61 protein-coding genes (2 of these 61 only partly in view) are annotated in these 56929 nt (G+C 45.7%); 31 read left to right on the top strand and 30 right to left on the bottom strand.

Translation table 11 applies throughout. The features are described from left to right. The 4 genes in view from lptC to A3773_RS02335 are tightly spaced (at most 19 nt apart) and all read right to left on the bottom strand, a layout consistent with a single transcriptional unit that may run on beyond the window. Positions 1 to 172 carry the beginning of an LPS export ABC transporter periplasmic protein LptC gene (lptC, locus tag A3773_RS02350; protein WP_067982519.1) on the bottom strand. Its footprint begins 401 nt before the window's first position, so the window shows 172 of its 573 coding nt (coding positions 1-172); the start codon lies at positions 170 to 172; its stop codon lies off the left edge, out of view. Next, positions 173 to 697 (bottom strand): KdsC family phosphatase, encoded by a 525-nt coding sequence (locus tag A3773_RS02345; protein WP_067982516.1) that lies wholly within the window; start codon positions 695 to 697, stop codon positions 173 to 175. Continuing rightward, positions 697 to 1668, bottom strand: a complete 972-nt coding sequence (locus tag A3773_RS02340) for a KpsF/GutQ family sugar-phosphate isomerase (RefSeq protein ID WP_067982513.1) — start codon at positions 1666 to 1668, stop codon at positions 697 to 699. Before A3773_RS02340 ends, A3773_RS02345 begins: the two co-directional genes overlap by 1 nt. Before the next feature lie 19 nt (positions 1669 to 1687). Then, on the bottom strand, positions 1688 to 2644 hold the full coding sequence (locus A3773_RS02335) for a calcium/sodium antiporter (RefSeq protein ID WP_067982510.1): 957 nt from the start codon (positions 2642 to 2644) through the stop codon (positions 1688 to 1690). A 218-nt stretch (positions 2645 to 2862) separates the two neighbouring features. On the opposite strand from A3773_RS02335, the gene A3773_RS02330 reads away from it, so the two are divergent. From A3773_RS02330 to hisD, 9 genes are all read left to right on the top strand, one after another. Further along, positions 2863 to 3675: an ATP-binding cassette domain-containing protein gene (locus A3773_RS02330; RefSeq protein WP_067982507.1), complete on the top strand. Its 813-nt coding sequence runs from the start codon at positions 2863 to 2865 to the stop codon at positions 3673 to 3675. Continuing rightward, positions 3675 to 4454 (top strand): lipid asymmetry maintenance ABC transporter permease subunit MlaE, encoded by a 780-nt coding sequence (gene mlaE / locus A3773_RS02325; RefSeq protein ID WP_197462705.1) that lies wholly within the window; start codon positions 3675 to 3677, stop codon positions 4452 to 4454. Before A3773_RS02330 ends, mlaE begins: the two co-directional genes overlap by 1 nt. 1 nt (position 4455) lies before the next feature. After that, positions 4456 to 4914, top strand: coding sequence for an outer membrane lipid asymmetry maintenance protein MlaD (gene mlaD, locus A3773_RS02320; RefSeq protein ID WP_067982502.1), 459 nt, complete (start codon positions 4456 to 4458; stop codon positions 4912 to 4914). A 4-nt stretch (positions 4915 to 4918) separates the two neighbouring features. After that, positions 4919 to 5572 (top strand): MlaC/ttg2D family ABC transporter substrate-binding protein, encoded by a 654-nt coding sequence (locus A3773_RS02315; protein ID WP_067982499.1) that lies wholly within the window; start codon positions 4919 to 4921, stop codon positions 5570 to 5572. After that, a complete protein-coding gene (locus A3773_RS02310; protein ID WP_067982496.1) occupies positions 5572 to 5862 on the top strand; it encodes an STAS domain-containing protein in 291 nt (96 codons plus the stop codon). The genes A3773_RS02315 and A3773_RS02310 overlap by 1 nt, the downstream gene beginning before the upstream one ends. Positions 5863 to 5975: 113 nt before the next feature. Further along, positions 5976 to 6218 (top strand): BolA family protein, encoded by a 243-nt coding sequence (locus tag A3773_RS02305; RefSeq protein ID WP_067982492.1) that lies wholly within the window; start codon positions 5976 to 5978, stop codon positions 6216 to 6218. A gap of 21 nt (positions 6219 to 6239) precedes the next feature. Further along, complete coding sequence (murA, locus tag A3773_RS02300) at positions 6240 to 7502, top strand: UDP-N-acetylglucosamine 1-carboxyvinyltransferase (protein ID WP_067982489.1); 1263 nt, start codon at positions 6240 to 6242, stop codon at positions 7500 to 7502. A 20-nt stretch (positions 7503 to 7522) separates the two neighbouring features. Further along, positions 7523 to 8176 carry an ATP phosphoribosyltransferase gene (gene hisG / locus A3773_RS02295; protein WP_067982486.1) on the top strand — a complete coding sequence of 218 codons (654 nt, stop codon included), beginning with the start codon at positions 7523 to 7525 and terminating at the stop codon, positions 8174 to 8176. Then, positions 8173 to 9480 carry a histidinol dehydrogenase gene (gene hisD / locus A3773_RS02290; protein WP_067982483.1) on the top strand — a complete coding sequence of 436 codons (1308 nt, stop codon included), beginning with the start codon at positions 8173 to 8175 and terminating at the stop codon, positions 9478 to 9480. Before hisG ends, hisD begins: the two co-directional genes overlap by 4 nt. Positions 9481 to 9545: 65 nt before the next feature. Here the strand turns inward: hisD and A3773_RS02285 are convergent, their stop codons facing one another. Continuing rightward, positions 9546 to 10688: a Do family serine endopeptidase gene (locus A3773_RS02285; protein WP_067982481.1), complete on the bottom strand. Its 1143-nt coding sequence runs from the start codon at positions 10686 to 10688 to the stop codon at positions 9546 to 9548. A gap of 77 nt (positions 10689 to 10765) precedes the next feature. Between A3773_RS02285 and A3773_RS02280 the strand changes: the two genes are divergently transcribed. Then, the gene (locus tag A3773_RS02280) at positions 10766 to 11527 is read left to right on the top strand and encodes a Nif3-like dinuclear metal center hexameric protein (RefSeq protein ID WP_067982734.1); all 762 of its coding nucleotides are present in this window, start codon (positions 10766 to 10768) and stop codon (positions 11525 to 11527) included. 2 nt (positions 11528 to 11529) lie between these two features. Here A3773_RS02280 and A3773_RS02275 read toward each other — a convergent pair whose 3' ends face one another. Together A3773_RS02275 and A3773_RS02270 are read right to left on the bottom strand one after the other, a co-directional pair. Beyond that, on the bottom strand, positions 11530 to 12048 hold the full coding sequence (locus A3773_RS02275) for a Z-ring associated ZapG family protein (protein WP_231902125.1): 519 nt from the start codon (positions 12046 to 12048) through the stop codon (positions 11530 to 11532). Between the two features lie 270 nt (positions 12049 to 12318). Continuing rightward, positions 12319 to 13050 carry a FadR/GntR family transcriptional regulator gene (locus tag A3773_RS02270; RefSeq protein WP_067982476.1) on the bottom strand — a complete coding sequence of 244 codons (732 nt, stop codon included), beginning with the start codon at positions 13048 to 13050 and terminating at the stop codon, positions 12319 to 12321. Between the two features lie 137 nt (positions 13051 to 13187). On the opposite strand from A3773_RS02270, the gene acuI reads away from it, so the two are divergent. After that, the gene (gene acuI, locus A3773_RS02265) at positions 13188 to 14171 is read left to right on the top strand and encodes an acrylyl-CoA reductase (NADPH) (RefSeq protein WP_067982473.1); all 984 of its coding nucleotides are present in this window, start codon (positions 13188 to 13190) and stop codon (positions 14169 to 14171) included. Between the two features lie 41 nt (positions 14172 to 14212). Here acuI and A3773_RS02260 read toward each other — a convergent pair whose 3' ends face one another. Further along, entirely contained in the window at positions 14213 to 15391 is a 1179-nt protein-coding gene (locus A3773_RS02260) for an NnrS family protein (RefSeq protein WP_067982471.1), read from the bottom strand. 144 nt (positions 15392 to 15535) lie between these two features. Here A3773_RS02260 and cobU point away from each other — a divergent pair, with 144 nt between their 5' ends. From cobU to A3773_RS02240, 4 genes are all read left to right on the top strand, one after another. Next, a complete protein-coding gene (cobU, locus tag A3773_RS02255) occupies positions 15536 to 16057 on the top strand; it encodes a bifunctional adenosylcobinamide kinase/adenosylcobinamide-phosphate guanylyltransferase (protein ID WP_067982731.1) in 522 nt (173 codons plus the stop codon). A 3-nt stretch (positions 16058 to 16060) separates the two neighbouring features. Continuing rightward, on the top strand, positions 16061 to 17107 hold the full coding sequence (gene cobT / locus A3773_RS02250) for a nicotinate-nucleotide--dimethylbenzimidazole phosphoribosyltransferase (RefSeq protein WP_067982468.1): 1047 nt from the start codon (positions 16061 to 16063) through the stop codon (positions 17105 to 17107). A gap of 22 nt (positions 17108 to 17129) precedes the next feature. Further along, a complete protein-coding gene (locus A3773_RS02245) occupies positions 17130 to 17738 on the top strand; it encodes a histidine phosphatase family protein (protein ID WP_067982464.1) in 609 nt (202 codons plus the stop codon). Positions 17739 to 17808: 70 nt separating this feature from the next. Continuing rightward, complete coding sequence (locus A3773_RS02240; protein WP_067982460.1) at positions 17809 to 19353, top strand: HDOD domain-containing protein; 1545 nt, start codon at positions 17809 to 17811, stop codon at positions 19351 to 19353. Positions 19354 to 19383: 30 nt separating this feature from the next. Here A3773_RS02240 and A3773_RS02235 read toward each other — a convergent pair whose 3' ends face one another. From A3773_RS02235 to A3773_RS02225, 3 genes are all read right to left on the bottom strand, one after another. Next, on the bottom strand, positions 19384 to 19674 hold the full coding sequence (locus tag A3773_RS02235) for a hypothetical protein (protein ID WP_067982457.1): 291 nt from the start codon (positions 19672 to 19674) through the stop codon (positions 19384 to 19386). 29 nt (positions 19675 to 19703) lie between these two features. Continuing rightward, positions 19704 to 20270: a cob(I)yrinic acid a,c-diamide adenosyltransferase gene (locus A3773_RS02230; protein ID WP_067982454.1), complete on the bottom strand. Its 567-nt coding sequence runs from the start codon at positions 20268 to 20270 to the stop codon at positions 19704 to 19706. Between the two features lie 157 nt (positions 20271 to 20427). Continuing rightward, on the bottom strand, positions 20428 to 21321 hold the full coding sequence (locus tag A3773_RS02225; RefSeq protein ID WP_067982452.1) for a 2-dehydropantoate 2-reductase: 894 nt from the start codon (positions 21319 to 21321) through the stop codon (positions 20428 to 20430). A 150-nt stretch (positions 21322 to 21471) separates the two neighbouring features. On the opposite strand from A3773_RS02225, the gene A3773_RS02220 reads away from it, so the two are divergent. After that, a complete protein-coding gene (locus A3773_RS02220; protein ID WP_067982449.1) occupies positions 21472 to 21954 on the top strand; it encodes a YajQ family cyclic di-GMP-binding protein in 483 nt (160 codons plus the stop codon). 29 nt (positions 21955 to 21983) lie between these two features. Here the strand turns inward: A3773_RS02220 and A3773_RS02215 are convergent, their stop codons facing one another. The 5 genes from A3773_RS02215 to A3773_RS02195 all read right to left on the bottom strand — a co-directional run bounded on the left by A3773_RS02215 (position 21984) and on the right by A3773_RS02195 (position 27950). Beyond that, entirely contained in the window at positions 21984 to 22205 is a 222-nt protein-coding gene (locus A3773_RS02215) for a PA4570 family protein (protein ID WP_067982446.1), read from the bottom strand. 70 nt (positions 22206 to 22275) lie between these two features. Next, positions 22276 to 23670, bottom strand: coding sequence for an AmpG family muropeptide MFS transporter (locus tag A3773_RS02210; protein WP_067982444.1), 1395 nt, complete (start codon positions 23668 to 23670; stop codon positions 22276 to 22278). 204 nt (positions 23671 to 23874) lie between these two features. Further along, entirely contained in the window at positions 23875 to 24804 is a 930-nt protein-coding gene (locus tag A3773_RS02205; protein ID WP_269454469.1) for a porin, read from the bottom strand. A gap of 79 nt (positions 24805 to 24883) precedes the next feature. Next, positions 24884 to 25546, bottom strand: a complete 663-nt coding sequence (locus A3773_RS02200) for a YccT family protein (protein ID WP_067982438.1) — start codon at positions 25544 to 25546, stop codon at positions 24884 to 24886. A 232-nt stretch (positions 25547 to 25778) separates the two neighbouring features. Next, positions 25779 to 27950: an esterase-like activity of phytase family protein gene (locus tag A3773_RS02195; RefSeq protein WP_067982435.1), complete on the bottom strand. Its 2172-nt coding sequence runs from the start codon at positions 27948 to 27950 to the stop codon at positions 25779 to 25781. Positions 27951 to 28306: 356 nt separating this feature from the next. Between A3773_RS02195 and A3773_RS02190 the strand changes: the two genes are divergently transcribed. Next, entirely contained in the window at positions 28307 to 30229 is a 1923-nt protein-coding gene (locus A3773_RS02190; RefSeq protein WP_067982434.1) for a PhoX family protein, read from the top strand. A gap of 132 nt (positions 30230 to 30361) precedes the next feature. On the opposite strand, the gene A3773_RS02185 is transcribed toward A3773_RS02190, so the two are convergent. Next, the gene (locus A3773_RS02185; RefSeq protein ID WP_067982429.1) at positions 30362 to 31129 is read right to left on the bottom strand and encodes an SDR family oxidoreductase; all 768 of its coding nucleotides are present in this window, start codon (positions 31127 to 31129) and stop codon (positions 30362 to 30364) included. A gap of 405 nt (positions 31130 to 31534) precedes the next feature. On the opposite strand from A3773_RS02185, the gene A3773_RS02180 reads away from it, so the two are divergent. From A3773_RS02180 to A3773_RS02140, 9 genes are all read left to right on the top strand, one after another. Further along, complete coding sequence (locus A3773_RS02180; protein WP_067982425.1) at positions 31535 to 32041, top strand: FxsA family protein; 507 nt, start codon at positions 31535 to 31537, stop codon at positions 32039 to 32041. Positions 32042 to 32196: 155 nt separating this feature from the next. Next, complete coding sequence (locus tag A3773_RS02175) at positions 32197 to 32484, top strand: co-chaperone GroES (protein ID WP_067868688.1); 288 nt, start codon at positions 32197 to 32199, stop codon at positions 32482 to 32484. Positions 32485 to 32565: 81 nt separating this feature from the next. Continuing rightward, positions 32566 to 34212 (top strand): chaperonin GroEL, encoded by a 1647-nt coding sequence (gene groL, locus A3773_RS02170; protein WP_067982423.1) that lies wholly within the window; start codon positions 32566 to 32568, stop codon positions 34210 to 34212. Positions 34213 to 34358: 146 nt separating this feature from the next. Continuing rightward, entirely contained in the window at positions 34359 to 35231 is an 873-nt protein-coding gene (locus A3773_RS02165) for a coiled-coil domain-containing protein (RefSeq protein ID WP_067982420.1), read from the top strand. A 108-nt stretch (positions 35232 to 35339) separates the two neighbouring features. After that, positions 35340 to 35900 carry an RNA 2',3'-cyclic phosphodiesterase gene (gene thpR / locus A3773_RS02160; protein WP_067982417.1) on the top strand — a complete coding sequence of 187 codons (561 nt, stop codon included), beginning with the start codon at positions 35340 to 35342 and terminating at the stop codon, positions 35898 to 35900. A gap of 52 nt (positions 35901 to 35952) precedes the next feature. Continuing rightward, positions 35953 to 37329, top strand: a complete 1377-nt coding sequence (trhP, locus tag A3773_RS02155; RefSeq protein ID WP_067982414.1) for a prephenate-dependent tRNA uridine(34) hydroxylase TrhP — start codon at positions 35953 to 35955, stop codon at positions 37327 to 37329. A gap of 25 nt (positions 37330 to 37354) precedes the next feature. Next, complete coding sequence (locus A3773_RS02150) at positions 37355 to 38203, top strand: prenyltransferase (RefSeq protein ID WP_075109455.1); 849 nt, start codon at positions 37355 to 37357, stop codon at positions 38201 to 38203. Positions 38204 to 38481: 278 nt separating this feature from the next. Beyond that, positions 38482 to 39987 carry a fumarate hydratase gene (locus A3773_RS02145; protein WP_067982408.1) on the top strand — a complete coding sequence of 502 codons (1506 nt, stop codon included), beginning with the start codon at positions 38482 to 38484 and terminating at the stop codon, positions 39985 to 39987. Positions 39988 to 40211: 224 nt separating this feature from the next. Next, positions 40212 to 40592 (top strand): c-type cytochrome, encoded by a 381-nt coding sequence (locus A3773_RS02140; RefSeq protein WP_067982406.1) that lies wholly within the window; start codon positions 40212 to 40214, stop codon positions 40590 to 40592. 78 nt (positions 40593 to 40670) lie between these two features. Here A3773_RS02140 and A3773_RS02135 read toward each other — a convergent pair whose 3' ends face one another. From A3773_RS02135 to A3773_RS02110, 6 genes are all read right to left on the bottom strand, one after another. Then, positions 40671 to 40991 carry a hypothetical protein gene (locus A3773_RS02135; protein ID WP_067982402.1) on the bottom strand — a complete coding sequence of 107 codons (321 nt, stop codon included), beginning with the start codon at positions 40989 to 40991 and terminating at the stop codon, positions 40671 to 40673. Positions 40992 to 41215: 224 nt separating this feature from the next. Then, positions 41216 to 42550 (bottom strand): putative bifunctional diguanylate cyclase/phosphodiesterase, encoded by a 1335-nt coding sequence (locus A3773_RS02130; protein ID WP_269454468.1) that lies wholly within the window; start codon positions 42548 to 42550, stop codon positions 41216 to 41218. Between the two features lie 165 nt (positions 42551 to 42715). After that, positions 42716 to 43864 carry a GAF and PAS domain-containing protein gene (locus tag A3773_RS02125; protein WP_067982397.1) on the bottom strand — a complete coding sequence of 383 codons (1149 nt, stop codon included), beginning with the start codon at positions 43862 to 43864 and terminating at the stop codon, positions 42716 to 42718. Positions 43865 to 43956: 92 nt separating this feature from the next. Then, entirely contained in the window at positions 43957 to 44583 is a 627-nt protein-coding gene (locus tag A3773_RS02120) for an alpha-ketoglutarate-dependent dioxygenase AlkB family protein (protein ID WP_231902113.1), read from the bottom strand. After that, on the bottom strand, positions 44570 to 45448 hold the full coding sequence (locus A3773_RS02115; protein ID WP_067982394.1) for a ribose-phosphate pyrophosphokinase: 879 nt from the start codon (positions 45446 to 45448) through the stop codon (positions 44570 to 44572). Before A3773_RS02115 ends, A3773_RS02120 begins: the two co-directional genes overlap by 14 nt. Next, positions 45445 to 46977, bottom strand: a complete 1533-nt coding sequence (locus A3773_RS02110; RefSeq protein ID WP_067982391.1) for a thymidine phosphorylase family protein — start codon at positions 46975 to 46977, stop codon at positions 45445 to 45447. The genes A3773_RS02115 and A3773_RS02110 overlap by 4 nt, the downstream gene beginning before the upstream one ends. A 167-nt stretch (positions 46978 to 47144) precedes the next feature. Between A3773_RS02110 and purU the strand changes: the two genes are divergently transcribed. From purU to A3773_RS02090, 4 genes are all read left to right on the top strand, one after another. Then, positions 47145 to 47999 (top strand): formyltetrahydrofolate deformylase, encoded by an 855-nt coding sequence (gene purU, locus A3773_RS02105; RefSeq protein ID WP_067982386.1) that lies wholly within the window; start codon positions 47145 to 47147, stop codon positions 47997 to 47999. A 149-nt stretch (positions 48000 to 48148) separates the two neighbouring features. Beyond that, positions 48149 to 48556 carry a CBS domain-containing protein gene (locus tag A3773_RS02100; protein WP_067982385.1) on the top strand — a complete coding sequence of 136 codons (408 nt, stop codon included), beginning with the start codon at positions 48149 to 48151 and terminating at the stop codon, positions 48554 to 48556. Between the two features lie 70 nt (positions 48557 to 48626). Beyond that, a complete protein-coding gene (locus A3773_RS02095) occupies positions 48627 to 49550 on the top strand; it encodes a DnaT-like ssDNA-binding domain-containing protein (protein WP_067982382.1) in 924 nt (307 codons plus the stop codon). Beyond that, positions 49468 to 50253, top strand: coding sequence for a replication protein P (locus tag A3773_RS02090; protein WP_082800516.1), 786 nt, complete (start codon positions 49468 to 49470; stop codon positions 50251 to 50253). The genes A3773_RS02095 and A3773_RS02090 overlap by 83 nt, the downstream gene beginning before the upstream one ends. Before the next feature lie 22 nt (positions 50254 to 50275). Here A3773_RS02090 and A3773_RS02085 read toward each other — a convergent pair whose 3' ends face one another. The 7 genes from A3773_RS02085 to A3773_RS02055 all read right to left on the bottom strand — a co-directional run bounded on the left by A3773_RS02085 (position 50276) and on the right by A3773_RS02055 (position 56402). Then, on the bottom strand, positions 50276 to 51601 hold the full coding sequence (locus A3773_RS02085) for a sigma 54-interacting transcriptional regulator (RefSeq protein WP_067982376.1): 1326 nt from the start codon (positions 51599 to 51601) through the stop codon (positions 50276 to 50278). Continuing rightward, positions 51598 to 52092 (bottom strand): hypothetical protein, encoded by a 495-nt coding sequence (locus A3773_RS02080; RefSeq protein ID WP_067982374.1) that lies wholly within the window; start codon positions 52090 to 52092, stop codon positions 51598 to 51600. The genes A3773_RS02085 and A3773_RS02080 overlap by 4 nt, the downstream gene beginning before the upstream one ends. After that, complete coding sequence (locus A3773_RS02075; RefSeq protein WP_067982371.1) at positions 52085 to 53494, bottom strand: HAMP domain-containing sensor histidine kinase; 1410 nt, start codon at positions 53492 to 53494, stop codon at positions 52085 to 52087. The genes A3773_RS02080 and A3773_RS02075 overlap by 8 nt, the downstream gene beginning before the upstream one ends. Before the next feature lie 273 nt (positions 53495 to 53767). After that, positions 53768 to 54097, bottom strand: a complete 330-nt coding sequence (locus tag A3773_RS02070) for an EF-hand domain-containing protein (protein ID WP_067982369.1) — start codon at positions 54095 to 54097, stop codon at positions 53768 to 53770. Between the two features lie 33 nt (positions 54098 to 54130). Further along, on the bottom strand, positions 54131 to 54433 hold the full coding sequence (locus A3773_RS02065; RefSeq protein WP_082800515.1) for an EF-hand domain-containing protein: 303 nt from the start codon (positions 54431 to 54433) through the stop codon (positions 54131 to 54133). A gap of 291 nt (positions 54434 to 54724) precedes the next feature. Further along, the gene (locus A3773_RS02060; RefSeq protein ID WP_067982364.1) at positions 54725 to 55582 is read right to left on the bottom strand and encodes a fumarylacetoacetate hydrolase family protein; all 858 of its coding nucleotides are present in this window, start codon (positions 55580 to 55582) and stop codon (positions 54725 to 54727) included. Between the two features lie 223 nt (positions 55583 to 55805). After that, positions 55806 to 56402 carry a TetR/AcrR family transcriptional regulator gene (locus A3773_RS02055; protein ID WP_067982360.1) on the bottom strand — a complete coding sequence of 199 codons (597 nt, stop codon included), beginning with the start codon at positions 56400 to 56402 and terminating at the stop codon, positions 55806 to 55808. Between the two features lie 63 nt (positions 56403 to 56465). On the opposite strand from A3773_RS02055, the gene A3773_RS02050 reads away from it, so the two are divergent. Beyond that, a protein-coding gene (locus tag A3773_RS02050) for a COG3650 family protein (RefSeq protein WP_156473418.1) crosses the window boundary here: on the top strand, positions 56466 to 56929 show its beginning. The gene runs 544 nt beyond the window's last position; only the first 464 of its 1008 coding nucleotides appear in the window; the start codon lies at positions 56466 to 56468; its stop codon lies off the right edge, out of view.

The following is a 56929-nucleotide window of genomic DNA, read 5'->3' as shown; positions in this document are numbered from 1 at the left end:
CATCCCATTCTTGGATGACGGCGGTTTCAACAAAATAATCCATGCCGTGCAGTAAAGAAACGTTCTCTCTTTCGGTTTCATTGGGTGATGAGGCAAACCCCCAATAGAGCAGTACGGGTATTAAAATAACGGCTGCAAGGCCAACTCTTATTTTGTTGCTGAGATCTAGCATCTATAAATACATCTGTTTGAGTTGATCTAATTTTCCTTGCGCTTCAAGGATGTACTCGCAAAATTCACGCCCTGCACCTTCGCCGCCCTGGCGGGATGTGCACCAGTCTGCATGTTTTTTAACAAAAGGGTGGCCATTAGGTACCGTCGCACCAAACGCACATTGGATAATGGCTGAAAGGTCGGGGAAGTCATCGCCTATATAGGCGGTGGTGGATGCGTTGTGGGCTGTTTTATCCCAGATCTCGTTGAGAGCGACCAGTTTGTCTTCGCGGCCTTGTTTAAGGTAAGTGATCCCTAAGGCCTGGCTGCGTAATTCAACTTGGGGTGAACGCCGACCGGTAATGATGGCGGTCTCGATACCTGCTTGCATTAATAGCTTAATACCCAGCCCGTCTAGGGTGTTGAATTGTTTAACTTCTTGGCCGTCAGCTAAAAATAGCAGCTGACCGCTAGTGAGTATTCCATCGACATCAAATACCGCAAGGGTGATCTGTTTTAGTTGCTGCAATGAAGGCTCTGACACTAAATAACTCCCGCTTTTAATAGATCGTGCATATTAAGAGCGCCTATAGGCTGATTCGTTTCATTGGTAACAATGAGTGCGTTAATTTTTTTTGTTTCCATAATTTGCAAACATTCGGCAGCCAGCATATCGGCTGTCACGGTGGTGCCGTTGGGGGTCATGACATCATCAATGAGTGTGCTATGCAGATTGACATTGTTATCCAGTGAACGCCGTAAGTCGCCATCGGTGAATATACCAATCAGCTGACTCTGGCTGTTTACGACGGCAGTCATGCCTAGACGTTTATGGGTCACTTCTAGCAGTGCTTCTTTTAACAGGGTGCCGCTGGTGACGCAGGGTGTTGCATCGCCGGTATGCATAATATCACTGACTTTAAGTAGCAAGCGTCGGCCTAAAGTGCCACCTGGGTGAGAAAAGGCGAAATCTTCCGCACTAAAACCTTTGGCTTCCAGCAGCGCAATAGCGAGGGCGTCGCCTAAGACTAACTGAGCGGTTGTGCTTGATGTGGGTGCGAGCCCCAGCGGGCAAGCTTCCTCCTCAACGCCAATATGCAAATTTGCGGCGGAGGTTTTAGATAATGTGGACGTTTTATTCGCGGTAATACTGATAAAAGGCGCGTTCATTCGCTTTAATAAAGGAATGATGGTAACAACTTCGGCCGTTTCGCCAGAATTTGATAGGGCGATGACCACATCCTCGGGGGTGATCATGCCTAAGTCGCCATGACTTGCTTCCCCAGGGTGTACAAAAAATGCAGGCGTGCCTGTACTGGCTAAGGTCGCAGCAATTTTTTTACCAATATGCCCTGACTTTCCCATACCCGTTACGATGACTCGGCCACGACAGTTCAACATCAGTTGGCAGGCATCTATAAAATTTTGATCGAGATGGTTGAGTAAGTTGGTAACAGCGCTCGCTTCCAATGTGATGGTGCGTTTAGCTGAAGTTAGAAAATCCGGTGTGCTCATCTTGGTGGTCAACTTTATGTTAAGAAACAGTCATAGTGTATAGCAGTACAAGATAGCCTGCATAGGCTGAGGCAAGAATCCCGCCCTCAAAACGACTGATTGATGGTGGTTTCTGCCATAGGGCAAATGCGAGTAGCAAGAAGGTTAAGCCAAGCATGACCACGTAATCACGTTGGAAAACGATCTCGTCCATACCGATCGGTGCGATGAGTCCAGGGATTGCCATGACTGCGACTAAGTTAAATATGTTAGAGCCAACCACGTTGCCTATTGCGATGTCATGATGGTTTTTTAATGCACTGGCTACGGACGCCGCGAGTTCTGGCAGGCTGGTGCCTATTGCGACAATCGTTAAGCCGACGACCAGTTTGCTTACGCCGAGGGAGTAGGCAATTTCACTTGCGCCCCAAACGAGAAGTTTAGAGCTGCATGCGAGAATGACTAAGCCGATTATGAGCCAGAAAATGGCTTTTCGGTTTTCGAGTGAAGGTAGTTCCTCTTCATCATCGGCCAGTGCGTCTTGGGGCGCGTTTTTCTGGAAACGGCTAAAAAGATAGAGGCATACCCCTAAGGTAATTAATAGGATAATGCCATCGAGCTGGCCTAAATGAAGGTCGAAGATTAATACGCCCGCTAAAATGGTGACCCCTAGCAGTAAAGGGAGTTCTTTTTTTAGTACGCCGGATTTTACGGGGAGTGGGGCGATAAGCGCGGTGATACCGAGGACCAGTGCGATGTTTGCAATATTGGAACCAAGAGCATTACCGATAGCCAAGTCACCTGCGCCAGAGGTTGATGCCATAAAAGAGACTAAGATTTCGGGCGCGGATGTGCCAAAAGATACAATGGTTAAACCAATCAGCATGGGCGACATACCGAAATTTTTTGCGGTAGCGGCGGCGCCTAAAACGAACTTATCTGCACTCCACACTAATAGAATAAGCCCAGAGATTAGCGCCAAAATTGGATATAACATAGATAGAGTCTGTTCCAGTAAAATTGAAGAGGGGGTATTAAAACAGAATGCTATCTTTGTTTAAATCAATACGGTGTGTCATGTTTGAAAATATTCCTGTTTTTGGAACGAAATGGTATAGTTGCCGGCCCTTTATAGTGAGTACTACAGAAAGGGGCGTTAACAAAGACTGAATAGGGCTTAATAATTGTTCTGTTTCAAGGTTATAACGGAAGCTTATGAACGAGTTTGATGATGTCGTCATTGATATCCAAAAGTTGAGTTTTTCTCGTGGTGAACGATCCATTTATAATGAGGTCGATATTAAAATTCCACGAGGAAAGATCACAGGCATAATGGGACCATCTGGTACAGGTAAAACGACGCTGCTTAGATTGATAGGCGGTCAGTTGAAACCTGATAGAGGGGCTATTTTAGTTGATGGTGAAAATATTCCAGAGCTAGGTCGTAGTGATCTTTTCTCTGTACGTGAGCGTATGGGCATGCTTTTTCAAAGCGGCGCATTGTTTACGGATATCAGCGTGTTTGAAAATGTTGCATTCCCTATTCGAGTACACACCGATTTAGCTGATGATATGATCCGCGACGTTGTGTTGATGAAGCTGCAGGCAGTTGGCTTGCGGGGCGCGCATAACTTAATGCCGAGTGAATTGTCTGGGGGCATGGCACGTCGTGTAGCATTGGCGAGGGCGATTGCACTTGACCCTGATATCGTGATGTATGATGAGCCGTTTACTGGTCAGGACCCTATTGCAATGGGGGTGTTAGTTAACCTTATTCGCCGGTTAAATAATTCATTAGGGCACACGAGTATCATTGTTTCCCATGATATTCAGGAAACCTTAGGTATTGCTGATTATATTCATATTATTGCCGACTCTAAGGTTATTGCCTCAGGTACACCGGAAGAGCTGCGTCAAGTGGACTCACCGCAGGTTAAACAGTTTATGCATGGGCTGCCCGATGGGCCTGTTCCATTCCATTATCCTGCCGGTGATTATGAAACCGATCTGTTAAGAGGTCAGGGATAATGAATCAATTAGCGCTATTAGGTCATGTTGCCTTGAGTAAGCTAGCCGCCTTTGGGCGAGCGGGAATGATTCTTTTTCAGTCATTGGTTGCTAAGCCTCAGCCACTGATTATGTTCCCTTTGTTTATAAAGCAGGTCTATTTTGTTGGCGTATTGTCGCTGATTATTATTGTTGTTTCAGGGTTGTTTATCGGCATGGTGCTTGGCCTTCAGGGTTACACTATTTTGGTGGATTATGGCTCTGAGCAAGCGGTTGGACAGATGGTGGCGCTCAGTTTGGTACGAGAGCTAGCACCGGTTGTGACTGCGTTGCTGTTCGCTGGACGGGCGGGCTCTGCACTGACGGCAGAGATTGGTCTAATGAAGGCCACTGAACAGTTGTCGAGTTTAGAAATGATCGGTGTCGATCCGCTAAGAAGGATCGTTGCGCCGCGCTTTTGGGCAGGCTTTGTCTGCTTGCCGATTCTCTCTGCTATATTCGCTCTAGTGGGTGTTTATGGTGGCGCGATCGTCGGCGTTGAATGGCTGGGTATATATGATGGCTCATTTTGGGCTAACATGCAGAACTCAGTAGATTTTTATGACGATGTCTTAAACGGTCTGATTAAGGCGGTTGTGTTTGGCTTCGTTGTGACTTGGATTGCTGTATTCCAAGGCTATGATTGTATGCCGACGTCGGAAGGGATTAGTCAGGCAACAACAAAAACTGTGGTCTACGCATCGTTAGCGGTGTTAGGGCTGGATTTTATTCTTACTGCTGTAATGTTTGGAGAGCTTTAATATGCGTATGCGGATCTTGGAGATCAGCGTAGGTGCCTTTATTTTGGCCGGTGTCGTTGCTTTGGTTGGGCTTGCATTGAACGTAAGTGGTTTAAACCTGTCTAACTCAGACAGCACTTATACTGTCTATGCCCGTTTTGAAAATATTGGTGGTTTAACGCCGCGAGCAAAAGTCACTATGTCCGGTGTGGCCATAGGTGAAGTGGCAGATATTACATTAGACCGTGATCTGTTGATGGCGCGTGTTGCCATGAATATCCACGGCGATGTTGATTTTCTTTCTGTTGATAGTTCTGCTTCAATTCTGACTGCAGGCCTATTAGGTGAGCAATATATAGGTATCTCGGTGGGCGCTGAAGACGAGAACCTTAAAGAGGGTGCGTATATTGAGGATACTCAATCAGCACTCGTACTTGAGGATCTTATAGGTAAGTTCCTGTTTAATGAGGTGAGTGAGTAAGGCTATGTTTTATAAATGCGTGAGCCAAGTGAAAACTTGTTTAACTGTTGCCTTTGTTGTGTTGTTGAGTATGTCCGTTCAGGCGGAAAATGATACTTATACTGAGGCAGGTGGGGTTATTCAAACCGCGACTCATAGTATTCTTAAGTTGCTAGAGCGTGAAGAGCTTGTTCAAGAAGGGCAAGAAGACCAATTGGTTGCTGAGATCGACACGGTGCTATCACCGGTAGTTGATTTTGATTATATTTCCAAACAGGTGATGGGGAAATACTATCGCCGAGCGTCGAAAGAGCAACGTGCGGAGTTCTCCGGTATTTTTAAAACGACACTGTTAAAAACTTACGCTAAAGCGTTGGTGGGTTTTAAAATCGACAAGTATGAGATGGTACCGCCACGAAAAGATAGCCCAGATGACAGTAAACAGATTGTTACGGTTGACGTGTTTTCTGCTGACGGGACTAAATACACGCTGGTTTACTACATGAAGAAAGAAGCGGGTGAGTGGAAGCTGGTGAATGCGATTCTTGATGGATCGATTAACATTCGTTTGAGTTTCAAAAACCAATTTGCTGACTTGATGGAGCGAAATAAAGGCGATGTAGGGCTGGTTATCTCTACGTGGAAAGATAAAGTCGATCCGGGAAAGGATAGCGCGTAATGGCAGACGTTAGACAGGTCAATGAACAATTGATTAGTCTGGAAGGGGAGTTTAAGTTTCCAGTCATTATGCAGGCCCGTAAGCAGGCCGAAAGTATTTTAAGTAGTTGCAAAGGCGTTGTTGAAATCGACTTCGCTGGCGTTACTGCTGTTGATAGTTCAGCGCTCTCTTTTTGGTTTTGCTGTTTACGCTGCGTGCAAGACCGAGGGGTTCAATTAAAAGCGATTAATCTTCCTGTGGAAATGAAGGGAATTGCTGAGCTTGTTGGGTTAGAAAAGCAGTTTATATAATTCTGCTTACAGGTATTGGATTAAGGCGATGCTTGGCATCGCCTTTTTTGTCATGATCCGGTATCATTTCCGCCTTATTTTTTCTATCTGTAGCATTCGATCAGGAGCTTTTAATGCAGGCTGAACAGGTTAAGCAGATTCTTGAATCTCAACTTGAAAATTGTGTTGTAACAACGGCCGGTGAAGGTTGTGATTTTCAGGTGATAGTTGTGGGTGAACTCTTTGAAGGTTTACGCCCTGTGAAGTGTCAGCAGTTAGTCTATGCTTGCCTGAATGAATATATAGCGAATGGAACAATTCACGCTCTGACGATCAAAACTTACACCCCTGAGCAGTGGAAAGCGACACAGAATTAAATCCTCGATTGGACATACACTATGGATAAATTAATGATCACAGGTGGCGAGCCGCTCAGAGGTGAAGTAAAAATCTCTGGTGCAAAAAACTCGGCACTGCCTATATTGGCTGCAACACTACTGGCGTCTGAGCCCGTAACAGTCTGCAACCTGCCACACCTGCATGATATTACGACCATGCTTGAGTTATTGCGTCGTATGGGTGTTGAACTCATCGTCGATGAAAAACTCAATGTTGAAATTGATGCGAATACCATTACGCAACTGGTTGCACCTTATGAGCTGGTAAAAACAATGAGGGCCTCTATTTTAGTATTAGGCCCAATGCTTGCTCACTTTGGTGAGGCTGAAGTGTCTTTGCCCGGTGGTTGTGCAATCGGTTCTCGTCCAGTTGATCTGCATATTCAAGGTTTGCGCGCGATGGGTGCGGACGTTGTTGTTGAGGCGGGTTATATTCGCGCTAAAAGTAATGGTCGTTTAAAAGGTGCCCGCATCTTTTTTGATACGGTGACGGTGACCGGCACAGAAAATATTTTGATGGCTGCAACATTAGCAGAAGGTCAAAGTATCATTGAAAACGCGGCGCGCGAACCTGAAGTGGTTGATCTAGCCGAGTGCTTAATCGCTATGGGCGCTGATATTAGTGGTTATGGTACCGATACAATTATTGTTAATGGGGTTGAAAAACTGCATGGATGTAAATTCCCTGTAGTTGCTGATCGCATTGAAACAGGCACTTATTTAACCGCTGTTGCGGCAACCCGCGGCAAAGTTAAAGTTAAAAATACAAATCCTCGAATCCTCGATGCGGTGTTGCAGAAGCTTGAAGAAGCCGGTGCACATATTACAACGGGTGAAGATTGGATTGAGCTCGATATGAAAGGCCAGCGGCCTAAGGCAATTAATATCACAACAGCGCCTTACCCCGCGTTTCCTACCGATATGCAGGCACAGTTTTCTGCCATGAATTCGGTATCTGAAGGCGTCAGTATTTTAAAAGAAACCATCTTTGAAAACCGCTTCATGCATATGCAAGAGATGATCCGTATGGGCGCTAAAATCAATATTGATGGTAATACGGCGATTGTTGAAGGTGTCGAGCGATTACAGGCTGCGCCCGTGATGGCAACCGACCTTAGGGCTTCGGCAAGTCTAGTGATTGCTGCACTGGTTGCAGATGGCGATACGATTATTGATCGTATCTACCATATTGATCGCGGCTATGAGTGCATAGAAGAGAAATTACAGTTATTAGGTGCACGTATTAAACGTGTACCAGGTTAAATACAGGTATAAATAAAGCGATGAAGCAGCAACTTACGATTGCCCTATCCAAAGGACGTATCCTTAAAGAAACTCTGCCGTTGTTAGCGGAAGCGGATATAGTGCCAGCAGAGGATATTCATAGCAGCCGTAAACTCATTTTTGACACGAACCATGACAACATAAAGCTGGTGGTTATCCGTGCTACGGATGTGCCTACGTATGTTGAATATGGTGGTGCGGATATGGGAATTGCTGGTAAGGACGTGCTGCTTGAACATGGTGCTGCGGGTCTTTATGAGCCTTTGGATCTTAAAATATCGAAATGCAAATTGATGGTTGCTGGCCCCAAAGATGCGAAGCCAGTTGAAGGTCGAATGAAAGTGGCAAGTAAGTTTGTCAATGTGACCCGTGACTACTTTGCGAAGCAGGGTACACAAGTTGATATTATTAAGCTTTACGGTGCCATGGAGCTTGCCCCGTTAATGGGTTTGGCTGATCGTATCGTTGATATTGTTGATACCGGTAATACCTTGCGTGCGAATGGCTTAGAACCGATGGAAGAGATCGCTGATATTAGTTCGCGTCTTGTGGTTGGTCAGCCCTCCATGAAAATGAAGTATCGCCAGATTCAGCCTATCTTAGATAAATTAGCTGATGCTATTAACCGTCGTGATGCGGAGGTGACTCAATGAGTGAGTTAGTTATTAAACGATTTGATTCCACACAGGCTGACTTTAGCGAGCAGATGGATCAACTGTTGGCGTGGGAAGCGGTATCGGATGATAAAGTTAATCAGATCGTTAATGAGATATTAAAACGCGTACGCGCCGAAGGCGATAGTGCTGTCGTTGAATATACCAATCGTTTTGATGGCACCTCTGTTGATCATCTTGCCGAGCTTGAGATGAGTGCTGAGCGCTTGCAGGCGGCGCTGGATGGGCTACCTGCTGATCAACGTAAAGCACTAGAGATTGCTGCGCAGAGAGTCCAAGCCTACCACGAACGTCAAAAGGGTGAGTCTTGGCAATACACTGAAGCCGACGGAACCATGCTGGGTCAGAAAGTGACACCGGTGGACCGTGTCGGCCTTTATGTGCCTGGTGGTAAAGCGGCATATCCCTCTTCCGTATTAATGAATGCGATGCCAGCAAAAGTTGCCGGTGTAAAAGAGATTATTATGGTTGTGCCGACGCCTGGCGGTGTCGTTAATGAGCTTGTATTAGCGGCGGCATGTTTAGCGGGTGTTGACCGTGTGTTTTGTGTGGGCGGCGCTCAAGCCGTTGCTGCATTGGCCTATGGGACTGAAACCATCCCGCAGGTAGATAAGATTGTCGGCCCGGGGAATATCTTTGTTGCGACCGCCAAACGTGCCGTTTTTGGCGCTGTTGGTATCGACATGATAGCCGGACCTTCAGAGATTCTTGTTGTCTGTGATGGCAAAACCAATCCTGATTGGGTTGCGATGGATCTCTTTTCACAAGCTGAGCATGATGAAGATGCACAGCCGATTCTTGTGACCCCAGATGCTGATTTTATTGATGCGGTTGAGCAAAGTATTCATAAACTGTTGCCGACAATGGAACGTAAAGAGATTATTGAAATATCGCTACGTTTGCGTGCTGCGCTGATCAAGGTTAAAGATCTTGATGAAGCGATGGAGGTGGCTAATCGTATAGCTCCAGAGCATTTGGAGTTGTCGGTTGAGGACCCTGAAAGCTTATTGCCGAAAGTACGTCATGCGGGTGCCATCTTTATGGGTCGTTATACGGCTGAGGCGCTAGGTGATTACTGTGCAGGACCTAACCATGTGCTACCTACATCCGGTACTGCACGCTTCTCCTCGCCTTTAGGCGTTTATGATTTCCAGAAACGTTCATCTCTGATTATGTTTTCAGAGGAGGGTGCTTCGGAAATGGGTAAAGTGGCTTCGGTATTGGCACGTGGTGAGAGCTTAACGGCTCATGCGCGTTCTGCTGAGTATCGTATTAAAGAGTAAATCTACTTGTCAGACATAAAAAAACAGGCGTAATGCCTGTTTTTTATGTCTAATGCTTGGCTGTTTTATTGATCTTGAGTGCGTGGTCTTTCGCCAATTACCGCGGTAAATAGATGTTTTTTGCCCTCTCTCAGCACCTCAACCTCAATGTTTTCATTGGGCTTGAAGCGCGCAATCGCTGTCATCGACTTTTGACCATCCATAATGGGTTGGCCATTAATTGACAGCATGACGTCCCCTGGTTGAAGCCCCGCTAAATGGGCCGGTCCGTTTCTAAATACCCCGGCAACAATAAGGCCTTGCATGTTGTCTAGGCCAAATGATTCCGCTAGCTTAGGTGTTAACTCCTGAATCTCAATACCTAACCAGCCACGGACGACCCGTCCATGCTTAATTAAATCGAGCATCACCTGCTTTGTTAGGTTGGAAGGGATTGCAAAGCCAATGCCTTGGGAGCCGCCTGATTTTGAGAATATCGCTGTATTAATACCGATAAGGTTGCCATAAGCATCGATCAATGCCCCGCCTGAGTTACCCGGGTTGATCGCCGCATCGGTTTGAATGAAATCTTCATAGGTATTAATGCCGAGACTGTGACGCCCTGTGGCGCTGATGATCCCCATGGTTACCGTTTGCCCCACGCCAAAAGGGTTGCCTATTGCTAAAACCACATCGCCGACTCGGCTATTATCGGATTGTGTCAGTGCGATAGTTGGCAAGTCTGTCAGCTCTACTTTTAAAACAGCTAAATCAGTTTCAGGGTCGGTGCCAATGACTTCTGCGACGGCCTCACGTCCATCTTTGAGTGCTACGACAATGCTGTCGGCACCGGTGATAACATGGTTATTGGTAACAATATAGCCTTGGGGGTTAAGAATAACGCCTGAGCCAAGGCTTGACTGGATCCTTTCCTGTTGCGGTATGCTATCGGCATCAAAGAAGTTGCGAAAGAAAGGGTCATTAAAAAGGGGATGTACTTTCTGTTGTACGACAGTGCGTGTATAAATATTGACGACGGCGGGTGCCGCAATCTCCACCGCGTCGGCATAAGATACTGGTCCACTCCCTCTAGTAGAGATCGGGGCGGCTTCCTTAAACTCTATCGCCTGCGACGTTGGGGACAATAGGTCGGGAAATAATTGTAGTAATAATATGGCGACAACTATTCCCGAGAGAACCGGCCAAATAAGAAAATTTAATTTACGCATGTTGTATGTAATCGATTACCCGAGATAAGTATAGAATTATACGGTGTATTAGCGCTTTGTGAATGGATAAGATGACAATGTCAGTAAAACGTGAAGATTTAGTTAATTATATTGATGGTCTTTTAACACCATCGTTGTTCAAAGACTACTGTCCTAACGGTCTTCAGGTCGAAGGGAAAGGTGAGATAACTCAACTGGTTTCAGGCGTAACGGCATCTCAAGCGTTAATTGAGGCGGCGATAGAGCTGCAAGCGGATGCGCTGCTGGTTCACCATGGTTTTTTTTGGAAAGGTGAAAATAGCTGTATTACTAAAATTAAAAAGAAAAGGATTAAGGCGCTGCTGGATCATGATATTAATCTCATTGCTTATCACCTCCCGTTAGATGCCCACCCAGTACTCGGTAATAATGCACAGTTAGCTCAGCGGTTAGGGATTGAGGTGCTGGGAGGACTGGAGCTTGATAATCCACGAAGTATTGGGAATATTGGCCAGTTTAAACGGAGCTACACCCCTGAAGAGTTGGCGGAGCATATTGGTGCAGTGTTGGGGCGTGTACCTTTGGTTATTTCAGGCGGTGAGCATCAGATTAAAACGGTTGGGTTGTGTACTGGGGGAGCGCAAGGTTATATCGATAAAGCGGTCGAGCTCGGTGTTGATGCCTATATCTCAGGCGAGATATCAGAACCGACAGTCCATAGTGCTAGAGAACAGGGTATTCATTACTTTTCCGCAGGGCATCATGCGACCGAACGGTATGGTGTGCAGGCATTAGGCGATGCATTGGCGCTGCATTTTGATGTGCAGCACCATCATATTGATATTCCTAACCCCGTGTAGTGTTACTTTGTTTCGTCTACTAAAGGCGCTTTCTTGGTGGTATCAGCGTTGCTGTTCTCATCGCTATCGGCGTCTTCGTTAAGGGGCTCTTCCTTTAAACCGAAGGTTTCGGAAAGGGTGCCTTCCTCTTCTGGGCTTTTGGGGGCGTAGTCACGAGGGATATCTACTTTTGTGTCATCGACGGCAGCGGGCACCTCTTCGGTATCGACCTCTTTGTTTTCGAGCTTTTCATGGACCACTGGCTCAAGTGCTAAATCAAGGGTTCCGGCTTTACATAAGTCTACCGCGCCAGTGGCTAAATGCTCGTGAACATCTTTGTAGCTATTGGTTAGGTTGTTAACGAGTGAGGCTGTTTTCTCAAAATGCTGGCTGACTTCTTCTTTGTAGCTTTCGAGCTCTTTGTTTGCGTTCTCTAACTGCTCAGCAAGTTCAGCCTGGCGGTTAGACGTATTACCCGAGCGGCCCATTAAAAAGCCGATCACAGCACCTATAAGTAAAGAAACAATGCTGATTAACCACATATCTTCCACGGAAACTCCTTAATTACTTTTAATGTTAACCCATGCGATGGAACGCTGGTTTTATACACTGTAGGCTTTTTTGCTTAAAAAATGGATACAGTTTAGATAAATACTACGTCAAACCTAACTCAACAACATGTTGCAAGTGGCTAGCATAAAACAAATATTCTTTGCTGCCTATGGTTTGATGATTGTGCCTTAAATGTATTACCTATTGGGCTGGGCGTACAGCGATTCATCCCTGTTTATGTCAATAAATTGCCTTATATTCTATGCTTGATGACTTGCTCTTGCGTCTTCGTGAAGCTGTTGTAGGTAATCAATTTGTTCCGCTAAGATTGCACAAGCTAAATTAGCATCTTGATCATGGATCGCATTAAAGATTCTTTCATGCTGGCTGGTGATTATATCGCGCTCTCTAAATCGATAGGCGATCATATTTGATACCGGTTGCAGGGCTTCAATGAGGGTGTACATAATAAAGCTAAGCATCTTGTTGTGGCTGGCGTCGGCTATCGCACGATGGAACCTGACATCCGCAGCGCAGAACTCTTCTGGGCTAATGTTTCTGTTTTTCTGATGTGTCAGGTGTTGTTTTAGCAGTTCAACGTCTTCATCTGTACGGTGTTGGCTCGCAAGGCGAAAGCAGTAGCTTTCCATCTCAAGACGGGTCGCGCTGATTTCATCGAGCGAGACTTGGTTCATGCTGACAAACAGCGTTGACGCGGTGGTTAGGTGCTCACTCAGCTCGTTCTTGCCTAAATGGTTAACAAAAGACCCACCGGTAGGGCCGCGTCGAGAGCGAATCAAGTTTTTTGCGGCTAAGCGTTTTAGGGCTTCACGTATAGTTGGGCGAGAGACTTGAAAGCGTTGTGCGAGCTCATCTTCTGTTGGCAGACGGTCATCAGCTTTTAGCGTGCCTTCTAGAATCGCTTCCTGTAGCTGGTCCGCGACTTGTTTGGATAAGCTCGACTTGTTGATTGGCCCGATCTCTAAATTCACACATAGCTCCCGCTTTTTGAAAAGCTTTACTAATCTAAGGTAGTAAATAAATTTAATTATATATTATTGATTCATTAATTATAGTATTTTATATTTGTATTACAAATTAACGTATAAGTAATTCAACGGAGAGAGATATGTTCAAAGCACTGGTTTTAAATCAAAACGAGGGTAAAACCACGGCCGCTGTTGAGCAGTTGGCGATCAGTGACCTACCTGAAGAGGATGTTCTTATTAAGGTGGATTACTCTTCGTTGAACTATAAAGACGGTTTAGCCGTAACCGGTAAAGGAAAAATCATTCGTAACTTCCCTATGGTACCGGGCATCGATCTTGTCGGTACGGTTGAAGAAAGTGCCGATGCTCGGTATACCAAAGGGGATAAGGTGGTTTTAACCGGTTGGGGTGTTGGTGAAAACTATTGGGGCGGCTATTCGCAGTATGCGCGCTTAAAAGCGGATTGGCTTGTACCCCTGCCTAAAGGTATGGACCCTATACGTACCATGCAGATTGGTACGGCAGGCCTAACGGCAATGTTATGTGTTATGGCGTTGGAAGAAGGGGGCGTTACGCCTGAGCGAGGCCCTGTTGTGGTCAGTGGTGCTGCGGGTGGTGTTGGTAGTGTTGCGGTTGCGATTTTATCGGGCCTTGGTTACACAGTCGCCGCTATAACCGGACGAGCAGAAACTGAAGGCTATCTGCGTGCCTTAGGTGCGAGTGAAATTCTTAGTCGTGATGAGATGGCGCAACCGCCGCGTCCTTTGGAGAAGCAGAAGTGGGCAGGGGCTATTGATACGGTTGGTGACACAATTCTAGCGCGTATGATTGCCGAAACAGATTATAGCGGTGTGGTTGCCGCATGCGGTTTGGCGGCGAGTTTTAAACTGCCTTCTACGGTTATGCCTTTCATCTTACGGAATGTGCGTTTGCAGGGGGTTGATTCGGTTAGCTGCCCTTATGAGCGTCGCAATACTGCTTGGCAGCGATTACTAACCCAGCTGCCAGAAAACGCGCTAGGTGAAATTGCACAGATCATCGCTTTAGATGAGGTGCCCGATTATGCAGAGAAAATCACTAACGGCCAAATACAAGGCCGTGTAGTGATCGATTTAAATGCATAACCGCTTTCTGCAAGATATAGAGGCCTCATAAGAGGCCTTTTTTAGCCATACAAACCATCGACTCTTGGCTTGATCAGAATCGATGTATATTTAATTAAGAACAGAAGCCACGCAATAATCCATAAGCTGCCAGATAGATGCAATGTGCCTGTATAGGATAGAGGCATGATATCAATGCTGATGCGTAGTAGGGCAGACAGCATTAATAGGACAAACGCAGTAATCATCATCGGTCCAGCGGCTAACGGTCTGCCAGTGTGACCCAGTGATACTCTAGACATCATCCCTAGCGTAAGTCCGCCAATGCCCCCTACCGCAAATGCATGATAAGCAATGGATGGGTTCAGGAGATCGAGCAGGCTTAATGGGTAAAACAGGTAGCCGATAATGACAAACAGATAGCTCAGTTGCAGAATCCAAACGAGAGGCACGGCAAAAATCTTGCGGCTAAACCAGCCCCACAGCCTAATTAAGTTCATCATACCGAGTGCTGCGCTAAGCACTGCAATGACGATGGTGTAATGGGTCAGTGTAGAGATGACCCAGAGCGCGGTGAGAGGAATAATCGTGCGCTCGATAAAGGCGTACTTTGTGCTCTGCGTTCCCGCGACCCCTTTCTCTGTAAAAAATGGGATGACGCGTCCACCAATGATGCTGATGACCATAATAATTAAAAACAGGCCTAAATGAATACCTTTGGCGAGGGTGCCCTCGGTTAACCCCATAAGTTCAAGGTGTACCAGTAAATTAGCAATAAAAAAGCTTAAAAGTATGGGGACAAATAACAGGTTTTTATAGTTCTGTGACTTAATAATGGGCCAAGCAATACTGACCGCAACCAAAGGGATAAACGCTAAATCTGTGAGTGCGATAAGCATGTGTGGCACCGACTCAAAGGCCGGAAGTAGTCGTGCAAGCAGCCATAAAGCAAACAGTGCAGCTAACGGCCAGCCGTAGAGGGTTTGTACGTTGGTCCATGTACGCACCGCTGTAAGCAGAAAACCGGCAATAATGGCGATGCTGAAGCCAAAAAGCATCTCATGAGCGTGCCAATGGATACCTAGACCGTAATAGTTAGGTTGATAACCTCGGCTATATATTACCAGCCAAAGTGTGATTAAAATGACAGCACTTAGGGCTCCAGCTAAGAAAAAAGGCCTGAAACCTAGATTGAAAAGAGAGAAAGAAGAAGGCTCTCTGCGTTCCTGTAGTTGAATCATCGGGATCTCCGCTGAATCGCTCTAGTGTTATACTAAGGGAGCTAATTTTATATTATGTATTATTTATACATGTTAATAAATATTTTTATCCTTGATAGGTTTAGTCGTTAATCAATCCTTAGGGTAGTCTTTTTGGAGTTTAGTGTGCGGCAATTGATTTTGGGAGGGGCGCGTTCGGGTAAAAGTCGGTTAGCGCAGGAACGGGCTACAGCGATGAATAAGCCCGTCGTATATATTGCTACGGCAGATGCTGGCGATACTGAGATGGTGCAACGTATTGCCCTACATAAACGCAATCGACCTGCCGAATGGGAGGTGCGAGAAGTCCCTTTTCAATTGCCTGCGACACTGGCGGACTTAAGTGGATCAGATAAAACCGTGCTGGTGGATTGTTTAACCCTTTGGCTGACTAACCTGTTAATGAAGGATGTAGCTGTGATGCAGCAGGGTATGTCCGATTTAGTGGCGGCGGTTACTGCTTTTAAGGGTGATTTGATTTTAGTGTCCAATGAGGTGGGCTGGGGGATTGTGCCAATGGGGGAGCTGAGCCGTCAGTTCCAGGATAATACCGGGCGCCTACACCAAGACCTTGCCCAGATTGTTGAGCGCGTCACGTTAAGTGTGGCTGGCATTCCTCTCGATGTTAAAACTGATGAAGTAGGTTAATTTGTGAAAGTAAATGATTGGTTAGATCTCAGTGTTCAACCCATTAATCTTCATTATAAGGAGCGTGCGCTTAAACGTCAGGCTCAACTAACGAAGCCCGCTGGCTCGTTAGGGCGCCTCGAGGTTATGGCGGTTCGCCTAGCCGGATTACAAGCGGTCGAATGCCCCTCGTGTGAGCGTGTTGGTATTACTATTTTTGCTGCCGACCATGGTGTGGCAAAGCAGAAAGTCTCTGCATATCCACAGGAAGTGACGACCCAAATGATCCTCAATTTTGCATCCGGTGGCGCTGCAATATCGGTGTTGGCAACGCAGTTAGGGGCCGATTTTGAGGTGATTAACTTGGGCACGGTGACGCCGGTTGATCACCCTGATGTTGTGTGTAATGTGATTGCGAGTAGTTCAGCTGATTTTACGGAAACGGCAGCAATGACGGTGTCCCAGTTGGAGTCTGCGCTGGGTATAGGTGCGGATGCGGTTATTAGGGCGCAAAACAACGGGGTCGAACTGTTTATTGCCGGTGAGATGGGAATTGCAAATACAACCGCCGCGTCGGCACTGATGGCTGCGTTCCTTAATTTAAAAGGGGCGGATGTAGCGGGAGCAGGCACAGGCGTCAGTGATCAAGGGATTCAGCATAAAGCGGAGGTGATCGACCGTGCGTTGATCTTGCATGACCCGCATTTGACGACCCCACTTGAGGTCCTTCGGCGTCTAGGAGGGTTTGAAATTGCCGCGATGGTAGGGGCTTACCTCATGGCGGCTAATCGAGGTATTGCGATTGTTGTGGATGGTTTTATTAGCACGGTTGCGGCCTATATAGCGATCCAGATTAACCATCAATGTAAAGAGTGGATGATCTTTGGGCACTGCTCACCGGAAGCTTTCCATCAATACATTTTAGACCAGTTAGAGGTTGAGCCATTACTCAATTTAGGTATGCGCTTAGGTGAAGGAAGTGGTGCAGCTGTTGCTGTTAACCTGTTGAGAACCGCCTGTGAATTACATCGAAATATGGCAACCTTTGCCGATGCAGGTGTAAGCCAATAAGTTATGTGCGGAGTGCCTAAACGTGTTTAAATCGACCCAATTTGACCTGTTGCGTCATGGCACGCCAGCGCTAAAAGGGGTGTATTTAGGGCGGACCGATTCAGTCTTATCTGCACAGGGAGCACGTGAGGTTTTAGCGGCGGTAGCCGATAATCCCGGGTGGGACTTAGTGGTGAGTTCTCCTCTCTTACGCTGCCTTGATTCTGCGCAGAGCATATCTGAGCAATGGGGTATTCCCCTGTTAGTGTTAGATCAACTACAAGAGTACGATTTTGGTGACTGGGATGGCCAGGCATTCGAAGCCGTTTATGCACAGCATGCCCATCTAGCGGATAGATTTTGGCAAGACCCTGAAGCGAACCCGCCACCTAATGGTGAGACGGTCGCCCAGTTTATGGCGCGGGTTCAGGTCGCTAAATCGTTGCTGTTAAACCGAGAGGAAACGCGCATCCTTGTGATCACCCATGGAGGGGTGATTCGGGCGATGATTGCGGACCTTCTGGGGGTGCAACCTCTGCAGTGGAGCCGAATAAAAGTAGACTATGCATGTTTTACTCAGTTAAAGTTTGATGTGGATTCACGCCACTGTTGGCCGCAATTAGTGAGTAGTAATACGCGCTCGCCTTTTTAGTGTTTTTACGCGTTAAAGACTATTATCGATAGTACTGCTCTTCGACAGAGCCTCCCGACAACGGAATATTATGAAGTACACAGAAACGCTTAAGAATATTCACCATAGTCTTGATCGCTTAGGCGACCTTCCTGTGTTTAGTGCGACGATTAATCGTATACAGCAAATTAGCGCCTCGGATGAAGGGGACGCAATGGCGCTTGCGATGGCGATTATGAAGGATGCTGGCTTATCTGCTCGGTTATTGAAGCTTGCTAACTCATCGGCTTATAAACGCGGACAAGGTAACATCAGTGTGATCTCGCGTGCGGTTGTGTTGATGGGGTTTAATCGCATAAAGAGTATTACGCTTACGCTCAAGCTTATTGAAAGCTTTCATGATACACATCCTGACCTTGATGTACCGGGCATGATGATGAGGCAGTTTCTTAGTGCAAATATAGCGAAAGAGATCGCGGTCCGAAGTCAACAACATGTGGACCCAGAGGAAGCGTATTTGGCCGCCTTATTGTTTGGTTTAGGCGAAATCATTGTTGCCTGTACGTTACCCGATGAATATCGAAAATTACTGGCTTTAAAAAAGAGCAGTGATAAACGCTGGCCCTTAATTCAAGCGGAAGTTTTAGGCATCAGTTTTAATGCCTTAGGTCGAGAGATGGCAGCCGGGTGGGGGTATCCAAAGCAAGTTTTGAATACGATGTCCGATCTGGATATGACACAACTTGATGAGCAGAGTAATTTATTAACCAGTTTGCCTAACCTGTGTAATGGCCTTGTGCATCAGATATATGGTCAAGACTTACGTAATGAGCAGCCTTATGACCAGCTGGTTGATTCCATCGCTAATGTATCAGGCATCCCCTTTGATGATGTTGGTGAAGTTGCTATTCAATGTTTTCGGCAAGTGTCTAAAATCAGTCGAACCTATGGCTTAAAAGCCCAACTACTGATTCCTGAATATACGGAATCGGGGAGTGAGGCTAAAGACACTGTGGTTCGTAAACTGGCGTTTTTAGCGCACGATGAAGCGGAGCAAGAGGAACCTGAGGTCAATGAGGCAGACGTACAGGTTGCTGAGGCCCATGCATTATGTAGCCAAGGGCAGCTTGATTACTTAAATCGCTTAACTGAGTTGATTGGGTCGGAAGGGAAGATACACGATATTTTCAAACTCGTTGTAGAAGCGATTCATCAGTGCAGTGATTTTGATCGCAGCCTCCTGTGTCTGTTGAATAAAAAGAGAGATCACCTCTCCGTGAAAATGATTGAGGGTGATGAAATAGACGCGTTACAAGGTTATTTTGAACGGGGTAAAAATGGTAAAGATGATGATCTGTTTTTTAGGGTGATAGAAAAACAGGTCACACTTTTAGTGAATGACCTCGATGAAGAGGGATGGAGCTCTCGCTTACCTAAAAACTTTGTTACTCAAACCCACTGCCAAGGGTTTGTGCTTATTCCGTTGGTTATGGGGTCGCGGGTCATCGGTATGCTGTATGCGGATCGCTTGAAAGGCCATGGGGCGGTATCGGATAACGACTTTAATATATTTAACCGGTTCGCGACCCAAACACGCTTAGCGTTAATGTATGCTGACAGTAAAGCTAAGCGTTGATCGGGGCGTTTATTGAACTTAACTGAGTACTTACTCCGTTAAGCCTTTGACAAATGACTTAGTGTCTTGCCATGCATCTTTACTGACCTCAACGCCTGAATCGATGACCTCGCCACCTGTATCAACCGCTGTTTTAGCACCCGATTCCGTTGAACATAACGCACGTTTTGCCATGCATTTTGATTTACAGCCGAGTTCTGCTGCCTCATCGGTTAAATGCACAACGGCACATTGGGTCTCGCATAAGGTTTGTTCAGTAGAACAATCAGCCCAAGCAAATGACGCGATAAATAATAGACTGAAAATAGATATGATTTTCATAGATACTCCTTATTAAAGGCGGTTCTTTATTAACGTTTATCTCTAGGTTGCCAGAGAATCTCTTTACCGCCCTGCCTCAACACTATTGTTCTACTCGCCACAAAAAGTAGATCGGATAGGCGGTTTAGGTATGCCACCGCGTGTGGGTTAACCTGCTCACCATCATCCATTAACAGTGCTGTAATTTGTCGTTCAGCCCGTCGGCAGATACTACGTGCTAAATGTGTATAACAAGCTGCAACTGAGCCCCCTGGAAGAATAAACTCTTTAAGAGGGGGGAGTTCAGCATTCAGTTTGTCAATCTGACATTCTAAGTATTCTATCTCTGTTTGATCAATAACTGTATAGCTATGATCAGCCACCGCGATCTCACCCCCTAAATCAAATAACTGGTGCTGAATCAATGTTAGAACCGGGTGTATAGGGTCATCGTTTTGTAAGCCTGAAATGATAAGCCCAATACTGCTATTCAGTTCGTCTACCGTACCGAGTACCTCAATACGAGGGCTGGTTTTACTAATGCGTGTTCCATTAGCTAATGCGGTGGTGCCTTGGTCACCGGTACGGGTGTAGATACGTGTTAGTCGATTGGACATGAAGCGGCCTATGTATATAACTGTATTAAGCGTCTTAATAGTAGACCCGCTTCAGGATAAAGGGTTCCCACGTAATGACAAGCCGAGTGAGGAGCGGAGAGGGTAAAGATGAGTTGGGGACTATTTAGACGTTATGGGGGGGCGATAGTGGAGTGTTCTATGTGGTTTGAATCTGCTTTATTTTGTTAAGCAGCATTAGGTTTATAGGGACTGGAATCCCTGCACTTTTAGCGGTCTCGCAAAGGTAGCCGGTGATACTGTCGATCTCTGTTTGACGACCTTTCTGTACGTCCTGCAGCATTGATGAGTAGTTTTCGGCGGTAATTTCCGCCACATGGCAGGCTTGTTCGATCAGCGGGCCGTCAAACAGTTCAATATGGCTGGCTTGGGCGACCAGCTCTACTTCCCGACAGATAGCAGCCATGGTTGAAAGGTAATCAGGGTTATTAATTAATGCGCCATTTTTACAACGGTGAAGTGCTGTGAGTGGATTGATCGCGCAATTGATGGCGAGTTTCCGCCATAGGGTTAATCTAATATCACTGTCCTCTTCAAGCGTAAGGAAGCCGTTTTTGAGGGGAGTTATCCAAGGTAAACACTGTTGTTGAGGTGAACCTATATGGGTGATACCTTGCCCCGCATGGTGGAGGTGAAAAGGGGCCTTTAGCCATGCACCATCGGTAGTGGATGCCCAAGTAACATTCGTATCGGGACGTTGTGCTTGAACCCACTGCTGACTCCCCATCCCATTTTGTAGGACCATGAGGCGGGCTCCCGGGTTAATACGTGCTTGGATGCTGTTAAATGCGGCGTTTGTATCCACTGTTTTTGTTGTGATGAGAAGTTGATCAATAGTGTCGGTTGCATCGGCCAGTTCCGCTGTCATTGGATAAGCGCGATCAGCGAGGAGAATCGAATTTTTTTGTTTAAAAATATCGAGTTTCTCTTGGGTGTGCAGAATTAACTTTACGGGAAAACCTGCATCAACAAGATGACAGGCCCATAATGAACCAATAGCTCCAGCGCCAAGGATATGCCATTGTTGTGTCATTACTACTCCATTAACTCGTATGTTGTCGCGTTAGGGTAATCGCCGATTGTTATTGCCTATTCTAACGTGATTTACCTCTTTTATGGCTATTGTGGCGTGAAAAGCGTGCAGAGGTCGGCTAAAATCGGACAAAACTAGAGGAGTTGATAAATGCCATCGTTTGATATCGTTTCTGAATTGGATATGCACGAAGTTTCCAATGCTGTTGATCAATCTAATCGCGAAGTACAGATGCGTTATGATTTTAAGGGGGTCGACGCTCGTTTTGAACAGAACGATAGTTCAGTCATTATGCATGCGGAAGTGGAGTTTCAATTACAACAGCTACTGGATGTACTGCGTACAAAGATGGTGGGCCGGAAAATTGATCTGCGTTGTTTAGAGGTTAAAGACCCCGAAAAAGCAAACATGAGAGCGCGTCAGGAAGTGATTCTTAAGCAAGGCTTAGAGCCGCTGTTTGCTAAAAAAATTGTCAAAATGATTAAAGATGCCAAGCTCAAGGTACAATCCCAAATACAGGGTGACCAAGTACGAGTAACGGGTAAAAAGCGTGATGACTTACAATCGGTGATGGCGTTTTTACGTGAAGCCGATTTAGAGCTTCCGCTACAGTTTAATAACTTCCGTGACTAAAGCACTCATGAACATAGGGTAGAGAGGTTTTACCCCTCACCCTTCTGTTCTAAGCAATCCAGCAAAAAAAGCTCCTTTACTAACTCTTGTGAAGGCGTATCTGAAAAATCCTCCACACAGATCGTACCCTTCTCAAGCTGTTTCCTCAGCGCGTTTCCTTGCCAATGTACGATAGGTATCCCCGTCGCGCGATGGGTGACTCTAAGGTAGGGATTGCTTCTTTCAAACCAAGCATCAATCACATAAGTCATGTTCCTCTCCTTGTTTAATCGCAATGAAGTGAAACAAGAATAGGACATTATGATCTAGATGTAAATGATATTAATTCTCATTTTCATTTGATGGTTTTATGTTTCTCGCGGCAAGTACGATTAGCAGCAACACCGGTAAGCCAATCAGGGCCACAGATATAAAGAACCACTCATAATCATAGGCATCCACAAACCCACCCGAGAACCCCCCTAAAAATTTAGGGAACAGCAGCATGACCGAGCTAAACAATGCGTACTGCGTCGCAGAATATTGGATATTGGTTAAGCTGGAGAGGTAAGCAATAAATGCCGCGGTTGCAATGCCTCCGCTGAGATTGTCTAAGGAGATAACAATGGTTAACGCGGTTGTGTTATGGCCAAGTGTGGCTAACCAAGCGAATAGCAGATTTGTCAGTGATACGAGTAACGCCCCGGAAAATAGAATTTTCATCACGCCAAAACGGTTGACTAAAATGCCCCCTAAACCGGCGCCTACAATCGTCATAACCACACCGTAGATCTTTATGATCTGTGCGATCTCCCCTTTAGTGAATCCCATATCGACATAAAACACATTTGCCATGATACCGAGAATTACATCCGATATACGATAGGTCCCAATCAGGGCCAAAATAATAACGGCCTGTTTACCGTAACGTTTTATGAAATCGATAAAGGGGCAAGCCACGGCAACATAAGCCCAGCTGAGAAAGCGCGAAAGAATGTTCGGAAGGTGAGCATATTTTTCACTGTATTGGATAACCTTATTTCGTTGTTCTAAGGTTTCCTCGTCCATTAAGATGGCGTTTGGTTCGGATACGGATAAGGTGGTCACAATGCCGATAAGCATAAGTGAGGCCATGGCCAGATAAGCTACTCTCCATGAGCTTTGATCGTAGCTGTCAGGCGTAGGTGATACCCATGCCGCAATGGCGAGTGCTCCTGCACCCGCGACAATCATAGCGATTCTGTAGCCCGCCATATAGGTAGCAGCCATCGCGGCTTGGAGGCGGTCCTCTGCCGATTCGATACGGTAAGCATCGATCACAATGTCTTGTGTTGCGGAGCTGAATGCCACTAATACCGCCATCAACGCCATGAATTCTAGATGTTCAAGTGGGTTAGAGAACGCTAAACCAGCAAGACCCGCGAGTAACATGGTCTGGGCTAAAAAGAGCCAGCTACGGCGGCGACCGAGTAAGCGCGATAAGATTGGGAGTTGCAAGCAGTCAACTAAGGGCGCCCAAAGCCATTTAATGCCGTAAGCGAGTCCAACCCATGAGAAGTAAGTAATAACACTACGCTCAACACCGGCTTCTCTTAACCAAAATGACAATGTGCCGAAGACCAACAGTAGCGGTAATCCAGATGAAAAGCCTAAAAAAAGTAAGGTGATGGCTCTCGGGTGTAAATAGATTTTGGCCGATTGTAGCCAAGGTGTGGGCTGAGGTTCGACTGATGACATCTTAAACGCCTTCCATGAATAAGCGTCTATTGTCCCTGTCTGTTGTTAGCAAGGCAATGATTTGAAGGTATGTTTATGGCAGCGGGGATAGATAAAAACAAAAAGGCCCAATATCTACATAGATGGCTCTATATAGATCATTGGGCTTTTTATACAAACCAACCTCTACTGAAGGGGGGAAGTACAGGTTGGCTTATGCGCTACTTAGAACTTGATGCGCATACCTGCTAGCACGTCTAGCTCGTAGTCAGTGCCTGCATCGTCATCACGGTTAGTGATTTCTGCAAAGACAGAGACGTTTTTCTGTGCTGGGAATTTGTATACAACGTTAGCGTAGATAGCATCTTCATCACTGTTAGCTGCATCGTAGTCGTGCTCAACATAACCTACAGCGATTTTTGTGGTTTTTGATGCTTTAAATGTTGCTACAAGGTTTGTCATCGCAACATCGTTGTTTGATCCACCTTGATCAGATACACCGTAATCCACACCAAACTCAGCGAAGCCTGCGTCATATGAAGCGCTTACACCCCAGATATCAACAGAAGATGAGGTAGGTGTTGCTTTCAATGTTTGGTACGCAGCGCCTAGTGTTATCGCATCAAAACCGCCTTCAACATAAATTTCAGTTGATTCGCCGTTTTCACTTTTTTCGCCATCAGCTTCAAGCTCATGAGAGATCGCAACGTGTGCGACATCGAAATCCGCATCAAAACGAATAACATCATCGCCATCTACAGAGCCGAACTCATCAAAAACGTCATCGCCTAGGGCATTTTCTTTCGCATTTTCAACACCAAAGTCATCCGCTGCATTGTCCATTTTACCAACTTGAACAGATACACCGTGTGATTTAAGGCCTAGGTACGCTTCTTCTAGCTGGTCGCCATCAATTTCATCTTCTGCTGCTTTTTTGAAGCCGAAATCTAATTGGCCATATGCAGTAAGGCCATTGCCTAGATCGTAAATAATAGAGTTTTTGATTTCTAGGTCGTCAAATTCAACTTCAGCGTCTTTGGTTTTGCTCGCGTTATCACGTAGCTGAACCTGCCAGTCACCTTTAATTTTGAAAGTTAGACCTTTATCTTCATAAATAGTCGCTGCAGTAGCAGAGTTTGCTGCAATAGCGGCAATAGCGGAAGCCAGAATCAGCTTTTTCCATTTTAATACACTCCAAGAGTTTTAAATAAATATTTAATTTTTAAATATGTGATTAATGTTTTTTAATAAATTCTTTAAAAGAGTTACGTGTTTTTTTATCTGCCTGGTTGTACCAAAACATAAGCATTTTGGCGGGCATATTTTCCTTGGCACTTGTATTGTTATTGTTTGCTTTTGCCGGGTTTATCGTTACGTTTTTTGAATCGAAGAGAGACGGTTTAGGTAGTGCTGCCGCTGCATCTGTTTTGTTGAAGTCTTCCAGTTCTCGCTCATAATCTCGGCTTAACTGAAATCCACTGTTCTTTATTAAAGAGACTTTGTAGTTGATCTCTTGGCCGTTATTGTCGGTTAGTATCCAAGCGCCACTGTTTTCTAATGCTTTGATATCTTTGATCTTGTTGATCTTAGGCGCGGATAAAAATAGCGTTTTGTCTTGTTGTTCAAATAAAAGAACGAATGCGTTGCTGTATTCCAATTCGTATTCACTGCCGTTTTTGATTTCAGCGGTATAGTTAATGACGATCTGGTTTGTTCCATTAGGTAAAGCGTAAGCGCTTTTATTATTTATAAAACCTCCATTTTCTGCTTCCTTTCCATTAACTGCGATCAAGTTAACGCCATCGGAAAGGTTTAATATGTTCTCGGCAAAAATAAAAGATGAATAGAGATAAGTAACCAAGAATAATGTGGTTTTTAGAGGCTTTAAAGAAAACAATGTGAAGTCCTTGCTGATGCTTGTTTGTTTTAATTGATCTATTTTGCAGCGCAATAATAGTTATTATTTATTTCAATTAGGTTTCAGTTTTGTTTATTTTTGTTACGGTTTTTTTAAAGTTTTTATTTGTTTTAAAAAGGTGTTTTTCGGTAGCAAATTATTTCTTCAGAGGAGCGCAAGGAGAGCATCTCCAAAGGTAGGGCTACCTTCGGAGATGTATGGAGATCGGACGTTATAGTTGTCCTGCGGCGAAAAATAGCGTTTCACCGGAGCTGTCATCGACACCGTCATTGTCAGTAACCGCAAAGGCCTGACCTGATGCATCAATGGCAAAGCCTTCGATCTTGTCTGTGACATACCCCTTAAGTGATTTCAGGTCTGGAATAAAGTTTCTTACCTGTTCTTTCGTCACTACCGGTAGCTTGCCGCCAATGGGGGCTGGCTTAAGGCCTGCTAGGTTTACTTTACACAGCTGTTTGATCGTTGCGTTTTCATCTAATTGATTATCACGCTCTATGATATATAGCGCACCGTTGTAGGCAGTGATTTCGGATAACCCAACCCAGCCGGATGTGGCTTTTTCAAGAGGGTAGTGGACTGCGCCCCATTGCTCTGTTTTCAGGTTGTAGGCGAGTAGTTTTACCCGTCCTTTAGGGTCATCAGACCATTCCCGTTGAATCGCAATCCATAAGGTATCGCCGACTTGGGTAATACCTTCTGCCCCAAAGCGTTGCTGGTGAGTTAAGAGGCTTGCAGGGAAGTTGATGGTTTTGTCGATCTCGCCGTTAGGCGTTACATGATAAATCGCATGGGGTACTTCTTTTTTAGCGTTACCTTCAGAGGCGAGCCAAAAACCGTTTTCACCATCGATGGATATGCCTTCAAGATCTAACTTTTTAGCCGGTTTTCCATTACGAGTCACGGTCATTGCTTGCGTGATAATAGCGGGCTTTTGGGTCGCATCAATAGTAAAAATGGTGGGCTGGTTAGCATAAAAACTATCGTTAACGGCAAAGAGCTTTCCTGCTGTTTTAGGGTCAGCGGTTAGGCCTGATAATGCACCCCAACCTATAGGCATACCCTCACTATTTTGTTGTGAGATGAGCTGTGGATAAGCCGCTTCTTTATCGCTTAGTTCATAAATCATAACGTGCGCACGCGGGCCTTTATCTTCAATCAGGTCCTTTTCATTGGCACTGATTAATAGGTTGCGACTAGGTATCGTCACGGCGGATTCTGGTGCAATACCGGAGGGAAGCATCTGTATAAATTCAGGTGCTTTACCTGTGTCACGATACACCCCGATCATGGACGCGCGTTCAGATAAAATGAAGATATAGGTCTCATCGCCAAATGTACCGATGGCAACCCCTTCCGGTTCATTGCCTTTTTTACCTGAACGTTTATCTGGGTAGTGGCCTGTGGCAATCACTTTGTGTTCAAAGTCTGAGCCTGACTCGTACATGACATCGCCATTTTTATGGAAGATGGTAAAACCACGTGACCCGCCTTGGAAGTCGCCTTCGTTAGCGGTGACAAAGCGGTCACTATCAATCCATTTTACGGAGTCAGGTTCGCGTAAACGTGTTTGTGTTTGAGAGAAATCAAAGGCTTTATCTTTCTTTGTATCAATCATTGTTAATTCAGCTGAACCTGCTGAAAAGTGATTGATGACCTTACCGCTCTCTGCGGCCACAATAACAATGTGGTTGTTCTCTTGTAGAGTCACAACAATTTCATTGTTGTCGTTGAAGTCTACAAATTCAGGCTCTGGGTCTTCAGAACCGATGGCCGCTAACCCCGTGAGTTCTACTTTTTTCATTTGGTCGCACATGGGCTGACCATTTTTTAGTGGGAAAATCGTAAGGAAGCCTGCAGGCAGCTGCGGTAGCGCGCCATCATTTAAGTCTTCATCCCGTTCATTTTCGATCGCAACGGCGACATACTTTTCATCTTTAGAAACAGCAACTGAATCGGGCTGGCCTCCTAGATCGCAGCTCTGACTGATTTTATGATCTGTCAGCGTGAGAGATACGAGTTTTCCGCTTGGCTTAGTGTAACTTTCGGAGGTGTTAACCCCAGCCAGTACGGTGTTAGTCGTAACGGCAACAGAGGTGGGTTCTCCATTAAGAGAAACAAAGCCGCCGGGTTTAGGTTTGGATGCATTTTTGATATCAATAAAACCGATACCGCCCAAAGGGCTATCGGAGTAAACAAGTGAGTTACCGTCATGTGTTGCAGCAATAATCTCTGCTGACGTTTCAGTCGTAACATCAGACCCGGCAGGTAAGTTATGAATGTTAGCGAAGGTCGCAATACGGTTAAAGGTATCGGCCTGAGCAGTAACGGCTGCAGAAGCGAGAGCGAGTGCGATTAAGGTGTGTTTACCTGGATGGCGGAACATCTGTTTTAGACTCCTATAAATAGATAGCATCAAAGATTTGAGGCGCGATCCTATGTGGCTTATGTGACAGTTCGGTGAAAGGTGATGGCTTTGGTAGGAGTGGCTTAGCTGCTTTATATTTTTTATCTTATTGAATATTAAGGATTTGTTTGTTCTTGTGTCTGGTGTTAAGTGTCATATGAATGATTGGTTAAACTTTTGTTTCAACTATTTTATTCCTTGTGATTGTCATGTTGTTGTCATTCAAATCTTCTATTTTGCAGGACTTTGATTAATTGGTTTCAAAGAGTCTTTAGCTGCTGTGCTTATACAAAAACTCAAGTTGGGCCGCTTATTAACATTTAATGGTGAGTAAAATGGGTTACGACAATTCACATGATCGATGCAGTAATTTGAATCAAGAGCAAGATTCAGACTTCACACGGATGGCGGATAAAGCCGTTAGTCGTCGTGGTTTTATGGCAGGGATGGGGGCGTTGGGAATCGGTGCCTTCATCGGCATGTCGCCTATTGCGCAGTCGGTTCAAGCGGCGATGTCCGCTTCTGTAAAAAGCAAACTGATAGGCTTTGATCCAGTGCCTGCAAGTACCGCTGATACAGTTGTTGTGCCTAAAGGTTATAAAGTCGATAACTTGATCTCTTGGGGAGACCCTCTTTTTGATGGTGCACCCGCGTTTGATCCTTCCGGCGATGCACCTGCGTCGAGTCAGGCGTTACAGTTTGGCGATAATACCGATGGTATGAGTTTGTTTCCGCTTTCTGCTGACCGTGCTGTGATGGCGGTTAACAATGAATACACTAATGTTGAATACCTATATGCCCATCAAGGTAAAGCGATTACCGCTGATGATGTGTTGAAAGCGCAGAATGCCCATGGCGTCTCTATTTTTGAGATAAAAAAATCCTCTACGGGGTGGGTTGTTGACCGTTCCGGCCAGCGTAATCGTCGCATCACTGCAAATACACCGATGCAACTGACTGGGCCTGCTGCGGGTGATGCTTTACTTAAAACAGCGGCAGATGAGACGGGCACTGACGTGCTTGGAACATTTAATAACTGTGCTAATGGTCAAACGCCGTGGGGGACTTACCTGACGTGCGAAGAAAACTTCCATAAATACTTTGGCTCCAATGATGATACTTATACGGTGCCTGCGGCGCAGCAGCGTTACGGTATTAAGGGGGCTGATAAGACCTATCAGTGGAGTAAACACGATAGCCGTTTTGATTTATCGAAAAACCCTAACGAGCCAAATCGTCATGGTTGGGTTGTTGAAATTGATCCAATGGACCCAAATTCAAAACCTAAAAAACGTACGGCCTTAGGGCGATTTAAGCATGAGAATGCGGCGTTAATGGTGGATGGTAGTGGGCATGTGGTCGTTTACTTAGGTGACGATGAGCGTGGTGAGCATCTGTATAAATTTGTTTCTAAAGACAAGTATATTGCTAACAATGCAGTACATAACCGTAACTTGCTTGATGAAGGTACGCTCTATGTGGCCAAGTTTATGGCGGTTGATGGTGAGCTAAAGGGCCAAGGACAATGGCTAGAGCTTACGTTTGGTAAAAATGGCTTAACGCCTGAAAATGGCTTTAATAGCCAAGCGGAAGTGTTGATTCATACACGTTTAGCGGCGACTCAGGTTGGGGCTACCACAATGGACCGCCCTGAGTGGGTTGCGGTACATCCTAATAAGCAGACCGCTTTTTGCACCCTTACCAATAATAAAAATCGTGGTAAGAAGGATAACCAACCGGTTTCTGGGCCTAACCCACGTGCGAATAACGTATATGGACAGATTGTCCGTTGGGCACCCGCGCAAGGGGATCATACGCGGTCTGACTTTGTGTGGGATCTTTATTTGATCGCGGGTAATCCATCGCTGCACTCAACAGGCTTGTTGGGCGGTAGTGCTAATATCACGCCAGACAATATGTTTAATAGCCCTGACGGCTTAGGGTTTGATGAGGCTGGGCGTTTGTGGATTATGACTGATGGTAAGTACTCAAATAGCCATGAGTTTGCCGGTATGGGTAACAACCAGATGTTATGTGGCGATCCAGAAAGTGGTGAAGTCCATCGTTTTCTTACCGGTCCTATAGCGGCTGAGGTAACAGGGTTAACCTTTACGCCGGATTATAAAACGATGTTTGTTGGTATCCAGCATCCAGGCGAGAAACTGAAAGCCTCTCATTTTCCAGAAGGTGGAATGAGTAAACCTCGCTCAACCGTTGTTGTGATTACCCGTGAAGATGGTGGTGTGATTGGCGCTTAATTGAGCTTATCCCCCAAGGGGATCATAAAAGGGCCGTAAGGCCCTTTTTAGTTTGTTCTGTTCACATATTATTGTGTAAATATCAGGTACAAAAAAACCGGCCATGGCCGGTTTTTTATAGTTCGAACGTGGTTAGATGCGTAAGCCGCCATCCACTTCGAAACAACGACCGCTAACATAATCATTTTCAAAAATGAATGTAACGGTTTTTGCGATCTCTTCTGGTTTACCCAGACGTTTAGCAGGGATACCCGCAGCAATTTTATCAAGTGCTTCAGGTTTCATGCTCATTACCATCTCGGTACCGATGTAGCCTGGTGCGATTGATGCAGCGCGGATGTTATAGCGTGCTAGCTCTTTCGCCCAAGTAACAGCCATGGCTTGTGCGCCAGCTTTTGTCGCTGTGTAGTTGGTTTGGCCCATGTTGCCAGAACGAGAGATTGACGAGATGTTAATAATACAACCTTCAACGCCTAAATCGATCATCTGTGCAGCGGCTTCACGTGCGCAGAGGAACGTACCTGTTAGGTTCACATCGATAACCAAATTCCATTGGTCCATAGACATTTTCTTCGCAACTTTACCGGTTTCGCGATCTACTTTTAAGAATAGGCCGTCACGGGTAATACCCGCATTGTTTACTAAACCGTTAAGTGAGCCAAAATCAGCTACAACTTGTGCGAATGTTTTTTCAACTTCGTCTTCTTTTGCTACATTACAAATGTAAGCACGCGCTTCAACGCCTTCTTCCATGCAAAGGCCTACAGTCGTGTCTAGGTCTTCTTGGCTAAGGTCGATCAAAGCCAATTTAGCGCCTTGTGAAGCGAGTTCAAGCGCCATTGCGCGACCAAGACCGCGGCCACCGCCAGTTACAACAATTACTTTATCTTTGAGTTCCATTGAGGATTACCCTTACTTCGGTTTTACTCTGAATGTTATTGTGCATTGCGTCATTGTGCAGAATTTAAACTTATAACGCTTTTGCAAAAATGTCCACAATTTGCATGTATGTTTAGTTTATCAATAAGTTTCATATACTTTTGACCGTGTAATATTTGATTCTTTTGCATCTGCTAAGTCTATGTTTTTAGGTTTAAATACCGCGCTGCGGTGTAAATTTGTACTTTGGTACTAATGCTGCTTTTTATTATGAATTTTTTATCACAAAGGAGGGTGTTTACGACTTTAAATAGCCTCAAGGCTTGAAAAAGTAGCTCTTAGCCCATAGAAATAAGGGATATTGCTGTTGGCGGATATTGATAGGCTTCCATTTGCCGCAGTCTCTTTCTTTACGATGGGGCGTCCATGAGATTTCTTTTTTTGCTGTTTATTATTATTCCTATTATTGAGATTACGGTGCTTATCAATGTAGGTGATGCGATCGGTGTATGGAATACGGTCGGTCTGGTGTTGCTGTCGGCGTTTATTGGCGTGAATATGTTGCGTTATCAAGGAATATCAACCTTGATGAGGGCTCAGCAACGGGCTAATCAAGGTGAAATTCCAGGCCAGGAGATGGTTGAAGGGATTGTGTTAGCCGTTGGCGGGGCCATGCTTATTACGCCGGGCTTTGTAACGGATATTCTAGGGTTTTGCTGCTTGCTGCCTTATACACGCAAAGCCTTCGCATCTAAATTAATGGGGCGTTTTACAATTATGGCGTCTCAGCAACATAGATCGGGTTCCGCTCACTTTTATTCTAATGATCCTTTTAATCGTTCTGAAACCCCCTTCGAGCATCATGGTGAACAAAAGATACCTCCGAAGCCTGGGGCTGATGTGATTGATGGTGAGTTTGAGCGTAAAGATTAATTGTTCCTAAGAAACTTTTTTTCGATTGGGGTGTTGAATTCATTTTTAATGCCCCAATTTAGCTATTCAAAGGGTGATTCTTTAAATCTATGAATCACTCTATTTCCTAACATAATGTTGATTTTGGTCAGACAGAGATCAGGAGAAAAAACAAAATGAAAATTCGTCCACTTCACGACCGTGTAGTTGTTCGTCGTAACGAAGAAGAAGCCACTACTGCGAGCGGTATTGTGCTGCCAGGCTCCGCGCAGGAAAAACCTAACCAAGGTAAGGTTATTGCTGTAGGCGAAGGCCGACTTCTAGATAACGGTGAGCGTAGTGCGTTGACTGTTCAGGTTGGGGATACAGTACTATTCGGTGGTTATGCCAATACTGTGAAAGTAAACGGCGAGGAACTACTTATTCTTAGCGAAGGCGAAATTTACGGTGTGCTAGAAGACTAATCTTCCAGCTTAACTTTTCGCAGGTATCTACGTTCAGTAGAACGTTTTGTTTAAAGAATTTTTGAATACAGGATTTTCAAGATGTCTAAAGAAGTATTATTTGGGAACGATGCTCGTCAACGTATGCTTAGCGGCGTAAATATTCTAGCTGACGCAGTTAAAACGACACTAGGTCCAAAAGGACGTAACGTTGTATTAGATAAGTCATTTGGCGCACCAACCGTAACTAAAGACGGTGTATCTGTAGCGAAAGAGATCGAACTAGAAGATAAGTTCGAAAATATGGGCGCTCAGATGGTTAAAGAAGTTGCGTCGCAGGCTAACGATGTTGCGGGTGATGGTACTACAACAGCGACTGTTCTAGCTCAAGCGATCGTGAATGAAGGTTTGAAATCTGTTGCTGCAGGCATGAACCCAATGGATCTTAAACGCGGTATCGATAAAGCATCGGCTGCGGTTGTTGAGCAGATCAAAAAAATGGCTGTTCCATGTGCGGATAGTAAAGCGATTGCTCAGGTTGGTACGATCTCTGCCAATGCTGACCTTCAAGTGGGCGAAATCATTGCGGAAGCGATGGATCGTGTGGGTAAAGAAGGTGTTATTACCGTTGAAGAAGGTAATGCACTGGAGAATGAACTTGATGTTGTTGAAGGCATGCAGTTCGACCGTGGTTACCTATCACCATACTTTATCAACAACCAGGAAAGCATGTCTGTTGAAGTTGAACAGCCATTTATTCTGCTAGTTGATAAAAAAATCTCTAATATCCGTGACCTTCTACCTATTCTTGAACAGGTTGCTAAAGCATCTCGTCCTCTACTGATTATTGCTGAAGACGTTGAAGGTGAAGCCCTAGCAACATTAGTCGTTAACAACATGCGTGGCATCGTAAAAGTTGCTGCGGTTAAAGCGCCTGGTTTTGGTGATCGTCGTAAAGCAATGCTTGAAGACATCGCGATCCTAACCGGCGGTACGGTTATCTCTGAAGAAGTTGGTTTGACGCTAGAAGAAGCGACGCTAGAGCAGCTAGGTCAAGCGAAACGCGTATCAATCACAAAAGAAAACACAACACTTGTTGATGGTATTGGCGCTGCTGATACGATTGAAGCACGTGTTAACCAGATCCGTGCGCAGATGGAAGAAACATCGTCTGATTACGATCGTGAAAAACTACAAGAGCGTGTAGCTAAACTTGCTGGCGGCGTAGCTGTTATCAAAGTGGGCGCGGCAACTGAAGTAGAAATGAAAGAGAAGAAAGCACGTGTAGAAGATGCGTTGCATGCTACTCGCGCGGCGGTTGAAGAAGGTGTTGTACCTGGTGGTGGTGTTGCGCTAATTCGTGCTATGGACATGGTTAAAGACCTTAAAGGTGATAACCATGACCAGAATGTTGGTATCGAACTTGCGTTCCGTGCACTAGAAGCACCGCTTCGTCAGATCGTTGCTAACTCTGGCGATGAAGGATCTGTTATCGTTGCGAATATTCGTGAGAAGGGTGAAGGTAACTTTGGTTACAATGCTGCATCTGGTGAATACGGTGATATGATCGAGATGGGTATTCTGGACCCAGCTAAAGTAACTCGTTCAGCGCTTCAAGCTGCAGCATCGGTTGCTGGCTTGATGATTACGACTGAAGCGATGATTGCTGATAAACCCTCTGAAGGTGGTGCTGCTATGCCTGATATGGGCGGCATGGGTGGTATGGGCGGTATGGGCGGAATGATGTAATTCATCTCCCTTGCTGCTATAAATAGTTAATTGGTTGTTTGATTAGCTATTTAGTAATACTGAGCCCCGCATTTTGCGGGGCTTTTTATTTGTGCGTAAAATAGACCTAAATTTTAACTTTGTATGTAATGGATGAGCGGATAATCATGAATCGTGATGATGATATTAATGTGCCAAATATGGGGCCAGCCGAACCTCTGGATGACCGTCGCTCTACGCCCATTACGTCGTCTACTCCAGACGTGAAGCCCCATGCAACAACGCCTGCGGCTGAGCCGCAACGCTCAGGTGGTTTTTTGCAGGCATTGGTCAGCATTGTGTTAATCGTGGCGGTATCGGCATTGGGGTATTTTGGCTTTGATATGTATGATGCCCAAAAACAGAAAGAAGCCACATTCAGCCAAGCTCAACAACAGATTGAAGAGTTAAAAGAGTTGTTAAAGCAAACTGAGCAGGGTGCTGAACAGTCGGGACAGGCGATACAAGGTAATGTCTCCTCGTTAGAAGAGAGCCTTAAACAGAAAGATAAACAGTTGGATTCAGAGATTGCTAAGTTATGGGCGATCGCTCACCAAAAGAATGCGCCACTCATTAAAGAGCAGGGTGATCAGATTAAGGCCCAGCAGGCAACGCTTAAAGCGTTACAAGAGCAAGCGGCGAGCCAAGAGAAGCAGCTAAAAGCCTTGGCGGGTTTAAAGGCGGACAATGCGAAGCTTAAAAAAGCGGTGAATACTGAAATAGCCAATATGACTAAACGGGTTGCGCGTATTGAAACCGAAGTCAGAACCGGCACTGAACTGGTACAAGAGCAGCTGGATGAAGTCCTGAAAGCGCAGCGGGCTTTGACTGATCGTGTAACGCGATTAGAAGGTAAGAGTACTGATGGCCTAGAGCGACGGGTTAAAGTGAACGAGCAGGCCGTGCGCGCTTTTGATGGTACACGTCGACAGCTTAACCAAGATCTACTGCAAGTGAAGCAAAAGCTGAATAATATGCAATTGCTTTTAGAACAAAAATAAGTCCATTGGTCAAAAACCGATCTATAAATCGCTTTCAAGGGTTTGCTAAGTGCATCCCTTGAAGGCAAAATACACGCTTATTCATAGATAGGGATAGTTTTAACCTCCATGAAAATCCGTGCTTTCTTTGCACTAACCTTACCCGATTCAGTTGTACGTTGGTTGGCGGATCATGCTGACACGCTGTGTGAATATGATCGAAAAACAGAGGTCAGTTGGGTAGATTCAGATCGTTACCATCTGACATTGTGTTTTCTCGGAGGTATTTCGCTTGAACAAGTCGAAGAACTTGAGCGTTGTGCGCGTGAGAAACTGGCTGATTTTAGCTCTTTTCAAGTACATATTAATGCGGCTGAGTATTACCGTGTCAGTAGAAGCTTGGCATTAATTGCTGCGCTACCTGATGTAAACCAAGAACTTGAGTCCTTACATGACCTGATGGTGGATGTGGCTGATGCAGCCGATGTAAATCATGCGGACGAAGATTTTAAACCTCATATTACCTTAGGCCGTTTGCCGGGGATTAATAAGTTTAAAACGCCGGAAAGTTGGCCTGCAATCGATATCTTTAGTCTCGCCGATTCGGTTGTCCTGTTTCAGAGTAAGCAGGGTGAAGATGGCTCTATCTACACGCCGCTATTTGAAATTCCATTACAGGATTTAGCCTAGTTATATAATTAGGGTTTATCGCTCTATTCGAATTTAAGAAAATCATATTATTATGCGAACTCCAGAACTCCTGTCCCCTGCAGGGACACTTAAAAACATGAAATATGCGTTTGCTTATGGTGCAGACGCTGTTTATGCAGGCCAGCCTCGTTATAGTTTGCGTGTTCGCAACAACGACTTCAATATGGAAAACTTAGGTGAAGGGATTGATCTTGCTCACCGCTTAGGGAAAAAGTTTTTCCTCGCCAGTAATATCTTGCCCCACAACAGCAAGCTAAAAACCTATATTGATGATTTGCGTCCGATCATTGCCATGGGGCCTGACGCCTTAATCATGTCGGACCCTGGATTGATTTATCTGGTGAAAGAGCACTTCCCTGATGTGCCGATCCATCTGTCTGTACAAGCAAATACGATGAATTGGGCGGCGGTTAAATTTTGGCATGCCATGGGTGTCGAACGGGTGATTCTTTCACGTGAACTGTCTTTAGACGAAGTGGAAGAGATTCGCCAACGTTGTCCTGAAATGGAGATTGAGGTGTTCGTTCATGGGGCGCTGTGTATTGCGTATTCAGGACGTTGCTTGTTATCGGGTTACATTAATAAACGTGATCCAAACCAAGGCACCTGTACCAACTCATGTCGGTGGAAGTATGATGCCCATGAGGCCAAAGTGGATGAGTCGGGTGATGTCGTTCCGGTCGAACAATTTGATCCTAAAGCAGAGGCGCTTGCTCAGACGAGTCAGCCAGCATTAGGTGAGGGTGAGCCAACTGATCGTATCTTCCTGCTGCAGGAGGAGACGCGCCCCGGTGAATTTATGCCCGCGTTCGAAGATGAACATGGCACCTATATTATGAATTCAAAAGATCTGCGTGCTATTCAGCATGTGCATCGCTTAGCGGCGATGGGGGTTGATTCATTGAAAATAGAGGGGCGAACCAAATCCCATTACTATGTTGCTCGTACGGCTCAGGTATACCGTAAAGCAATTGATGATGCGGTGGCGGGTAAGCCGTTTGATATGCAGCTGATGGATGAGCTAGAGAACTTGGCGAGCCGCGGTTACACCGAAGGTTTCTATCGCCGTCATGTCCATGATGAATATCAAAACTATGAAACCGGTAACTCAGTGGGCGTCCATCAACAGTTTGTTGGTGAAGTCATGGGGTATGATAAGCAGGCGGGGATGTTAGAGGTGGATGTACGTAACCGCTTTTTAAAAGGCGATACGCTCGAGCTGATGACCCCCTATGGCAATCATAAATTCACCTTGGATGAGATGATTGATAAGAAAGGGAAGCCCGCAGATGTGGCACCCGGCTCAGGTCATGTGATGAAAATTCCTATGGCGTTAGAGTGCGACCCTGAATATGCCTTGATTATGCGGGACCTGCCGAACGCTCCAGACTATAGTCGTCAGGCATAATCACGACTGATGATGCTGTAAGACGATGTATGTTGAAAAATACCTGTTTAGGCGGGCATTAAGGCCATTCTCATTGAGTGTGGCTTTGATCGTGTGCCTGACAGGTATCATTGCCGCGTATAAAGATGGCTTCACTGATCTTGTGAGTGCATCACTCATTCTCTGTGCCGGTCTGTTACTGCAAGCGGGTGTCAATCTTATTAACGATTATTCAGATTTAGCCCAGCTTGATGCGGCTAAATATGAAGGGGCCCAACAGCAGATAAAACGAAACGGCAAGATCGGTCTAGGCTGTTTTTTATTGGCGGCGACTATCGGTGTATACCTTATTTACCTCTCGGGCCCCTTGTTGCTGCTATTAAGCTTGGTGGGCCTCTTTGGCGCGCTGGGCTATACCTTAGAACCGATTAACTATAAACGCCGCGGTTTGGCCGTTATCGCCGTATTTTGGTTGATGGGGGTGTTGATGGTGGTGGGGGCTTATTTTATTCAAGCTAAGGGGGTTACGCTTGAGGTGTTTTATCTTGCCATCCCCGTTAGTCTCTTTGCCTCGCTGTTGCTGTTAAGTAACGAAATTAGAGACTATGAAGATGATCGTGATAAAGGGATTCGTACGCTATCTGTGCGTATAGGTTATGACAACGCGGTCTTGTGCTACCAACTAATCATTGCGGCGATTTACCTTTCGGTCATCTTGTTGGGCGTCGCAGGCCTGTTGTTTGGGAGTTATTTTGCATTACTTACCATACCTGTTGTTCTGTTGCCTTGTCGGCTGTTACGTCGCGAAAAAACAGCGCGTTGTCGATTAACTCCTGAAACCGGCAGAGGGTATCTTGTTTTTGGGCTTGTTTATTGTTGCTTGCTCGCCTTATAGGACGGTTGCGCTTAATGATGGGGTGTTACACTGAATTGAGTGCGCCGCCGTTGTTCTAGAAAGTTTCTTAACGCCCTTAACTAATACCAATGCCCGACACCGTTTATTGGTACTTTTGGTGTATACTCTGCCCCAGTTCAAGCTTTCCTCAGAGAGAGCACTAATGGGTGATAATTGCAGACAAAACCGGTGGTTAACGAGAGCAGCATTAATCGGTGTTGGTTTGCGATTTTCAAACTCATCCCTTATGACAATAAAGCCATATATGGAGCCCCCGCATGAGCGTAATCCGTCAAGACGATTTCATTAGCAGTGTTGCTGATGCTTTGCAGTTTATCTCTTATTATCACCCGCTTGATTTTATCAAGGGCGTACACGAAGCTTACCTAAAAGAAGAAAATCCAGCCGCAAAAGATGCGATGGCGCAGATCCTCATTAACTCGCGTATGTGTGCTGAAGGTAAGCGTCCTATCTGTCAGGATACAGGGATTGTGACTGTATTTTTAAAAGTGGGTATGGATGTGCAGTGGGATTCTAAAATGAATGTCACTGATATGGTGAATGAAGGTGTTCGTCGCGCTTATCTTAATCCCGATAACGTGCTGCGTGCGTCTATTTTGGCTGATCCTGCGGGTAAGCGCCAAAACACGAAAGATAACACGCCGGCTGTTATTCATTACGAGATTGTTGAAGGCGATAAGGTTGAGGTTCACGTTGCGGCGAAAGGCGGCGGTTCTGAAAACAAATCTAAAATGGTGATGTTGAACCCATCTGATAGCATTGTTGATTGGGTTGTTAAAACGGTTCCGACAATGGGTGCCGGCTGGTGTCCACCAGGCATGTTAGGTATAGGTATTGGTGGTACGGCTGAGAAAGCCGCTGTTATGGCGAAAGAGTCACTGATGGAGCCTATGGATATTCATGAACTGCGCGAACGTGGCCCTCAGAACCGAGTTGAAGAGTTACGTTTAGAGATTATGGATGCCGTCAATAACTTAGGTATTGGGGCACAAGGCTTGGGCGGTTTAACAACGGTCATGGATGTTAAAATCATGGATTATCCAACCCATGCTGCATCTTTACCGGTTTGTATGATTCCTAACTGTGCGGCTACTCGTCATACGCACTTCACACTGGATGGTACAGGCCCTGCTTTACTCACACCGCCAAATCTTGATGATTGGCCTGAAGTGACATTCGAGGTTGGTGCAACGACGCGTCGTGTTAATCTGGACGAGATCACACCGGAAGATGTGAAAGAGTGGAAAGTCGGTGAGACCGTCTTGCTAAATGGCAAGATGCTTACTGGACGTGATGCTGCGCACAAGCGCATGGTTGAGATGCTGAATAACGGTGAAGAGCTACCTGTCGATCTTAAAGGTCGCTTTATCTATTATGTAGGTCCAGTGGATCCTGTGGGTGATGAAGTCGTAGGCCCTGCGGGTCCAACAACATCAACGCGTATGGATAAGTTCACACGTCAGATTTTAGAAAGTACAGGCTTGTTAGGTATGATTGGTAAATCAGAGCGCGGTCCTATTGCGATTGAGGCTATCAAGGATAACGAAGCGGTCTATCTAATGGCTGTTGGTGGCGCTGCGTATTTAGTGTCAAAAGCGATTACTTCATCTAAAGTGTTGGCGTTTCCTGAGATGGGAATGGAAGCTATTTACGAGTTTGAAGTTAAAGATATGCCCGTGACGGTTGCTGTGGATACCTCAGGTGAGTCTGTTCATACAACGGGTCCTGCTAAGTGGAAAGATATTATCGCTAAACAGCTATAAGTTTGATTAGCGGATAGCCAAAGCGCAGTCTAGCTACGTGTTCCTATAACCTTAGGGGCGTAGTATTAGGCTGCGTTTTTTTATGCCGGTAGAAACAAGCATGGCATAAAGTCTATTATTTTTTATTAAGTGACATTTTCATGCGTGAGATCAACGGTTGTGTGGTTCGCGAGGGCATATACTCGGCCCTAATAATAGTTTTATTCATTTAGAGGGGAATGAAAATGAAAACTCAAGCAGCCTTAATGGGCCTTGTTGCGTCTCTTTCTTTTTCATCTGTTGTTGTGGCAGCAGATACTGAGGCCATGATGCAAGCCGCGGGTAAAGAAATATTCACTAAGTGTTCAGCGTGTCACTCTTTGGACTCCAGCAAAAATGCGTTTGGTCCTAGTTTGATCGGTGTTGTAGGTCGTGAAGCTGCGTCTCTACCACGCTTTGCTTATTCTGATGCTCTACGTAAATCGGGGATTACGTGGACTGAAGATAACCTACGTCAGTGGATTGCGGGTAACGACCAGTTTGTGCCTGGAACACGTATGCGCCACGTTGAAATTACAGACAAAGCAGAGCAGGATTACCTGATCTCTTACTTAAAAACACTGTAATTTAGCGCTAGATTGCTAAGATAAAGCCACCGATCGTAAGTAGGTGGCTTTTTTGTTTTTAATGGCGCTGTTTCTGGGTCAAGTCGCACTAATCAATTTTTTCTGTTCAGCTAAATAACGAGGCATTGGGCCTTTGTCTTCGTAAATCTCTTCACCATCTTCAATACGAATCACTTTATTTCCCGGAACATAAGGCATTTTTGCCTCGAGTTCATTCAACGCTTCATGTAGAAGTGTTGCTACAACATCCGCTTTGGGTAGTTTATACATCATTGCTAATGCTTCTAACTTTACGGAATCACATTGATAAATTGATAAGGTTTCCTCTTTTCTGCCATTAATTGTTCGCGCTCTATTTTCCCACTCATTTAAAAGCCTAGATAAACTTTCGTTGCCCATTACTGCATCCCCTTATAAACACTACACCCTCTATCAGTGTAGATGTCGAGCTGAGTATTGCCAGAAAATATTTAGTAAAATTGTAAGTAAAACAAGGGGTGACAGTAGATCGGGGGTGGTTTTTTGTTAAAAAAGAGAGAGTCGATAGCATTAGGTTGTCACGGGGGCTCTGTTTTATGACAAAGCCCCGTACTTTCAATGCGCCATTAGGTCAGAGAACCGCTTTAGGCTTCGAGGGCGACTAAGCGGTTATGTTGGCGTAGTAAGTTGCTAAAGTCTGCGGGATCAATGGGTTTGCTAAAGAGGTAACCTTGCAGTTGGTCACAGCCTTCAATTTCAAGAAATGCACGCTGTTCGGGGGTTTCAACTCCTTCGGCACACACTTTTAGGTCTAATGTGTGGCCAAGCAGAATCACTGCTTTGGTAATTGCTTCGTCGTTTGCATCTTCCGGTATATCGCGAACAAGCGATTGGTCGATCTTAATTTTATTGATCGGGAGTTTTTTTAAATAACTGAGCGACGAGTAGCCCGTTCCAAAATCGTCGAGGGCCAAATTGATCCCTAGCGCCCTGAGTTCTGTAAAGGTTTTGCTTGATTCGTGCTGGTGTTCTAGCAGAAAGGTTTCGAGGATCTCAAGCTCGATCATATCGGGCGGAATTTTATAGGCGTTTAATAGTGAGCTGATTTTATCAGGTAAGTTTTGTTTAGTGATCTGGTCACTGGCTAGGTTGATCGCGAGTTTAAAACTTCTTAGGCCCGCTTGTCGCCATATGGCCAGCTGCTGAAAGGCTTCTTCAAGAACCCAGTTGCCTATTTTTTTCATCAGGCCGATCTCTTCCGCAATACCGAGAAAGTGGATCGGTGATATAAGTCCTCTTTCTGGATGCTGCCAGCGGATAAGGGCTTCTGCGCCAATAATATTGTCTCCGCTGCGGTCCATTTGTGGTTGGTAGAACAGTCTAAATTGTTTTTCGCTAATCGCTTTGCGTAATTGCGGTTCTAGTTTGATCCATTCCTCTACACTTTCGGAAAGCTCAGGTTGGAAAAGGGCGTAGTTATTGCGGCCCAAATCTTTTGCCTGATTCAATGCAATATCAGCATTTTTGGTTAAAACATCAATATCCTCTCCATGGTCAGGAGCGATCGCGATACCTATGCTTGCTGTCGTAAAGTAGTCGTGACCATTGAGGGTAAACGGTTGCTCCATTGCGGCTACAATATTATCGGCAACGCGGGAGGCATCATCATTATCGTCGAGCTCTTCCACCAAAATTGAAAACTCATCGCCGCCCACCCGTGCCACTATATCGGTTGGGTTTAATGTTTGCGTTAGACGTGCGGTCACTTGTATGAGCAGCTCATCCCCATAGGTATGCCCTAAGGAATCGTTGATATGTTTAAATCTATCCAAATCCATATGTAACATCGCAATTTTTTCATTTGTATTGCGGTGGGTGATGGCGTGGTCTAACCGTGCGCTAAACAGTAAACGGTTAGGCAGGTTGGTTAAGGCGTCATGGTGGACAAGGTGTGAAAGCTTGGCTTCTGAGGCTTTAATGCCACTGATATCGGCGAGTACACTGACATAATGGGTTAATTCTTGGCTGCTGGGGTCAAGAACCGCATTGATGTTGACTAAGTGGGGAACGATCTCACCACTTTTACGTTTGTTCCAGATCTCATCTTGCCAATGTTTGTGTATTTCTAAGGTGTCCCAGATGGATTAATAAAAGGCTGGGCTGTGTTTATTGGATTTTAATAGGGTCGGGCTTTGGCCAAGTAACTCTTCACGGCTATAGCCTGATATGTCAGCATACGCTTGGTTGATATCAACAATAACGTTGTTTTTATCGGCGATCATAATGCCGTCGTTTGTATTGGAAAAGGCGATACCTGCAAGCCTTAATTTTTCAATTGAGGCCTTCTCTGGCGTTATGTCTAGAAATACGCCATTCCAAATTTGTTTGCCGTCAACCACCTCCTCTTCGAGCAGGGATGAGCCGCGTAGCCATTTAAGTTCGCCATTCAGATGGAAAATTCTAAACTCATGGGACCAAGCAAGCGAGTGTTGGCTAGCATGGGCAATACTGGTCCAGAGTTGTGCTTTATCTTCAGGGTGAACTTGTTTCCAGATCAACCCAAAATTGTTGCAAGCGTCCTCTGCTGACACCCCAGTCATCTGTTTAATGCCCGAGCTTAGGTAAGTAAACTCTTGTTGTTTATTGGCGGTTAACCGGTATTGGTATAAGGCGCCCGGCATGGTTTGTGTGATGTTATTGAGGAGGTGAGCGGTATGGTCTAACGCTTTTTGCGAGTCGACCCGTTTCAGTACGATGCTAATAACGTTTGTAGCCGCTTCTAATAGCTTTATATGAAAAGGGTGGGGCGTACGTGGGGTAAAGCTTGAGATGGCTATAGTGCCGTTAACCTGATGCTCATCGAGGATGATCGGGTATGACCAGCAGGCTTGAATATCAAATTGTTCCGCCACATCCCGTAGGTGGTCCCATCGGGAGTCGTTTGCAATATCCACGGCTAAGACCGGAATGCCCATAAATGCAGATGTACCGCACGAGCCTGCACCAATCGCGGGTTCGAGACCGTTGAACGCATCGATTGCGTTAGGCGGCAAACTGGGGGCGCAGGTGACATGCAGTTGTTGATGAGCGCTGTCAAATAACATGATAGAAGCGACACATGCTGGAATCGATTGTTCTATAAAGCGGCAGATGTCATCAAAGATCTGTTCAGGGGTCGCATCTTGTGCAACTTTTTCTAGTATTTGGCTTTGGAAATTCAAAATAGCATAGAGTTCTTGCGTATTAGGACTTCCAGTAACCTTTGGGTTCTGAGTTACGTGACTGTTAGGCATGGGCTAATCTTAATTATTATTATGAGTTCGACATAGTAGCAAGAGCTGGCCAGTTACAGTAGCTAAAAATAACTACTTGTTCTATATGAGTTTTATGTTTTTTGCGTTAAGACCTGCCTGAAAGTGAGGTTGATTCTAGCCGACTGAGAGGTTGGTCTTTTAGGGAGGCTGTGTTGCCATTGGGCTTGCAGTTTTGGTCCCATCCATAATAGGGAGCCATTGTTGAGTATGAGCTGCTCTTTTCTCTGCTTATCGGTCAGGTGTCTTAACATGAAGGGGCGAGAGGCCCCGAGAGAGACGCTTGCGATGATCGGGGCATCACCTAATTCAGGCTCGTTATCTTGATGCCAGCCCATGCTGTCTTGCCCGTTTCGGTAATAATTGAGCAGCGCAGCATTAAACGTGCTGCCAGTAAGCGCCTGTATACGGTTGCGAATTTCAAGCACAGTCGGGTGCCATGGATGGGTATTGAGTGTGAGATTTGAGTAGGTGTACTCGACCCCTGAGTCACCCATAAAGACTTGCAGTCTTGGGATCTCTACCTCTTTGCCGAACATCTTAATTTTATCCTGTCGCCAAGGCAGTTGCGTTAATAGTTGAGTAAAGAACGCGTGGGCATCGTGCTCAGCGATAAAGTCATTTTTTAACCAGTAATCGGGTGGCTGTATCTGCTCCTTCGTCAATAAGGAATCCGTCATGTCAGTGTTAAAGCTGCGCATGGATTGCATCAGCTAAGGCTTCGCTGATGTCTATTTTATTACTGGCGTGGGGAATGCAGTTACAGGTAACGACCGTCGCGTTACGAGCTAATTCATCATAGGCCTCGTTAGAAAATAGGCCATGTACGCCAATACATACGGGGGTGGCTAGCTTAGCGGCGGCTAAGTGCTGTACCGTGTTTAGCATGGTCTTTCCGCTGGAGATAATATCATCGACTAATACGGGTGTGTGCTGATGCCACTGTTCAACCTGCGGTAGGGATACTTCAACGTGATAATCCCCTTTGCGTACCTTTGTGAGTACTTGGAAGGGGGCGTTAGCGCGTGCGGCAACGTCAGATACCCATTGTTCGCTTTCACTGTCAGGTCCAATTAATAGCGGACGTTTAACATGTTTTTTTATCCACTTGGCAATCATTGGCGCAGCATGGACGACCGTGCTATCTAGGCTATAAATCTCGCTGAGTGAATGGTAACGGTGTAGGTGTGGATCAAGGGTGACAAGCCAATCAAAATGACTTGAAAGGAGTTTGGCGAAGGGGCGAGAGCTAACGCATTCACCTGGTTTGAACTGCTTATCTTGTCGCATGTAGGGAAGATAAGGGGTCGCTAAGCCTATACGTTTGGCACCGAGTGCTTTCACTGTGCTGGCTAAAAAAAGAAGGTTAAGCGTTTTGTTATTGGGCTGGTGTAAGTTACAGAAAATAATCACTGAGCGGTTGTTACACTCACTTAATACGCGCAGGTAACTTTCACCATCGGGGAAGTAGCGAGTGTCTAGTTCGCCGGCATCCGCCCCTAGTTTATCTTTTAGGGCGTTGGCCAATGAAATATCAGAATCTAGATTAAATAAGAGTGGTTTCATGCGTCTGCCTTTTGGCTGCTACTTAGCTCAATAATATCTAAGTGTTCCTCTAAATACTCAACGGCGTAACTTAATTCACCGGTGCTTTCTGCGTGGATCGTTAACAGAGGTTGGTGGGAGAGAACCGCATCCCCGATTTTGCAATGGAGATCGACACCGGCGGCTAAGTCAGCCGGCGCCCCCGCGAGTTTGGCGACTTTGGCCAGTTTACGGTTATCAATACAGGTGACCACCCCGTCAGTTGATGCGATAAGTTCATATCGGTAGGGGGCAATCGGAGGTGACTTAAGTGCGCCTTGTGCAAGACAGATCGCTTGGAACTTAGCCCAAGCGGCGCCTGAGTCTAATATCGCTAAGGCTTCTTTAAGGCCTTCGCCGGGGGGGAGACCTTTAGCCATTTCTAACATGGCACCGGCGACCTCGGCTGATCGTTGTCTAAGATCGAGTGGCATAGAGGGGGCGTTTTGGAGCACTTCGAGGATATCTCTCGCTTCAAGGGCAGGGCCTATGCCGCGGCCAACGGGTTGGGACCCATCGGTAAACATAACGCTTATATTTAACCCTAATGTAGCCGCGACGGCTTTAAAGTTATTGGATAGGGTTTCTGCCGCCTCATTGCTTCTTACTTTTGCCGTAGGGCCTACGGGGATATCAATGACAACGTGAGTCGCCCCAGCGGCAATCTTTTTGGACAATACGGACGCAATGAGTTGGCCCTCACTGTCGATATCTAAGGCGCGTTCAACTTGTATCAATAGGTCGTCGGATGGGGATAGTTTAACGGACCCGCCCCACGCCAAGCAGGCACCCTCTTTTTCTACCACCGCACGCATGGATTCTAGGCTGAGGTCGACATTCGTTAATGTTTCCATGGTATCGGCAGTGCCAGCGGGGGAGGTGATCGCCCGGGATGAGGTTTTGGGCATAATAAGACCCGCTGCCGCTAAAATAGATACCAGTATGGGGGTCGTGCGATTCCCCGGTAGCCCACCGACGCAATGTTTATCAACGACGAGGGGTAATCCCCACTCGATTTTGCTACCCGAGTTGACCATCGCTTTAGTGAGATCGGTGATCTCTCGAATATTCAGTTTATCGCCACCGCAGGCGGTAATAAAAGCGGCTAAATGTACATCCGCATAGCGTCCAGCGACAATGTCGTTAATGATCTCCTCTAGTTGAACACCTGACAACTCCTTATCGTACACTTTAGCCCTTATATACGAGAGAGATTGCACCGGCTTTGGGTGTGATAACCATACGGAGGTGTTTTCTTGCAGCGCCATCCTTTTCCATGCGGACTCGGAAAACCCGATTTCACCTGGGCTTAGTAGCGCGCCAGTAACGGTATGTAGTGTCGCGATTAGATGTTGGTTTTCTGTGTGCACAAGGACGCGGGATAGGGCAGAAAAACCTTCTGAACGACAGACAGGGCTGTCTTGGCGTAAATAGATAGTGAGCTCTTGATGTGTATCTAAACCTAAACGGCAGGCTTTTAAAGGATTCATTCTATCGGGTGTGTAAGTCATCTAATCAGTCTCCTTATCCCTTCAGTATATGAGGGAATGGTGGAATGGAAAAGTACAACCGAAAAAATGCAAAAGAGGCGGTGATTAGCGGTTGATAATAATTACATTGCGCGGATAACTGCTGCTAGAATAACCCCTCGATTTTTGTGCTGTGGAGTCAGGGATAAATGGAACGTAAATTTAGGTTGGTTTTGTCGTGCCCCGATCGGGTGGGAATTGTAGCGATGGTCAGTAATTTTATTTCTAGCCATGGCGGTTCCATCTCTGACGCCAATCAACACTCTGATAGTAGTTCTGGCTGGTTTTTTATGCGTGTTGAGGTCTGTGCCACGACACTGCCCTATACCCTAGACGAGTTTAAAGATGCGTTTTCACCGATTGCCCAATCATTCAATATGGAGTGGGAGGTGACCGATTCGGCACAGCCAAAGAAAGTTATTTTGATGGCCAGCAAAGATTCCCACTGCTTAGCGGATCTGCTGTATCGCTACCATGAGGGTGAGTTGGATTGTGAGATTGTGTGTGTGATCTCAAATCATGATGATCTACGAAGTATGGTGGAGTGGCACAAGATTCCTTACCACCATGTACCTGTTGATAAAGCCGATAAACAACCGCATTTTGACCAAGTTAGTCAGCTTATCCGACAGCACGATGCGGATGTTGTGGTACTTGCTCGCTATATGCAGATTTTACCAACAGATATTTGTGCAGCGTATACACACCGCATTATCAATATTCATCATAGTTTTTTGCCTTCGTTTGCAGGGGCAAAACCCTATCACCAAGCCCATGAGCGGGGAGTGAAATTGATCGGTGCAACTTGTCACTTTGTGACAGAGGAACTTGATGCGGGCCCTATTATTGATCAGGATGTTATTCGTATTACGCATCGAGATATGCCTGCCGATATGGTGCGTTTAGGGCGTGATGTTGAGAAAACGGTATTGTCTCGTGGGCTGCGTTGGCACTTAGAAGATAAAGTGCTGGTGCATGGAAATAAGACGGTTGTATTCAATTAACCTGATCTTGATCAGCTCTATTTTGTTGCGGGTTTAATCGTTAGGTGTAAATATAAAGAAAACATCGGGCGTGTTTCGCTAGGATAGTGATCGGTTTCCCGGTTTTATGATATTTGGTAGTTGCGACCGACTGCCTTGGAGGAATGCTAATGTTGAGATCCGTAAAAGCTCAAGATTATATGTGTAATGACCTGATTACATTTACACCTGAAACTGATCTTTTTGAAGCGATAAATGCGCTGTTGGATAACCATATTACAGGTGCACCGGTTGTTGATAGTAAAGGTGACTTGGTTGGTTTGATGTCGGAAGTGGATTGTTTAAAAGCGATACTCACACTAACCTATCATGAAGAAGAGATGGGTGGCACGGTTGGTAAATATATGTCGGATGAGGTTTACACCATAAACCATGATGCTGATATTATAAAAGTGGCGGAAGAATTTATTAATAACAAACGTCGCCGTTTACCTGTGGTAAAAGATGGTAAACTGATCGGCCAGATTAGTCGCCGTGATGTTTTACGTGCCGTAGAAAATTTTGCTCAGGACGGTTGATCACTCAATTATATGTCTTAAGCCGTAGCTTAGACTGCGGCTTTTTTATTTGTAAGGTCAGTTCTATTTAATGAATTACTCTTTTCCTGAAACACCTATATTGCTCTACCCCTCTCTTATTCATAAAGTAGGTGTTGAAGCGGCTGTGTTGTTAACGCTCTACCAGCAGCGTTTACAGCTCGAGGCTATGAATAGCCCCACGTCTGAATTTATTGTTTCTCGCCAGCAATGGTTGTTGCTAGCACCTTATTGGGATGAAGAGCGGTTGGCGCAGCTAACCAGTGTGCTTGTCGCTGAAGAGTATGTGGATATCGCTTTTTCTAAAGATGGGCGTGTCCGTGTTAAATTTATGCCGGTGTCTGAGACGGAAGAGAGTGAATCCGATGTTGAGATGGTGAGCCGGCTACCGGTTGTTGAGGAGTGCTCGATTGCGCCATCCTCCTCGTTTGATGAACCAGACGAGTTAGTCGTCGCTCACCCTACAGCACCACAAGATACCCCTTATTACCCCGATGCGACAGTCAGCACCTATCAAACAACATCTACCCCGAATGCAGGTCCAGCGCCGACCTTTGGTGGCAGTATTGGTTGGGCTAAAAAGGTGCGTCAGGGCGATGAATTACAAGTACTATTTCAGCAGCATGAGCAACGTAATAAACAGCTGCATGGTATGGAATTAGGATGGCAACCCTCTGAAAATCTATATGCGCTTTTACCTAGGCACAACATTTCGCAGCAGTTTGCGCTGAGCTGTTTAGACGAGTTTGTTCTATATTGGTTAGATAAAGATCGTAAAGAGACAAACTGGGATCAGAAGTTCTTAGGTTGGGTGAAACGGGAGTGGGTGAAGAAGCAAACTCAAGACGGTCGCCAACAACGTATCAATAACGAACAAAAAGCAGGTTTACGTCATGAAGACCCCCGCCGAGATACTCGCGAGAAGCGAAAACGGGTTACCGCAGCAGTCATGGACATCAAAGACACCGACTGGTGATGACAATGCTCGAGAGTTAAGCGTCGAAGTTAAAACCTTTGTGAATATGATCTTTGCTCGCTTTATGGCGATCTATGGGCATAAATTCAAAAGCTGTTTTGAAACGCAAGATGAGATCCGTATAGCAAAACGTGAATGGGCGTTGAGCTTAGGTGGTTATACAGAAAATGAGCTGGTGGCGGCGATTGATTACTGTAAAGAAAACAGTGCGTGGATGCCGACTATATCTGAGTTTATCAAGGTCTTACGCAATTTAACCGGTGACTTTGGTCTACCGATCGCTAAACATGCTTATGAAGAAGCCTGTAATTTCTCAGAGAGTGCGTCCCATCATGAGTGGACCCACCCTGCGGTCTACCATGCCGGTAAAGCGACGGGGTGGTTTCGTTTACGCACTGAAGATGCTGTCGATGTGTACCCTGACTTTCGTTATAACTACGATGTGATCTGTCGCCGGATTCGTTCAGGCGAGCGCTTAGATAACCCGGTGCCTGTTGCGCTTCCCGATAAAAGCGATGATTCCCTCTTTTCCTTTATTCAATCTTGGGGCGCGGAGCATCAACTCAAACCTGAGGTCGCGAGTAAGTGGCTGTTCTATCTGACTAAACCTAAAGGGTCAAAAGTCCGCGAACGTTTCAAAGCACTGGCTCAGGTTGACGCTAATGCTATGGGGATTACCTTACCCGATGACTATCAGTCGTAGTGCATCGCTGCGATATAGGTGCTTACTCGTCGCTCTTGTAATCCGAGGCTTCGAGCGCGTGTTTTTTGAGTAACTTATAAAAGTCCGTACGGTTGCGGCCAGCTATTTTCGCCGCTTGAGTCACATTCCCCTCGGTGATCTGTAGCACTTTACAGAGGTACCGTTTTTCAAACTCTGCCCTTGCATCATTAAAGTTAGCAATGACCTGCTCTTGATTGGCCAATGCGCGATGAATCGCGGTGTCAGAGATAATGGGGGTGTTGCTTAAGGCGGTCACTTTCTCAATGATATTTTCGAGTTGGCGCACGTTGCCCGGCCATGAGGCTTGGGCCAATACTTGCAGTGCTGCGCTGGAAATGCTTTTAACTTTTGGGTTGTGTCGTAGTGCTGCCTGCTCGACAAAATAGCGCGCCAAGGGTGGAATATCCTCAGGGCGGTCTTTTAGTGGGGGCAGGTGTAGATTGACGACATTAAGGCGATAGAAAAGATCCTCCCTAAAGCTCTTGTCCTGCATCGCCTGTTCGAGATCTCGATGGGTTGCGGAGATAACGCGCACATCAACGGCAATGGTCTCCGTGCTACCGACGGGGCGAATATGACGTTCTTGTAGCACCCTAAGTAGTTTTACCTGAAGTGGTGTTGGCATGTCACCGATTTCATCTAGGAATAAAGTGCCGCCATTTGCCGCTTGAAACAGGCCCTCATGTTTGTTGACCGCGCCGGTGAATGCGCCTTTACTGTGGCCGAAAAGTTCGGACTCCAGTAGTTGTTCTGGCAGCGCACCACAGTTGATCGCAATAAAAGGTTTTTTACAACGGGAGCTGGCTTTGTGGATCGCATTGGCGAGTAGCTCTTTACCACTCCCGCTTGCGCCCGTGATAAGGACGCTAACGTCTGATCCCGCAATCTGTTCTGCTTCTTGGAGCAGTTGCTCCATAGTCTGGCTGCGGCTAATGATGTTGTTACGCCATTCGCCTTCGCTGCGGCTGGTGCTGGCTAAGGCCGCTTCAATGTTTTGCATGAGCTGATCACGGTCGATCGGTTTCGTTAAAAAACCAAATACCCCCTGTTGGGTGGCCGTTACGGCTTCGGGGATCGATCCGTGGGCGGTAATGATGACAACGGGCAGTTGTGGGTACAGACGTTGAACCTGCTTAAACAGCGCCATGCCATCCATACCTTCCATACGCAAGTCGGTCACGAGGAGGTCGATCTTTTCGCTTAACACCTCTAATGCTTCTTCGGCGCTTTCGGCGCAGCTGATCTGGTAGCCACTGGCGCTTAAACGCATGGATAATAATTTAAGCAAGGAGGCGTCATCATCGACTAAGAGGATATGAGGTTTCATTCCTGATTCTCTCTATCTTTGCTGAGATCAGTCTCTATTTGGGTTAAGGCATCTATTTTTATCTGCAAGGTTTTGTTTTCTTGTAGTAGGTTATCTTGCTCGGCTCTCATCCATAGCAGGGCAGAGGTTAGCTGATCCCTCAGGTCAAAGTACCGGTCACCAGGGCAGGCTTTATCTGGATAAAGTACAAACTTAGCATAATAACGTTTGGCTTGTTGTAACTGCTCTTTTGAGGATAAAGGGGTGGATAGAAGCAGTGCGAGCAGGGTCTGATCTTTATCCCGGATCGCGTTTTGCATTATACGGCTGCGGCGCTCTGGGTTTTCTAAGAACAGTTTTTCTATTTTTTGTAAGCGATCTAAGTTTGCCGCTTCAATGCGACAGCTTTTCTGTTCCGAAATGGGTTCTACTTCAACCGGCGGTTTGGTCTCCTGTAGTTCGCAACCTTGTAAGATAAGTAGACATAAAATAATGGGTAGAGATCTAATCATTAATAGGGTGCTCCGAAATGGGAAGGCAAACGCTAAAACCAACGCGATGATTTTCATTTTTGCTTAATGTCACTGTTGCGCCTAAGGATTCGGCGGCATCATGGACAATACTGAGGCCTATGCCTGAGCCTTTGACCGGCCCTTGCCGTCTATTTTGGCCTTGATAAAACGGTTCAAATAGCAGCGGAACATCTTTAAGGGGGATGGTGGGTCCATCATTTTCTACATGAATGAGGCAGTGCTCGTTAGTGTGTTCGATGCTGAGTGTTAGATCACCTTCGTTGCTGCCATAAAGAGCCGCATTGGACACTAAGTTACTAATAATACGTACCAGCATCGCTCGATCGGTGGTCCATTCATGCTCTTCTTTAGGCAGGGTTAGGTGTATCTTTTTTTGCTCAAGCAGTAATTTGTACGGCTCAATCGCTTCTATGAAAACGGGCAGTAGTTTTACCGGGTGGAAGTTAACGGACTCATTTTGATGTAAACGGCTGTAGTCCAGTAACTGTTCAATTAATGACTGTAACTGCCTTGAGTTGCTTTGTAGTAGTTGAGTGACTTCCATCTGGCTTTGATTTAAGGGGCCCGTAATCTGGTCAGCTAATAGATCAGATCCCTCGCGTAGCGTGGTGAGGGGGGTCTTTAATTCATGGGACATGTGACGTAAGAATCGCTGTTTTTCGTTTTCTACTTCTGCCAGGCGTTCGGTCAGCCAATCAAGCTGTTGTTCAAGTTCGACGAGTTCATCCGGCCCACCGACCATCGCGCCAGTATATTCTTCACCTGTACCTAAGGCTTGTATTCGGTCAGCAATCCGGCGAACAGGGCGAATAATACTAAAACTAAAAAACAGAATTAAGAGCATCTCGATGACAAGTAAAATCAGCGCGAGGGTACTGAGTTGCGTTTGTGTGTGTTGGGCGGTTGAGTTGAGTGCTTGTAACCGTTGATCAAGAATCAGGTCCACTTGCTGGTTTATGTCGCGTGTAAACCCGAGCAGGTTGTTAGCGTCTTCCGCGTTCGATTGTTCAATATTGTCTAATAGCGCGTTTATTTGGTTAAGCTGTTCCACTTTTGTCAGTATAAAACTGTGGATAGAAAGCTGTTCCCGGTAATCAAGCAGGTTCTGCGTTAAGCGTTGTTTGATCTCTGGTTTGGCTAGAATCTGGTATTGACGTGCTGAACGGGTAATGTCTTCTGCAAGGCCTTCTAAGCGTTGTCCGCGTCGCGTTACCTCTAATGCTTGTTTTGCAAGCACACGCCCCTCTGCTGATTGCTCAACAAGCGCATCGGTTGCGTAGTAGATTAAGATGCCGAACGGCGTGACTACGACTAAAAATGAAAGCAGCACTAACTGTTTTAGTGAACTTAAGCGCCAACCGCGCCGATTGTGATTAGACATTTAATAGGACATTTAATTAAACAAGTGTATGACTATTATCCATGAATAGGCCTTTAATAGGGTAGTGTTTCTATCTATTTTCGTTAGTCTGGGGTTTATGACGAGAGGGGGGGCTAGGAGCCCTAAGGGGACTCCTAGCCTGTTGAATAGAGCTGGCGGCTATGTTTGTGGACATGGATGCTCTACCCAACCGTTACTAGAAGGAGGGGGAATAACCAACTGAGGCTGTCTCGGAATCAGTTTAAGCTGTTCCCCCGCAAACCAGTGAACCCGTTACAACGCTTGTAGGGAAGCCATTACGATATAAGTACGTGTTGGCGTAGCGTTGACTTGAAGCTGTGAAAACTCATCGGGACTTAGAAAGCCATCTCGATTGGTATCGATTTTATCGAAACCTTTAACCAGCGCAGGGGATACTTGCGCTTCTTGAGGGCTAACCTTGCCGTCTTTGTTTTCATCTAGCTTTTCAAAAATACTAGGCGTTTTCGGTTGCTCATTCGTCATAACATCAGGCTGAGCGTCTGTAGCGATAAGTGTGTCCGCTACGACGATCGATGATGAAATGGTGAGCAGTGAAGCAAGTGCCCATGTCGTTATCTTCATGCCTTATCTCCTAAAAAATAAGTGGTAATCAGATTAAGATTTAGTACGTGGGCGAGTGAATTCTTCAGGGCTCAAGTAACCATCTTTGTCGGTATCAACTTTGTCGAAGCCTTTAACCAGTGTAGGGTAGTTTTTTGCTTCTTCTTGGCTGATTTTTCCGTCTTGATCGACATCTAATTTATTAAAAACTTTTTTCTCTTTAGGTTGTTCGCTCGTGATAACTTCAGTTGCTGGTGCAGCCTGTTCTACGGCTGTTGCTGGTGCTTCTTCTGCAAGTGCAGCGGTTGAAGAAACGGCGATTAGTGAAGCAAGTGCCCAAGTAATTGTTTTCATCATTCATCTCCTAAAAAAATAAATTATTGCGATTCGTAGGTTTAAATTCGAACTAGATATATCAAGCTTTGTGCCATGTTTTTAAATTACTTTAAAAAACAATAAGTTATTGTTGTTTTGAGCGGGGTTGTAAGGAGGGGCATTTGAATCGGTGGTGAAATGATATAAATACTGTCTCTGTTTGGAGACAGTATTTGATTAATAAATATACTTTTTCTTTTAAAACAGTAGCTTACGAAGTTACCAAATGGAGACAACTAAAATATAGAGACCGATGAACGGCGTGTGAACGCTTTAATATAGCTGAGTATCAGGCTCTATAACGACGTTGTTAGATAAGCGCCCAAGGTGTTCAATTTCGACTGTTACATTGTCACCGGGCTTTAGGTAGCCTCTGGGCTTCATGGATACGCCTACGCCTGAACAGGTGCCTGTTGCAATCACATCGCCGGGCATTAATGTGCAGACAGTGGAGATGGTTTCAACCAAAGCATAGCAGTCAAAGATAAGGTGTTTGGTATTGGAGTGCTGCCTTAGTTCGCCATTGACCCAGGTTTTTAGCTCTAATTGGTGTGGGTTAATAGGGTCGGTTGTTATCCACGGTCCTATAGGTCCGTGGGTATCAAAGGATTTTCCTAAGGTCCAGGTGGGGGATTTGATTTGCCAGTCACGTACAGATACATCATTGACGATGGTATAACCCGCGATCACGCTGTGGGCTTTATCGTAAGGGACATGCCGACATTGTTTGCCGATCACTAAGGCTAACTCCCCCTCATAATCGAGCTTTTCTGATACTAAGGGGCGGTGGATCGCTTCGTTATGACCAATAATACAGCTAACCTGTTTGTTAAATAGGCTAGGAAAGGTCGGTGTGTCTAGCCCTGTTTCGGCAATGTGATCCGCATAATTAAGCCCAACCCCTAAAAACTTTTGTGGATTGAGGATCGGGGCAAGTAACTGGACCTCTTCTACAGGAATATCGGCTTTTCCTGCTAGGGAAAAGAGTTTCTCTTCTAGCGCTTTACCGCCCGATAAAAAATGGGCCATCTCTTGGGGGATCGATAGGTCCAACCAGGCGGGAATGATGCTGTTGTTGTGGAGAATACCGACAGAGGTTTGTTCTTTATGTTTAAAGGTGACTAACTTCATTGGATGGTTCCCGTAGGGTTTCAAGATGAATGGCTTATGTTCACCCAAATTTATTCGCTAGGGTAGAGAAAGTCGCATGATTTAAAGAATTAAATGGCGAGGTTTATTTATCGGTTGACGGCTAGGAGGGGGAGTGACCGCTGATAAACGCAAAAATTAAAAAGCTTAGGGCAACCTAATTGATGGGTTCATCAACTAGATTACAAACGCCTCTAGGCTGTTATTAATTAGATACAGGGGAGTGGAGTGCAAAGAGAAGGTTTTTAATCACGGCTTCATATTTGCGCTGGTCTGGACGTTTACTGCTTAATACACGCAAGCCCCAGATATTCGTCATCAGATACGTTGCAAGATCTTGTGCATCTTTTTGCGGGTCAATCTCACCTTGTTGCTGAGCCTTGATAAGCGTGTCACAGAAATGCTGCTCCACTTTATCTAGATACATACCCACACGTTCTCTTATTTCATCATCTTCTGTGGCTAGCTCCAACATGGTATTGATCATGAAGCAGCCTTTGCCGATCTGATCTTTTTTTAGCTCATTACAAAAAATGATAAAAAAGGATTCTATATTCTGGATGGGTGATCCAGGTTTGCCCAAAACGGTTTCGATGCGTTCGAGGCTTCGGACACAGTATGTATCGAGCGCTTCCACAAATAAGCCGCGCTTGCTGTGAAATGCACCGTAAAGGGACCCCGGTTTAAGCTGGGTCGCTTTGACAAGATCTGTAATGGAGGAGGCGTTATAGCCTGTTCTCCAGAATACGTTCATTGCTTTTTCTAATACGTCCGTGCGATCAAACTCTGCTGGCCTTGCCATGTTTTGCCCTCCATGAACTATTGGCTTATTATCAGCATTCAATCGGTCTCAAGCAACACCCATATGACTTTCTTTAAGAATAGCTATCTGAAATACCCATTTATTGTTGTTATAAGCGGCCTAGTTTTAGCGGGTTGTAAGCCCAAACCAGCTGACCTGCCTGATGAGGAACGCCCCCTGTTTCGTCGAGGAATCGTCTCGTTGATGGGGGATGAATTGAAGTTTCAAGCCTGTTATGTAAATAAAGACGAGTTGATCAGTGACCATACCGGGAAATTAAAGAAACGGTTTGCTCGTACCGCCGCCCCCGTTTTTTATGCAGAGTTGACCGGCGATCACATGGTGCCGGGCGAGCCTTGGCAGGTTCATCAAGTGCATTTAATGGGGGGGAATCAATCTACCTGTGGCTACGAGCTATCAGATAATGAATACCGCGCCGCGGGGAATGACCCTCTATGGATAGCGGACATTCGAGAGGACGGCCTTTATGTGCAAGATTACGGCAAGCTATCCCAGTTAATTTTCCC

The sequence above is a fragment of the Neptuniibacter pectenicola genome (assembly GCF_001597735.1).
Classification (GTDB): Bacteria; Pseudomonadota; Gammaproteobacteria; order Pseudomonadales; family Balneatricaceae; genus Neptuniibacter; species Neptuniibacter pectenicola.
The sequence above is the reverse complement of the archived record's forward strand: the minus strand, read 5'-3'. Positions and strand labels throughout refer to the sequence as shown.

Bases quoted from the DNA above. Each gene is read 5' to 3' on its own strand.
- A3773_RS02335 (WP_067982510.1), bottom strand. From the start codon at position 2,644: ATGTTATATCCAATTTTGGCGCTAATCTCTGGGCTTATTCTATTAGTG.
- A3773_RS02175 (WP_067868688.1), top strand. From the start codon at position 32,197: ATGAAAATTCGTCCACTTCACGACCGTGTAGTTGTTCGTCGTAACGAA.
- A3773_RS02100 (WP_067982385.1), top strand. From the start codon at position 48,149: ATGTTGAGATCCGTAAAAGCTCAAGATTATATGTGTAATGACCTGATT.
- mlaD (WP_067982502.1), top strand. From the start codon at position 4,456: ATGCGTATGCGGATCTTGGAGATCAGCGTAGGTGCCTTTATTTTGGCC.
- A3773_RS02260 (WP_067982471.1), bottom strand. From the start codon at position 15,391: ATGATTCAACTACAGGAACGCAGAGAGCCTTCTTCTTTCTCTCTTTTC.
- trhP (WP_067982414.1), top strand. From the start codon at position 35,953: ATGCGAACTCCAGAACTCCTGTCCCCTGCAGGGACACTTAAAAACATG.
- A3773_RS02190 (WP_067982434.1), top strand. From the start codon at position 28,307: ATGGGTTACGACAATTCACATGATCGATGCAGTAATTTGAATCAAGAG.
- A3773_RS02080 (WP_067982374.1), bottom strand. From the start codon at position 52,092: ATGATTAGATCTCTACCCATTATTTTATGTCTACTTATCTTACAAGGT.
- A3773_RS02285 (WP_067982481.1), bottom strand. From the start codon at position 10,688: ATGCGTAAATTAAATTTTCTTATTTGGCCGGTTCTCTCGGGAATAGTT.
- A3773_RS02115 (WP_067982394.1), bottom strand. From the start codon at position 45,448: ATGAAACCACTCTTATTTAATCTAGATTCTGATATTTCATTGGCCAAC.
- A3773_RS02070 (WP_067982369.1), bottom strand. From the start codon at position 54,097: ATGAAGATAACGACATGGGCACTTGCTTCACTGCTCACCATTTCATCA.
- A3773_RS02090 (WP_082800516.1), top strand. From the start codon at position 49,468: ATGAAGACCCCCGCCGAGATACTCGCGAGAAGCGAAAACGGGTTACCG.
- A3773_RS02230 (WP_067982454.1), bottom strand. From the start codon at position 20,270: ATGTCCAATCGACTAACACGTATCTACACCCGTACCGGTGACCAAGGC.
- A3773_RS02305 (WP_067982492.1), top strand. From the start codon at position 5,976: ATGCAGGCTGAACAGGTTAAGCAGATTCTTGAATCTCAACTTGAAAAT.
- A3773_RS02275 (WP_231902125.1), bottom strand. From the start codon at position 12,048: ATGTGGTTAATCAGCATTGTTTCTTTACTTATAGGTGCTGTGATCGGC.
- A3773_RS02195 (WP_067982435.1), bottom strand. From the start codon at position 27,950: ATGTTCCGCCATCCAGGTAAACACACCTTAATCGCACTCGCTCTCGCT.
- A3773_RS02140 (WP_067982406.1), top strand. From the start codon at position 40,212: ATGAAAACTCAAGCAGCCTTAATGGGCCTTGTTGCGTCTCTTTCTTTT.
- A3773_RS02340 (WP_067982513.1), bottom strand. From the start codon at position 1,668: ATGAGCACACCGGATTTTCTAACTTCAGCTAAACGCACCATCACATTG.
- A3773_RS02075 (WP_067982371.1), bottom strand. From the start codon at position 53,494: ATGTCTAATCACAATCGGCGCGGTTGGCGCTTAAGTTCACTAAAACAG.
- hisG (WP_067982486.1), top strand. From the start codon at position 7,523: ATGAAGCAGCAACTTACGATTGCCCTATCCAAAGGACGTATCCTTAAA.
- A3773_RS02150 (WP_075109455.1), top strand. From the start codon at position 37,355: ATGTATGTTGAAAAATACCTGTTTAGGCGGGCATTAAGGCCATTCTCA.
- A3773_RS02225 (WP_067982452.1), bottom strand. From the start codon at position 21,321: ATGACACAACAATGGCATATCCTTGGCGCTGGAGCTATTGGTTCATTA.
- A3773_RS02185 (WP_067982429.1), bottom strand. From the start codon at position 31,129: ATGGAACTCAAAGATAAAGTAATTGTTGTAACTGGCGGTGGCCGCGGT.
- A3773_RS02120 (WP_231902113.1), bottom strand. From the start codon at position 44,583: ATGCGCAGCTTTAACACTGACATGACGGATTCCTTATTGACGAAGGAG.
- A3773_RS02240 (WP_067982460.1), top strand. From the start codon at position 17,809: ATGAAGTACACAGAAACGCTTAAGAATATTCACCATAGTCTTGATCGC.
- mlaE (WP_197462705.1), top strand. From the start codon at position 3,675: ATGAATCAATTAGCGCTATTAGGTCATGTTGCCTTGAGTAAGCTAGCC.
- murA (WP_067982489.1), top strand. From the start codon at position 6,240: ATGGATAAATTAATGATCACAGGTGGCGAGCCGCTCAGAGGTGAAGTA.
- A3773_RS02125 (WP_067982397.1), bottom strand. From the start codon at position 43,864: ATGCCTAACAGTCACGTAACTCAGAACCCAAAGGTTACTGGAAGTCCT.
- A3773_RS02085 (WP_067982376.1), bottom strand. From the start codon at position 51,601: ATGAAACCTCATATCCTCTTAGTCGATGATGACGCCTCCTTGCTTAAA.
- A3773_RS02310 (WP_067982496.1), top strand. From the start codon at position 5,572: ATGGCAGACGTTAGACAGGTCAATGAACAATTGATTAGTCTGGAAGGG.
- A3773_RS02135 (WP_067982402.1), bottom strand. From the start codon at position 40,991: ATGGGCAACGAAAGTTTATCTAGGCTTTTAAATGAGTGGGAAAATAGA.
- A3773_RS02165 (WP_067982420.1), top strand. From the start codon at position 34,359: ATGAATCGTGATGATGATATTAATGTGCCAAATATGGGGCCAGCCGAA.
- A3773_RS02095 (WP_067982382.1), top strand. From the start codon at position 48,627: ATGAATTACTCTTTTCCTGAAACACCTATATTGCTCTACCCCTCTCTT.
- A3773_RS02055 (WP_067982360.1), bottom strand. From the start codon at position 56,402: ATGGCAAGGCCAGCAGAGTTTGATCGCACGGACGTATTAGAAAAAGCA.
- A3773_RS02330 (WP_067982507.1), top strand. From the start codon at position 2,863: ATGAACGAGTTTGATGATGTCGTCATTGATATCCAAAAGTTGAGTTTT.
- A3773_RS02145 (WP_067982408.1), top strand. From the start codon at position 38,482: ATGAGCGTAATCCGTCAAGACGATTTCATTAGCAGTGTTGCTGATGCT.
- A3773_RS02110 (WP_067982391.1), bottom strand. From the start codon at position 46,977: ATGACTTACACACCCGATAGAATGAATCCTTTAAAAGCCTGCCGTTTA.
- thpR (WP_067982417.1), top strand. From the start codon at position 35,340: ATGAAAATCCGTGCTTTCTTTGCACTAACCTTACCCGATTCAGTTGTA.
- A3773_RS02210 (WP_067982444.1), bottom strand. From the start codon at position 23,670: ATGTCATCAGTCGAACCTCAGCCCACACCTTGGCTACAATCGGCCAAA.
- A3773_RS02280 (WP_067982734.1), top strand. From the start codon at position 10,766: ATGTCAGTAAAACGTGAAGATTTAGTTAATTATATTGATGGTCTTTTA.
- A3773_RS02220 (WP_067982449.1), top strand. From the start codon at position 21,472: ATGCCATCGTTTGATATCGTTTCTGAATTGGATATGCACGAAGTTTCC.
- hisD (WP_067982483.1), top strand. From the start codon at position 8,173: ATGAGTGAGTTAGTTATTAAACGATTTGATTCCACACAGGCTGACTTT.
- A3773_RS02215 (WP_067982446.1), bottom strand. From the start codon at position 22,205: ATGACTTATGTGATTGATGCTTGGTTTGAAAGAAGCAATCCCTACCTT.
- purU (WP_067982386.1), top strand. From the start codon at position 47,145: ATGGAACGTAAATTTAGGTTGGTTTTGTCGTGCCCCGATCGGGTGGGA.
- A3773_RS02065 (WP_082800515.1), bottom strand. From the start codon at position 54,433: ATGATGAAAACAATTACTTGGGCACTTGCTTCACTAATCGCCGTTTCT.
- A3773_RS02235 (WP_067982457.1), bottom strand. From the start codon at position 19,674: ATGAAAATCATATCTATTTTCAGTCTATTATTTATCGCGTCATTTGCT.
- A3773_RS02315 (WP_067982499.1), top strand. From the start codon at position 4,919: ATGTTTTATAAATGCGTGAGCCAAGTGAAAACTTGTTTAACTGTTGCC.
- A3773_RS02060 (WP_067982364.1), bottom strand. From the start codon at position 55,582: ATGAAGTTAGTCACCTTTAAACATAAAGAACAAACCTCTGTCGGTATT.
- A3773_RS02180 (WP_067982425.1), top strand. From the start codon at position 31,535: ATGAGATTTCTTTTTTTGCTGTTTATTATTATTCCTATTATTGAGATT.
- acuI (WP_067982473.1), top strand. From the start codon at position 13,188: ATGTTCAAAGCACTGGTTTTAAATCAAAACGAGGGTAAAACCACGGCC.
- groL (WP_067982423.1), top strand. From the start codon at position 32,566: ATGTCTAAAGAAGTATTATTTGGGAACGATGCTCGTCAACGTATGCTT.